General features: G+C 68.6%; 57 protein-coding genes and 1 pseudogene (2 of these 58 cut by a window edge). 26 read left to right on the top strand and 32 right to left on the bottom strand.

The genetic code is table 11. The features are described 5' to 3' along the window. The 3 genes from aroC to prmB form a co-directional block, all read right to left on the bottom strand. Positions 1 to 519: the 5' portion of a chorismate synthase gene (aroC, locus tag ACVCL3_RS00610; RefSeq protein ID WP_395119047.1), read on the bottom strand. It extends 570 nt beyond the left edge of the window; the window shows 519 of its 1,089 coding nt (coding positions 1–519); its start codon is at positions 517 to 519; the stop codon falls past the left edge of the window. Between the two features lie 141 nt (positions 520 to 660). After that, the gene (locus ACVCL3_RS00605; protein WP_447098688.1) at positions 661 to 1,227 is read right to left on the bottom strand and encodes a GNAT family N-acetyltransferase; all 567 of its coding nucleotides are present in this window, start codon (positions 1,225 to 1,227) and stop codon (positions 661 to 663) included. Between the two features lies 1 nt (position 1,228). After that, on the bottom strand, positions 1,229 to 2,155 hold the full coding sequence (gene prmB / locus ACVCL3_RS00600) for a 50S ribosomal protein L3 N(5)-glutamine methyltransferase (RefSeq protein ID WP_395119051.1): 927 nt from the start codon (positions 2,153 to 2,155) through the stop codon (positions 1,229 to 1,231). Between the two features lie 176 nt (positions 2,156 to 2,331). Here prmB and asd point away from each other — a divergent pair, with 176 nt between their 5' ends. Both asd and ACVCL3_RS00590 read left to right on the top strand, forming a co-directional pair. Continuing rightward, positions 2,332 to 3,201, top strand: a complete 870-nt coding sequence (gene asd / locus ACVCL3_RS00595) for an archaetidylserine decarboxylase (protein ID WP_447100172.1) — start codon at positions 2,332 to 2,334, stop codon at positions 3,199 to 3,201. Between the two features lie 110 nt (positions 3,202 to 3,311). Next, complete coding sequence (locus tag ACVCL3_RS00590; protein WP_395119055.1) at positions 3,312 to 3,758, top strand: hypothetical protein; 447 nt, start codon at positions 3,312 to 3,314, stop codon at positions 3,756 to 3,758. A 34-nt stretch (positions 3,759 to 3,792) separates the two neighbouring features. Here the strand turns inward: ACVCL3_RS00590 and ACVCL3_RS00585 are convergent, their stop codons facing one another. Then, on the bottom strand, positions 3,793 to 5,277 hold the full coding sequence (locus tag ACVCL3_RS00585) for a lytic transglycosylase domain-containing protein (RefSeq protein ID WP_395119057.1): 1,485 nt from the start codon (positions 5,275 to 5,277) through the stop codon (positions 3,793 to 3,795). Positions 5,278 to 5,405: 128 nt separating this feature from the next. On the opposite strand from ACVCL3_RS00585, the gene ACVCL3_RS00580 reads away from it, so the two are divergent. The 3 genes from ACVCL3_RS00580 to greB all read left to right on the top strand — a co-directional run bounded on the left by ACVCL3_RS00580 (position 5,406) and on the right by greB (position 8,943). Beyond that, positions 5,406 to 6,914: a helicase HerA-like domain-containing protein gene (locus ACVCL3_RS00580; RefSeq protein ID WP_395119059.1), complete on the top strand. Its 1,509-nt coding sequence runs from the start codon at positions 5,406 to 5,408 to the stop codon at positions 6,912 to 6,914. A gap of 272 nt (positions 6,915 to 7,186) precedes the next feature. Then, complete coding sequence (locus tag ACVCL3_RS00575) at positions 7,187 to 8,437, top strand: hypothetical protein (RefSeq protein WP_447100171.1); 1,251 nt, start codon at positions 7,187 to 7,189, stop codon at positions 8,435 to 8,437. Beyond that, a complete protein-coding gene (greB, locus tag ACVCL3_RS00570; protein ID WP_447098683.1) occupies positions 8,434 to 8,943 on the top strand; it encodes a transcription elongation factor GreB in 510 nt (169 codons plus the stop codon). Before ACVCL3_RS00575 ends, greB begins: the two co-directional genes overlap by 4 nt. 18 nt (positions 8,944 to 8,961) lie before the next feature. Here the strand turns inward: greB and phnD are convergent, their stop codons facing one another. The 3 genes from phnD to rimO form a co-directional block, all read right to left on the bottom strand. Next, the gene (phnD, locus tag ACVCL3_RS00565; RefSeq protein ID WP_447100170.1) at positions 8,962 to 9,957 is read right to left on the bottom strand and encodes a phosphate/phosphite/phosphonate ABC transporter substrate-binding protein; all 996 of its coding nucleotides are present in this window, start codon (positions 9,955 to 9,957) and stop codon (positions 8,962 to 8,964) included. 195 nt (positions 9,958 to 10,152) lie between these two features. Then, on the bottom strand, positions 10,153 to 10,962 hold the full coding sequence (locus tag ACVCL3_RS00560) for a DUF3025 domain-containing protein (protein ID WP_447098681.1): 810 nt from the start codon (positions 10,960 to 10,962) through the stop codon (positions 10,153 to 10,155). Positions 10,963 to 10,968: 6 nt separating this feature from the next. After that, entirely contained in the window at positions 10,969 to 12,306 is a 1,338-nt protein-coding gene (gene rimO / locus ACVCL3_RS00555) for a 30S ribosomal protein S12 methylthiotransferase RimO (protein WP_447100169.1), read from the bottom strand. A gap of 109 nt (positions 12,307 to 12,415) precedes the next feature. Between rimO and ACVCL3_RS00550 the strand changes: the two genes are divergently transcribed. From ACVCL3_RS00550 to pcp, 8 genes are read left to right on the top strand one after another with little or no spacing between them, the layout of a single operon-like run. Continuing rightward, positions 12,416 to 13,084, top strand: a complete 669-nt coding sequence (locus ACVCL3_RS00550) for a dienelactone hydrolase family protein (RefSeq protein WP_447098679.1) — start codon at positions 12,416 to 12,418, stop codon at positions 13,082 to 13,084. Further along, a complete protein-coding gene (locus ACVCL3_RS00545) occupies positions 13,081 to 13,500 on the top strand; it encodes an HIT domain-containing protein (protein WP_447100168.1) in 420 nt (139 codons plus the stop codon). The genes ACVCL3_RS00550 and ACVCL3_RS00545 overlap by 4 nt, the downstream gene beginning before the upstream one ends. A gap of 1 nt (position 13,501) precedes the next feature. Beyond that, the gene (pxpB, locus tag ACVCL3_RS00540; protein WP_447100167.1) at positions 13,502 to 14,209 is read left to right on the top strand and encodes a 5-oxoprolinase subunit PxpB; all 708 of its coding nucleotides are present in this window, start codon (positions 13,502 to 13,504) and stop codon (positions 14,207 to 14,209) included. Continuing rightward, complete coding sequence (locus ACVCL3_RS00535; RefSeq protein WP_447100166.1) at positions 14,206 to 15,186, top strand: 5-oxoprolinase subunit C family protein; 981 nt, start codon at positions 14,206 to 14,208, stop codon at positions 15,184 to 15,186. Before pxpB ends, ACVCL3_RS00535 begins: the two co-directional genes overlap by 4 nt. 10 nt (positions 15,187 to 15,196) lie before the next feature. Further along, positions 15,197 to 15,961, top strand: a complete 765-nt coding sequence (locus ACVCL3_RS00530; RefSeq protein WP_395119079.1) for a LamB/YcsF family protein — start codon at positions 15,197 to 15,199, stop codon at positions 15,959 to 15,961. After that, positions 15,958 to 16,647, top strand: a complete 690-nt coding sequence (locus ACVCL3_RS00525; RefSeq protein WP_395119081.1) for a DUF969 domain-containing protein — start codon at positions 15,958 to 15,960, stop codon at positions 16,645 to 16,647. The genes ACVCL3_RS00530 and ACVCL3_RS00525 overlap by 4 nt, the downstream gene beginning before the upstream one ends. A gap of 2 nt (positions 16,648 to 16,649) precedes the next feature. Further along, positions 16,650 to 17,618 carry a 5-oxoproline transporter, DUF979 family subunit gene (locus ACVCL3_RS00520; protein WP_395119083.1) on the top strand — a complete coding sequence of 323 codons (969 nt, stop codon included), beginning with the start codon at positions 16,650 to 16,652 and terminating at the stop codon, positions 17,616 to 17,618. Positions 17,619 to 17,632: 14 nt separating this feature from the next. Beyond that, positions 17,633 to 18,289, top strand: a complete 657-nt coding sequence (pcp, locus tag ACVCL3_RS00515; protein WP_447100165.1) for a pyroglutamyl-peptidase I — start codon at positions 17,633 to 17,635, stop codon at positions 18,287 to 18,289. 66 nt (positions 18,290 to 18,355) lie between these two features. Here pcp and ACVCL3_RS00510 read toward each other — a convergent pair whose 3' ends face one another. Then, positions 18,356 to 18,835 (bottom strand): hypothetical protein, encoded by a 480-nt coding sequence (locus ACVCL3_RS00510; protein WP_395119087.1) that lies wholly within the window; start codon positions 18,833 to 18,835, stop codon positions 18,356 to 18,358. Positions 18,836 to 18,929: 94 nt separating this feature from the next. Beyond that, positions 18,930 to 19,496, bottom strand: a complete 567-nt coding sequence (gene dcd / locus ACVCL3_RS00505) for a dCTP deaminase (RefSeq protein ID WP_395119089.1) — start codon at positions 19,494 to 19,496, stop codon at positions 18,930 to 18,932. Between the two features lie 422 nt (positions 19,497 to 19,918). Here dcd and ACVCL3_RS00500 point away from each other — a divergent pair, with 422 nt between their 5' ends. Continuing rightward, on the top strand, positions 19,919 to 20,899 hold the full coding sequence (locus ACVCL3_RS00500) for an IS110 family transposase (RefSeq protein ID WP_447100164.1): 981 nt from the start codon (positions 19,919 to 19,921) through the stop codon (positions 20,897 to 20,899). An 18-nt stretch (positions 20,900 to 20,917) separates the two neighbouring features. On the opposite strand, the gene ACVCL3_RS00495 is transcribed toward ACVCL3_RS00500, so the two are convergent. After that, entirely contained in the window at positions 20,918 to 21,460 is a 543-nt protein-coding gene (locus tag ACVCL3_RS00495) for an NADPH-dependent FMN reductase (RefSeq protein WP_447100163.1), read from the bottom strand. Further along, positions 21,457 to 22,551, bottom strand: coding sequence for an iron-sulfur cluster carrier protein ApbC (apbC, locus tag ACVCL3_RS00490; protein WP_447098671.1), 1,095 nt, complete (start codon positions 22,549 to 22,551; stop codon positions 21,457 to 21,459). Before apbC ends, ACVCL3_RS00495 begins: the two co-directional genes overlap by 4 nt. 171 nt (positions 22,552 to 22,722) lie before the next feature. Between apbC and ACVCL3_RS00485 the strand changes: the two genes are divergently transcribed. From ACVCL3_RS00485 to metG, 3 genes are all read left to right on the top strand, one after another. Continuing rightward, positions 22,723 to 23,187: a DUF2147 domain-containing protein gene (locus tag ACVCL3_RS00485; protein ID WP_395119095.1), complete on the top strand. Its 465-nt coding sequence runs from the start codon at positions 22,723 to 22,725 to the stop codon at positions 23,185 to 23,187. A gap of 109 nt (positions 23,188 to 23,296) precedes the next feature. Further along, entirely contained in the window at positions 23,297 to 23,446 is a 150-nt protein-coding gene (locus tag ACVCL3_RS00480; RefSeq protein WP_447107241.1) for a hypothetical protein, read from the top strand. A gap of 190 nt (positions 23,447 to 23,636) precedes the next feature. After that, complete coding sequence (gene metG / locus ACVCL3_RS00475) at positions 23,637 to 25,763, top strand: methionine--tRNA ligase (protein WP_447100161.1); 2,127 nt, start codon at positions 23,637 to 23,639, stop codon at positions 25,761 to 25,763. Positions 25,764 to 25,849: 86 nt separating this feature from the next. Here the strand turns inward: metG and ACVCL3_RS00470 are convergent, their stop codons facing one another. After that, positions 25,850 to 26,137: a hypothetical protein gene (locus ACVCL3_RS00470; RefSeq protein ID WP_395119104.1), complete on the bottom strand. Its 288-nt coding sequence runs from the start codon at positions 26,135 to 26,137 to the stop codon at positions 25,850 to 25,852. A 71-nt stretch (positions 26,138 to 26,208) separates the two neighbouring features. On the opposite strand from ACVCL3_RS00470, the gene rsxB reads away from it, so the two are divergent. Continuing rightward, positions 26,209 to 26,817: an electron transport complex subunit RsxB gene (gene rsxB / locus ACVCL3_RS00465; protein ID WP_447100160.1), complete on the top strand. Its 609-nt coding sequence runs from the start codon at positions 26,209 to 26,211 to the stop codon at positions 26,815 to 26,817. Beyond that, a complete protein-coding gene (nth, locus tag ACVCL3_RS00460) occupies positions 26,814 to 27,452 on the top strand; it encodes an endonuclease III (protein WP_447100159.1) in 639 nt (212 codons plus the stop codon). The genes rsxB and nth overlap by 4 nt, the downstream gene beginning before the upstream one ends. 46 nt (positions 27,453 to 27,498) lie before the next feature. On the opposite strand, the gene ACVCL3_RS00455 is transcribed toward nth, so the two are convergent. Then, positions 27,499 to 28,392, bottom strand: coding sequence for a pseudouridine synthase (locus ACVCL3_RS00455; protein WP_447100158.1), 894 nt, complete (start codon positions 28,390 to 28,392; stop codon positions 27,499 to 27,501). A gap of 83 nt (positions 28,393 to 28,475) precedes the next feature. Here ACVCL3_RS00455 and ACVCL3_RS00450 point away from each other — a divergent pair, with 83 nt between their 5' ends. Beyond that, positions 28,476 to 29,033 (top strand): YaeQ family protein, encoded by a 558-nt coding sequence (locus tag ACVCL3_RS00450; protein WP_395119112.1) that lies wholly within the window; start codon positions 28,476 to 28,478, stop codon positions 29,031 to 29,033. A 210-nt stretch (positions 29,034 to 29,243) separates the two neighbouring features. Beyond that, positions 29,244 to 29,678, top strand: a pseudogene (locus ACVCL3_RS00445) (FKBP-type peptidyl-prolyl cis-trans isomerase). A gap of 106 nt (positions 29,679 to 29,784) precedes the next feature. On the opposite strand, the gene ACVCL3_RS00440 reads toward ACVCL3_RS00445, so the two are convergent. Both ACVCL3_RS00440 and ACVCL3_RS00435 read right to left on the bottom strand, forming a co-directional pair. Next, positions 29,785 to 30,642 carry a PA4780 family RIO1-like protein kinase gene (locus ACVCL3_RS00440; RefSeq protein ID WP_447100157.1) on the bottom strand — a complete coding sequence of 286 codons (858 nt, stop codon included), beginning with the start codon at positions 30,640 to 30,642 and terminating at the stop codon, positions 29,785 to 29,787. A gap of 73 nt (positions 30,643 to 30,715) precedes the next feature. Continuing rightward, positions 30,716 to 31,699, bottom strand: a complete 984-nt coding sequence (locus tag ACVCL3_RS00435; protein WP_447100156.1) for an LLM class flavin-dependent oxidoreductase — start codon at positions 31,697 to 31,699, stop codon at positions 30,716 to 30,718. 157 nt (positions 31,700 to 31,856) lie between these two features. Here ACVCL3_RS00435 and ACVCL3_RS00430 point away from each other — a divergent pair, with 157 nt between their 5' ends. After that, positions 31,857 to 32,909, top strand: coding sequence for an HDOD domain-containing protein (locus ACVCL3_RS00430; RefSeq protein WP_447098663.1), 1,053 nt, complete (start codon positions 31,857 to 31,859; stop codon positions 32,907 to 32,909). Between the two features lie 194 nt (positions 32,910 to 33,103). On the opposite strand, the gene ACVCL3_RS00425 is transcribed toward ACVCL3_RS00430, so the two are convergent. The 6 genes from ACVCL3_RS00425 to ACVCL3_RS00400 form a co-directional block, all read right to left on the bottom strand. Further along, positions 33,104 to 33,505 (bottom strand): hypothetical protein, encoded by a 402-nt coding sequence (locus ACVCL3_RS00425; protein ID WP_447100155.1) that lies wholly within the window; start codon positions 33,503 to 33,505, stop codon positions 33,104 to 33,106. Between the two features lie 36 nt (positions 33,506 to 33,541). Continuing rightward, positions 33,542 to 34,312: a LytR/AlgR family response regulator transcription factor gene (locus ACVCL3_RS00420; protein ID WP_395119124.1), complete on the bottom strand. Its 771-nt coding sequence runs from the start codon at positions 34,310 to 34,312 to the stop codon at positions 33,542 to 33,544. Beyond that, positions 34,305 to 35,552 (bottom strand): sensor histidine kinase, encoded by a 1,248-nt coding sequence (locus ACVCL3_RS00415; protein ID WP_447100154.1) that lies wholly within the window; start codon positions 35,550 to 35,552, stop codon positions 34,305 to 34,307. Before ACVCL3_RS00415 ends, ACVCL3_RS00420 begins: the two co-directional genes overlap by 8 nt. 130 nt (positions 35,553 to 35,682) lie before the next feature. Beyond that, the gene (locus ACVCL3_RS00410) at positions 35,683 to 36,453 is read right to left on the bottom strand and encodes a dimethylarginine dimethylaminohydrolase family protein (protein WP_447098660.1); all 771 of its coding nucleotides are present in this window, start codon (positions 36,451 to 36,453) and stop codon (positions 35,683 to 35,685) included. 29 nt (positions 36,454 to 36,482) lie between these two features. Beyond that, on the bottom strand, positions 36,483 to 36,671 hold the full coding sequence (locus ACVCL3_RS00405; RefSeq protein WP_447098659.1) for an oxidoreductase-like domain-containing protein: 189 nt from the start codon (positions 36,669 to 36,671) through the stop codon (positions 36,483 to 36,485). 106 nt (positions 36,672 to 36,777) lie between these two features. Then, positions 36,778 to 37,551, bottom strand: coding sequence for a class I SAM-dependent methyltransferase (locus tag ACVCL3_RS00400; RefSeq protein WP_447098658.1), 774 nt, complete (start codon positions 37,549 to 37,551; stop codon positions 36,778 to 36,780). Between the two features lie 166 nt (positions 37,552 to 37,717). Between ACVCL3_RS00400 and ACVCL3_RS00395 the strand changes: the two genes are divergently transcribed. From ACVCL3_RS00395 to ACVCL3_RS00385, 3 genes are all read left to right on the top strand, one after another. Next, complete coding sequence (locus ACVCL3_RS00395; protein ID WP_447100153.1) at positions 37,718 to 39,157, top strand: hypothetical protein; 1,440 nt, start codon at positions 37,718 to 37,720, stop codon at positions 39,155 to 39,157. 4 nt (positions 39,158 to 39,161) lie between these two features. Then, the gene (locus tag ACVCL3_RS00390; protein WP_447100152.1) at positions 39,162 to 41,468 is read left to right on the top strand and encodes a transferrin receptor-like dimerization domain-containing protein; all 2,307 of its coding nucleotides are present in this window, start codon (positions 39,162 to 39,164) and stop codon (positions 41,466 to 41,468) included. Positions 41,469 to 41,547: 79 nt separating this feature from the next. Beyond that, on the top strand, positions 41,548 to 42,591 hold the full coding sequence (locus ACVCL3_RS00385) for a tellurite resistance/C4-dicarboxylate transporter family protein (protein ID WP_447100151.1): 1,044 nt from the start codon (positions 41,548 to 41,550) through the stop codon (positions 42,589 to 42,591). 19 nt (positions 42,592 to 42,610) lie between these two features. On the opposite strand, the gene ACVCL3_RS00380 is transcribed toward ACVCL3_RS00385, so the two are convergent. The 10 genes from ACVCL3_RS00380 to ACVCL3_RS00335 form a co-directional block, all read right to left on the bottom strand. Next, positions 42,611 to 43,873, bottom strand: coding sequence for a glutamate-5-semialdehyde dehydrogenase (locus ACVCL3_RS00380; protein WP_447100150.1), 1,263 nt, complete (start codon positions 43,871 to 43,873; stop codon positions 42,611 to 42,613). Next, a complete protein-coding gene (gene proB, locus ACVCL3_RS00375) occupies positions 43,870 to 45,057 on the bottom strand; it encodes a glutamate 5-kinase (RefSeq protein ID WP_447100149.1) in 1,188 nt (395 codons plus the stop codon). The genes ACVCL3_RS00380 and proB overlap by 4 nt, the downstream gene beginning before the upstream one ends. Positions 45,058 to 45,072: 15 nt before the next feature. Beyond that, positions 45,073 to 46,368: an argininosuccinate lyase gene (gene argH / locus ACVCL3_RS00370; protein ID WP_447100148.1), complete on the bottom strand. Its 1,296-nt coding sequence runs from the start codon at positions 46,366 to 46,368 to the stop codon at positions 45,073 to 45,075. A 108-nt stretch (positions 46,369 to 46,476) separates the two neighbouring features. Beyond that, entirely contained in the window at positions 46,477 to 47,439 is a 963-nt protein-coding gene (argC, locus tag ACVCL3_RS00365; RefSeq protein WP_447100147.1) for an N-acetyl-gamma-glutamyl-phosphate reductase, read from the bottom strand. Between the two features lie 3 nt (positions 47,440 to 47,442). Next, a complete protein-coding gene (locus ACVCL3_RS00360) occupies positions 47,443 to 48,762 on the bottom strand; it encodes an acetylglutamate kinase (RefSeq protein ID WP_447100146.1) in 1,320 nt (439 codons plus the stop codon). A 16-nt stretch (positions 48,763 to 48,778) separates the two neighbouring features. Next, complete coding sequence (locus tag ACVCL3_RS00355; protein ID WP_447100145.1) at positions 48,779 to 49,912, bottom strand: acetylornithine deacetylase; 1,134 nt, start codon at positions 49,910 to 49,912, stop codon at positions 48,779 to 48,781. Next, the gene (locus tag ACVCL3_RS00350; protein ID WP_447100144.1) at positions 49,909 to 51,102 is read right to left on the bottom strand and encodes an argininosuccinate synthase; all 1,194 of its coding nucleotides are present in this window, start codon (positions 51,100 to 51,102) and stop codon (positions 49,909 to 49,911) included. The genes ACVCL3_RS00355 and ACVCL3_RS00350 overlap by 4 nt, the downstream gene beginning before the upstream one ends. A gap of 28 nt (positions 51,103 to 51,130) precedes the next feature. Next, positions 51,131 to 51,604 (bottom strand): OsmC family protein, encoded by a 474-nt coding sequence (locus tag ACVCL3_RS00345; protein WP_447100143.1) that lies wholly within the window; start codon positions 51,602 to 51,604, stop codon positions 51,131 to 51,133. After that, on the bottom strand, positions 51,601 to 52,224 hold the full coding sequence (locus tag ACVCL3_RS00340; protein ID WP_447100142.1) for an FMN-binding negative transcriptional regulator: 624 nt from the start codon (positions 52,222 to 52,224) through the stop codon (positions 51,601 to 51,603). The genes ACVCL3_RS00345 and ACVCL3_RS00340 overlap by 4 nt, the downstream gene beginning before the upstream one ends. 6 nt (positions 52,225 to 52,230) lie before the next feature. Further along, on the bottom strand, positions 52,231 to 53,238 hold the full coding sequence (locus tag ACVCL3_RS00335; protein ID WP_447100141.1) for an N-acetylornithine carbamoyltransferase: 1,008 nt from the start codon (positions 53,236 to 53,238) through the stop codon (positions 52,231 to 52,233). Positions 53,239 to 53,480: 242 nt separating this feature from the next. On the opposite strand from ACVCL3_RS00335, the gene ACVCL3_RS00330 reads away from it, so the two are divergent. Further along, positions 53,481 to 53,618: a hypothetical protein gene (locus ACVCL3_RS00330; RefSeq protein WP_447099560.1), complete on the top strand. Its 138-nt coding sequence runs from the start codon at positions 53,481 to 53,483 to the stop codon at positions 53,616 to 53,618. A 13-nt stretch (positions 53,619 to 53,631) separates the two neighbouring features. Here the strand turns inward: ACVCL3_RS00330 and ACVCL3_RS00325 are convergent, their stop codons facing one another. Next, positions 53,632 to 53,972, bottom strand: the 3' portion of a protein-coding gene (locus tag ACVCL3_RS00325) for a glycine zipper 2TM domain-containing protein (RefSeq protein ID WP_395119164.1). The gene runs 184 nt beyond the window's last position; only the last 341 of its 525 coding nucleotides appear in the window; the start codon falls outside the window, past its right edge — the gene reads right to left on this strand; it ends in the stop codon at positions 53,632 to 53,634.

Genomic DNA, 53,972 nt, shown 5'->3' with positions numbered 1-53,972 from the left:
CACCGCGCTCCAGTCGAACGCACCGGGCACGACCTCGCCGATCTGCGCCAGGTAGCCGCGCACGTGCACGCCGTGGCGTTCGGCCAGCCATTTCTTCGCCACGACGGCGGCGGCCACGCGCATGGTGGTCTCGCGCGCCGAGGAGCGCCCGCCGCCGCGCGGGTCGCGGATGCCGTACTTCTGCCAGTAGGTGTAGTCGGCGTGGCCGGGGCGGAAGGTCTGCTCGATCTCGCCGTAGTCCTTGCTGCGCTGGTCGGTGTTGCGGATCAGCAGCGCGACCGGCGTGCCGGTGGTCTTGCCCTGGTACACGCCGGAAAGAATCTCCACCTCGTCCGCCTCGTGCCGCTGCGAGGTGTAGCGGCTGCGGCCGGTGGCGCGGCGCTCGAGGTCGGTGCGGAACTCTTCCGAGGCGATGGCCAGCCCCGGAGGGCAGCCGTCGATCACGCAGCCGATCGCCGGCCCGTGGCTTTCGCCGAAGGTGGTGACGGTGAACAGCTTGCCGAAGGAATTGCTTGACATCGCGCGTCCGGGATCAAAGCCCAGAGCATACCGGCACCACCCCTCTTGTAGGAGCCCGCTCGTGGGCGATGCCTTTTTAATCTTGCGAATCCCGAATCCCCAATCCCGGCTCTCGACAGACGAATGTCTGGTCATCCCGGTTCAAGAACATCGCCCGCGAGCGGGCTCCTGCCGTGGCGCCGCTGGCCACTCGCGGGAGAGCATGGCGAAGATCATGTCGTCCACCCATTCGCCGTGCAGCCACAGGCTTTCGCAGTGATGGGCTTCCTGACGCATGCCCAGCGAACGCAGCAGGGCGAGGCAGGCCTGGTTGCGCGGGTCGACCGAGGCGTGGATGCGGTGCCGGCGCCACGGGCCGAATACCTGCCCGAACAGGGCGCGCACGGCCTCGCCGGCGTAGCCACGGCCCTGCCCGGCCGGCGCGAGGCTGATGCCGAACTCGACCGATTCCATCGCATCCTCGGGCAGGTTCACGCCAAGATCGCCGATCAGCCGGCCGTCCTCGCGCAGGCGGATCGCGCGCTGGAACCAGCCGGCGGGAGTGGCTGCGGGCGATTGTCGCTCGATGAAGGCACGCGCGGCGGCGAGATCGGCTGGCCGCCAACCCTGGTAGCGCGCCACCACGGGGTCGCTGCGCAGGGCGAACAGCGCCGCGGCGTCTTCAGCGCGCAACGGGTCGATCCGCAGTCGCGCCGTGACCAGTTCCATGTCAGCCCGGGCGGCGTGCGACAGCCGCGGCGTGAATCGCCGCCGCATGCTCGACCAGGTCGCGCCGCTCCAGCGCGAACACGCCCATCGGGCCAACCTTGAACTCGATCCACACGAACGGGACCTCGGGCAGCAGCGCGGACAGCGCGTGCTCGCTCTCGCCCACCTCCACGATCAGCAGGCCGTCCTCGGTCAAATGACCAGCCGCCTCGTCCAGCATGCGCAGGCACAGGTCCAGGCCGTCCGCGCCGGAGGTCAGGCCCAGCTTGGGCTCGTGCGCGTATTCGCCCGGCAGCGCGGCGTACTCGTCCTCGGTGACGTAGGGCGGGTTGGAGACGATCAGGTCGTACTTGCGCCCGGCCACGCCGGCGAACAGATCCGACTGGATCGCCTCGACGCGGCCCTCGACGTGCTGGAACGCGATGTTCTCGCGCGCCAGCGACAGCGCCTCGTCGCTGATGTCGACGATGTCGACCTGCCATTCGGGGTTGTACTCGGCCATCGCGATGCCGATGCAACCCGAGCCGGTGCACAGGTCCAGCGCGCGCTCGACGTGGCGCTCGTCCAGCCACGGCGTGAAGCCCGTCTCGATCAGCTCGGCGATCGGCGAGCGCGGCACCAGCGCGCGGCGGTCGCTCTTGAACTTCAGCCCGGCGAACCAGGTCTCGCCGACCAGGTAGGCCACCGGCAGGCGCTCGTTGACGCGCCGCTCGATCAGCGCCAGCACGTTCGCGCGCTCTTCCGCGGTGAGCCGGCCGGCGCCGTAGGCCGGCGGAATGTCCGGCGGCAGATGCAGGCTGGCCAGCACGAGATGCGTGGCCTCGTCGATCGGGTTGTCGTGGCTGTGCCCGAAAGTCAGCCCGGCGGCCGAGAAGCGGCTGGCGCCGTAACGGATGAAGTCGATGATGGTGGCGAGATCGGCAGTCACGGTGGCGCCCGGAGCGGAATGGCCCGCAAGTATAGGGGCGAGGAGTGAGTGGAGAGGAGTGACAAGTGACAGAAAGCCAAGGCAGTTGCCGGCGATCCCATGCGTTCCTCTCTTTTCTCACTCCTCTCCACTCACTCCTTGCCTCTCCACTCACTCCTCGCCCCTATACTGCCCGGATGACTTTCAAGGTATTCCTCCAATACGTCCTTCCGCACCGCTTCCTGTCCCGCCTGGTCTACTGGGCCACGCGCTGGACGTTTGCGCCGTGGAAGAACTGGCTGATCGCCACCATCGTGCGCAACTACGACGTGGACATGGCCGAGGCCGCGCAGTCCGACCCGCTGGCCTACCAGCATTTCAATGCGTTCTTCACGCGCAAGCTGAAACCCGGCGCGCGCCAGGCGGATGCCGATCCGGCCACCCTGCTCTCGCCCGCCGACGGGCGCATCAGCCAGGCCGGGCGCATCGTCGACGGGCGGATTTTCCAGGCGAAGGGGCAGGATTACACCGCCGCCGAACTGCTCGGCGGCGACGAGGCCGCCGCCGCGCCGTACCGCAACGGCAGCTTCGTGACGGTCTACCTGTCGCCGCGCGACTACCATCGGGTGCACATGCCGATGAAGGGAACGCTGCGCGAAACCGTGCATGTGCCGGGGCGCATCTTCAGCGTGGCGCCATTCGCGGTGGAGGCGATCCCGCGGCTGTTCGCGCGCAACGAGCGGCTGGTCTGCCATTTCGACGGCGAACGCGGTCCCTTCGTGGTGGTGATGGTCGGCGCGATCCTGGTCTCTTCGGTGGCCACGGTCTGGGACGGCCTGGTGATCCCGCCGTACGCCTCGTCGATCCGCCGCAAATCGTTTGCCGGGCAGGACATCACGCTGGAACGCTTCGCCGAGATGGCGCGCTTCAACATGGGTTCGACCGTGATCGTGTTGTTGCCGCCGGGCAGCGCGACGGTCGATCCGCTGCCGCCGCAACAGCAGGTTCGCGTGGGCCAGCGGATCGGTCAGATCAGGGTGGCAGGCGGCCACTTTCCCGAAAACTGACGTTGCGCGTCATTTTGTGACGCTATGCGCGCAAATTCCGGGGGTGGCCGGTTAACCTCCTCGCGACGGACCGGCCAACATGCCGTGCCGAACCTGTGCCGAGGGGAACCATGCAGATACTCACTCCATTCTTTGCGGTGGTGCGTTCGCGCCAGCTTGGCCGCCAGTTCCGCGATGTCGAACGCAGCATCCGGACCCTGCCCAAGCGCAGCCGCGATCGGCTGAGCATGCTCACCCTGCGCGAGATCGGCCAGGCCTCGCGCTGTGATTTCCCGCACCTGTACGGCACCACGCCGGAATCGCGCTACCTGCCGTGGGGACAAGGCACCGACCTGGGCTACGAGCGTGCACGTTCGAACAACGCCGAGGTCGCGCTGCGCGGCATCGCGCTGTGGCTGGCGGTCGCCTATCACGAGACCAAGACCGCCACCCAGCCCAACCTGCAGGCCCAGCACCGGCAGTTGCTGCAGTTGCTGCGCGAGCTCAAGGAGCTCCACGGCGGCGGCAGCCGCAGCGATACCTCGGACAGCTGGATGCAGGAGAGCGCCGTCGCCTGACCGCGCGGCGGCGCCCCACCCCGCGCCTCACGCCTCAACGGCAGACCGGCACCTTCAGATGCTGGCCCACCCGGATGCGGTGGTGCTGGAGATCGTTGATCTCGGAAATCTCCTGCACACTGGAACAATGCAGTTTGCGCACGATGCTGATCAAGGTGTCGCCGCGGCGCACGCGATACGTGGTCGTTCTCTGCGCACCCGCCTTCGCCGGCGCCTGCGCCGGATCGGGTACCACCGGCACCGTCGCACGGTGCAGGTCCGCCGCGAGGATCGGCCACGGACCATCGACGCAACGGGCGGCATAGGCACGCTCCAGTCGCTTGGGCACCCGCAGCGTGGCGCCGACCGGCTGGCTGGTATCGGGGTCGAGCCGCGGATTGAGGTTGCGCAGGGTGCGGAACCAGCCCTCCTCCATGCCATCGGCCGAACCCAGGCAGACGGTGAGCTCATCAAGCGACGCGGCGCGCTTGAGCGTGATGCTGCCGGGGTCGCCGTCGATCTTCGGGAAGCGCAGGTTGTAGCTGTCCGGATGCAGGAACAGCCACGCCGCCGCCAGCACCGCCGGCACGTAGTCGCGCGTCTCGGGCGACATCTGGTCGTAGATGCGCGGGTCGTAGAAACTCACCGACGGGTCGTCGCCCACCGCGCGGCGCATGCGGCCTTCGCCGCCGTTGTAGGCGCCGATGACGAGCTCCAGGTTGTTGTTGAAGATGCGCAACTGCTCGTTGAGGTATTCGGCATTGGCCCGCGCCGAAGCGGCCGGGTCGAAGCGCATGTCGAAGCCGTTGTCCACGCCCAGCCCGAAACGCATGCCGGTGGAATACATGAACTGCAGCGGGCCGGAGGCGCCGGAGCGCGACACCGCGTGCACCTTGCCGCCGGATTCCTGGGCCACCATGCCGAACAGCAGCGCCTCGGGCAGGTCGGCCTTCTGGTAGGCCGGCCACATATCGTGGCGCAGGTACTGGTAATTGACCCAGGCGTCCATCAGGTAAGGCCGGCGCTGGGTCAGCCACATCTCCAGCGCTGCCTTCACCGGCCCGTTCATCGCGATCAGCTGCGACAGCTTCTGTCCGTGCAGCAGCGTCACGCTGCGCTGCGCCTGCGGCAGGCTGGCCGCACCGGCATGACCGGTGGCCAGCGCCGCCTGCGACGACTCGACATCCCCGGACAGATCCGGGAGGTCGTCGAAATCGCCATCTTTCAGGCGCAGCAGGCGGTCGAATACGGAAAAGAAGCGCTGCGGATCGCAGCCGGCGGTGACCGCACATTTCGCCGACGACTGCTTCAGCAAGTCGAGCGACTGGCGCAGGCTCAGTGCCGACGCATCGCTGTCGCCTTCGCGCGCCTGCTGCAAGGCGGTCTCGTAGCCCTTGCTGGCCTGGTTCAACTGGCCGTACAGCGCATCGGCCGGCGTCGGGGTCCTCTCGCCGCCGCTGCTGGCGCAGCCGCCCAGCAAGGTGCAGGCCAGCACAAGCGACGCGAGGTGCCGCGGGCGAAACACGTGGGGCAACGACATGAAGAACTTCACCTGCAAAAAGCATTCACCATAGCCGGCCGCGAAGCCGGACTCAACGCACGGCGTCACAACCGCGAGCCACGCGCCGGGTTGGCTACAATCGCGTCACTACCAATGGAAGGACCGCCATGACTGACATCCTGATCGGCCGCAACGACAGCACCAGCGTCAGCCTGGACCCGCACTACGGCAATCGCCACGGCATGATCGCCGGCGCCACCGGCACCGGCAAATCCGTGTCGCTGATGGTGCTGGCCGAAGGCTTCTCGCGGCTGGGCGTGCCGTGCTTCCTGGCCGACGCCAAGGGCGACCTGGCCGGCCTGGCGATGGCCGCCGGCGAGCCGGGCGACAAGCTCAAGGCGCGCCTGGAAAAGCTCAAGCTCGCGGACTGGAAGGCGCAGGCGAACCCGGTGGTGTTCTGGGACATCTACGGCAAGCTCGGCCACCCGGTGCGCGCCACCGTCAGCGAGATGGGTCCGACCCTGCTCGGCCGCGTGCTGGAATTGAACGACACCCAGGAAGGCGTGCTCGAAGTGGTGTTCAAGGCCGCCGACGACCAGGGCTGGCTGCTGCTGGACCTGGCCGACCTGCGCGCCCTGCTTACCTACGCCGCCGAGAACGCCAAGGCGCTGTCCACCCAGTACGGGCTGATCAGCACGACCAGCATCGCGGCGATCCAGCGCGCCCTGCTGAAACTCGAGGGCGACGGCGCCGACCAGTTCTTCGGCGAGCCGGCACTGGAACTGGCCGACCTCATGCGCCAGGACATGAGCGGGCGCGGCATCATCAACGTGCTGGCCGCCGACCAGCTGATCATGAAGCCGCGGCTGTACTCCACCTTCCTGCTGTGGCTGCTGTCCGAACTGTTCGAGCAATTGCCCGAAGTGGGCGATCTCGACCAGCCGAAGATGGTGTTCTTCTTCGACGAGGCGCACCTGCTGTTCGACGACGCCTCGCCGGCGTTGCTGCAGCGGGTGGAACAGGTGGTGCGGCTGATCCGCTCCAAGGGCGTCGGCGTGTACTTCTGCTCGCAGAATCCCGACGACGTGCCCGGCGTGATCCTCGGCCAGCTCGGCAACCGCATCCAGCATGCGCTGCGCGCGTTCACCCCGCGCGACCAGAAGGCGGTCAAGGCGGCGGCGGAAACTTTCGTCGCCAACCCGAAACTCGACGTCACCGAGGCGATCACCAAGCTGGCCGTGGGCGAGGCGCTGGCCTCGACGCTGGCCCACGGCGGCGTGCCCACGCCGGTGGAACAGGTGCTGGTGACCACGCCGTGCTGCCGCATCGGCGCGATCACCGAGGCCGAGCGCGGCACCATCCGCCAGCGCTCGCCGGTGGGCGCGAAATACGACACCACGGTCAATCGCGAATCGGCCGCCGAGATGCTGGCCAAGCGCGCCGAGGACAAGGCCGCCAATGCCGCCACCGTGGCGGCCGACGCGCCGGCCAATGGCTCGGCGAAGGAAGCGGACGGCGGCTGGGGCGGCGCCGTGCATGACGCCCTGTTCGGCACCAAGCGCCGCCAGGGCATGATCGAGACGATGGGCAAGCAGATGGTGCGCACCGCGGGCAGCCAGCTCGGCCGGCAGATCCTGCGCGGCGTGCTGGGCGGCATCTTCGGCGGCAAGCGCTGAGTGAGAGCCTGCTCCATGTCTCCGCATAGCCCGCGTTGCCTTGCCGTGGCCGTCAGGTGGTGGCGCGTGGCGCAGCGCCTGCCTGGCTGGCAGGTCAAGCCGCGCGCTGCCGCATGGCGGCCACGGCAAGGCAACCCGAAGGGCCGGGTCTGTTTGCCCGCATCCCTGCGTCATCACTCGGTCGTGGACGGACGTCCACTCCTTCGTTCTTCCTTGGCCTGCGCGCAAACAGCTCCCGGCGCGGGCCATGCGGAGACATGGAGCAGGCTCTGATGCCGCGCGTCGAAATCGTCGCCGCCGACACGCCGTTCGCGCAGCGCCTGCGGGACGGTTTCGGCTATCCGCTGCGCGGCGCCGCACTGGCCACCTGCGTGGCGCTGGCGCTGGCCCACTACGTCGGCCTGCTGCCGGGCTATGTCGGTGCGCTGGCCAGCGCGCTGGTCTGGGCCGCCACCTGGCGTTATGCCGCGGACTGCATGCAGCACACCGCCAACGGCTACGCCGACCCGCCGGACGTGGGCAGTGACGGCAACAGCGCCAGCGGCTGGGGACTGACCGCGATTCACCTGCTGGTGGTCGCCTTGTGCGTGGTCTCCATCGTGTTCTTCCCGCGCCTGCTGTGGCCGGTGCTGCTCCTGGCGGCGCTGGTGCTGCCGGCGATCGACATGTCGCTGGCGTTCGACGGCAACCTCGCGCTGGCCATCAATCCGCTCAACTGGTTGCGCATCATCGGCGGTTTCGGCGGCGCGTATCTGGTCCCCGTGGCGATCAACCTGCTGCTCGGCGTGCTGATCGTGGTCGCCTCGGTCACCACTGCGCGGCTGCCGCGACTGCTCGCCTTGCCGCTGTTCGCATTCGCCTACACCTACCTGATCGTGCTCGCCTTTCATCTCATGGGCGCGATGATCCACCAGCGCCACGAGCGTTTCGGCATGGTGCCGGAAGCGCCGGAGCTGGCCAAGGCTTCCGGGCAGGACGCCGACGACCGACTGGTGGATGCCGCGCGCCAGCAGGCAACCGACGATCCGCAGGCCGCGTTGCGCCAACTTGCCGCGCGACTGCGCGAGCGCGCGGCGCCACCCACCGTGCACCAGTTCTACCGCGAGCTGCTGCACCGGCAGGGCCTGCGCGACGACCTGCTGGTGCACGGCCAGATCTGGATTGCCGCGCTGATCGCCCAGGGCGAATCGCGGCGCGCCCTCGGCGTGCTGCAGGAATGCTGCGGCATCGACGCAAGCTTCATCCCGGACGACCCGCAGACCTGCGGCGCCCTGGCCGACCTGGCCGTGCGGATGGGCATGAGCCGCCTCGCGATCCATCTCGGCCAGGGTTATGTCGCGCACTGGCCACGCGACCCGCAGGCGCCGCACTACGGCCTGCTGGCCGCACGCGCACTGGCCGCCCATGCCGACCAGCACGCCGACGCGGCAGCGCTGCTCGACCGGCTCGTCGCGGCCTGGCCCGAGCACCCGCTGCGCGGCGAGATCGACGCCCAGCGACGACAACTGGCCAGCCCGGCATGAGCCGCTGGCGCCCGCCCTCGCCCGGCTCCACCGCGATCATCACCCGCGACGGCTTCGAACGGCTCAAGGCCGAACTCGACCACCTGTGGCACGTATTGCGCCCGGAAGTGGTGAAGGCCCTCGCCGCGGCAGCCGCCGAAGGCGATCGCTCGGAGAACGCCGAATACACCTATCGCAAGAAACAGCTCGGCGAAATCGACCGCCGCGCGCGTTACCTCAGCAAACGCATTCCCGCACTGAAAGTTGCCGAGGGCGTGCCGGGCGATCGCCGCGCCGTGTTTTTCGGCGCCTGCATCGGGCTGGAGAACGTGGACAGCGGCGAAGTCCACCGCTACCGCATCGTGGGCCCGGACGAGACTGACGCCAGGCGCGGCTGGATCAGCATCGACTCGCCGCTGGCGCGGGCCGTGCTGAAGAAGCGCGTCGACGACGAATTCTCCGCCGAGCTGCCGGGCGGGCGGGCGGAGTTCGTGGTGCTGTCGGTGGATTACGAGCAGGAAGCCTGACGCGGGCCAGTCGACCGCTCAATGCGGCCGCAGCAGCTTCAATGCATGCTGGTGGTCGCGTTCGATCTGCGCCAGCCGCGCCTGCCGTGCCTGCGGGCTGATCCACCGGCCCTGCTCGGCCTGCTGCCGCAGCAGGGTGTACTGCATGTCGACGAAGGGCTGCAGCACGTGGTTGGTCTCCGCCGCGAAACCGCCCAGGTCCGGAATCCGCGCCAGCCGCTCGCGCTGGCGCTCGCCGACCTCGCCGGGCGCCTTGCCGTAGGCCAGCAGGAATGCCGTGAGCTTGTGGCGCAGCGATTCGGGCATGCCGTCGCGGATCACCAGCACGCCGGAGGGAATCAGCCGCGAGCGCCAGATCACCCGCAGTTGCGCTGCCTCGCGCGGAAAGTTGCGCCGGAACAGGTCCATGTCCGGGTTGTTGCTGCTGGCCACGTCCACTTCGCGGTTGACCACGGCGAGCAGGTTGCTCTGATGGTCGCCCACCCGCACGTTGGCGAAGAAGGTGTCCGAATTGAGCCCGCGCGGCGCGAACACGTAGGCTTCCGGCGCGGTATAGCCGGTGACCGAAAGCTGTTCGCTGCGCGCATAACGCCAGCCGTGGCTGGTCGTGGCGAGCAGGTCGTTCAGATCGCGGATGGGGCTGTCGCTGCGCACCACCAGCATGGCGACGTTGCCGTTGACGCCATCGTTGCGCACGAACTGGGCGAACACCTGCATTTGCTGCTGCGTCACCGCCTCCACCGCGAGCTTGCCGGAGAGAAAGGCCACGTCCACCCGCTGCGCGCCGATGGCGTCGGACAGGCCGGCGTAGCTGCTCACCGACACGGTGGTCACGGGGTGGCCCAACTGCTTGTGCAAGTCGTCCAGCAGCGGCCGCCATTGCTCCAGCGACTCGGCCGCGCTGCCGATCGGCAGGATGCCGAAGCGGATCGGCTCCATCGGTGTCGCTGCCTGCGCCGTCCCCGCACCGGCGCACGCGAGCAGCACACCCTGGGTGAGCAGGGCTGCAAGCATCCACGTCACGCCACGCCCGAGACGCCCCTGGCGTCGTCGCAAACCCGCGATATTCAATGCCCTGCTCCCTCGAACCCCGTGCTCCCCGATTGCTCGTATATAGTCGCGATCGGTCGATCCGGCAAGCACGGGGAGGGCTTCGGCGTCGCGGAAGATGCCGGCCCGGATGCAGATGCAGGGTTTCCGGGCGATCGGTCAACCTCCGGCCAGCGGCGGCGGGTAACTCCGCCCGGCCCGCACCGGCCGAAAGCACGCCGCCTCGCGCACGAAAGCCTCCTGCTCGTTGTCCGGATGCCAGCCGGGCACGCCGGCCAGCGGCAAGGGGCGCAGTTCCAGCGGATCGCCGAGCACATCGCCGTTGCCGATGGCCTGCGCGCAGGCTTCGAGAACCTCGCCCGGTGACAACCGCGGCCCGGCGACCACCAGCGCCTTGCCCACCAGCAGTTGCGCCGGTGTCAGCGCGTGTTCGAGCAAGGCGTGGCCGAACACCTCGACATGGATGCGCCCGTCGAACCACGCCTCCCGCTCGCGCCAGAACAGGCCATGCCAGTCATGCGCATTCCACAGCGCCAGCAGCGCCGGATTGCGCAGCGCGACCACGACGCCGGCCTCGTCGAAATGGGTCAGTGCGCATTGCGCACGCGAGCGCTGCCTGGTGCCCATGCGGGCGATTTCGGCCACCTGCCGCGCGTTGAGCGCGCGCTTGAGCGCACAGTGGCGCAGCCAGGCGAGTGCGTTGAACAGGTCGTGCCAGTTGCGTTCGCGGGTAGCGATCGCGCCGTGTTCGGCGATGCGCTGTTCGTAGTGCAGGCCGTCGGCCAGCAGTTCACGGGTCTGCGCCACGAAGCGTTCGTGCATGCCGGCGGGGCGGGCGGCATTGAGCGCATCGATGGATGGCCAGTCGCGGCCCTCGACCAACCGGGCGTGCTCGCGCCACGCGGCCAGCGGCATCCGGCCGAACACTTGCGGATCGACCGCACCGCGCGCCGGCGCCACATAGCGCATGGCGCGTTACACGATCTTGAGCGCGGGATGCGCCAGGCGCGCGTGCAGGTCGTGTTCGCTGGCCGCCTCGACCACCACGTCCACGAACTGGCCCGGCTTCAGCTGCTGGCCGTCGGCGATCAGCACGCAGCCGTCGATCTCCGGCGCATCGGCGGCCGAGCGAGCCACCGCGCCGTCGACGCCGGCCTCGTCCACCAGCACCTTGAGCGTGCGGCCGATCTTGCGCTGCAGTTTGGCGGCGGAGATTTCCGCCTGCACCGCCATGAACTGTTCGAGGCGATCCTCCTTCAGTTCCTCGGACACCGCGCCGGGCAGCTCGTTGGCCTTGGCGCCGTCCACCGGCGAATAGGCGAACGCGCCCACGCGGTCCAGTTCGGCCTCGCGCAGGAAGTCCAGCAGCTCCTCGAACTCGGCATCGGTCTCGCCGGGGAAACCGACGATGAAGGTGCTGCGGATGGTCAGCTCCGGCACCAGCTTGCGCCAGTTCCGGATGCGCTCCAGCGTCTTGTCGATGTTGCCGGGGCGCTTCATCAATTTCAGGATGCGCGGGCTGGCGTGCTGGAACGGGATGTCGAGGTAGGGCAGGATTTTTCCCCCCGCCATCAGCGGCATCAGCTCGTCCACGTGCGGGTACGGGTAGACGTAGTGCAGGCGCGTCCACGCGCCGAGTTCGGACAGGCCTTCGCACAGCTCGGTCATGCGGGTGCGGTAGTTCTTCCCGCGCCACGGGCGCTCGGCGTACTTCACGTCGACGCCATAGGCGCTGGTGTCCTGCGAGATCACCAGCAGTTCCTTCACGCCGCCCCTGACCAGTTTCTCGGCCTCCACCAGCACCTCGTCGACCGGCCGCGAGACCAGGTTGCCGCGCATCGAGGGGATGACGCAGAAGCTGCAGCGGTGGTTGCAGCCCTCGGAAATCTTGAGGTACGCGTAGTGCTTCGGCGTCAGCTTCACGCCGGTGTCCGGCACGATGTCGAGGAACTTGTTGCGCGTGGGCGGCAACACCTCGTGCACCGCGCTCATCACGCTGGCGTAATCCTGCGGGCCGCTGATCGAGAGCACGTCCGGATAGGCCTCGCGGATCAGCTCGGCGCGCTTGCCCAGGCAGCCGGTGACGATCACCTTGCCGTTCTCGTTGAGCGCGGTGCCGATCGAGTCCAGCGACTCCTGCACCGCCGCGTCGATGAAGCCGCAGGTGTTCACCACCACCGCGTCGGCCTCGCCGTAGCTGGGCACGATCTGGTAGCCCTCCACCTTGAGCTGGGTGAGGATGCGCTCGGAATCCACCAGCGCCTTGGGGCAACCGAGACTGACGAAGCCGATCTTCTGGGTGGGCTGGGGCATGGCGGACGGCTACCGTGGCAGGGCGCGAAAACGGTTGATTATACGTGACGGCCACGCCCTCGCCGCTGCGGTTACCATCGCCGCATCGGCAACTGATCGAGGCAGAGCCATGGGCCAGGACATCACCATCCCCACCGGCGGCACCCATTGCATCGGCGCCTATATGGCCACCGCCGAGGGCAAGCCCAAGGGCGGCCTGGTGGTGATCCAGGAAATCTACGGCGTCACCGCGCACATCCGCCGGGTGGTCGACCACTTCGCCGCGCTCGGCTATACCGCGATCGCGCCCGCGTTCTTCGACCACCTGGAAAGCGGCGTGGAACTGGCCTATGACCAGGTCGGCACCAACAAGGGCCGCAACCTGGTCAACGAGCTGGGGCTGGAGCGTGCCGTCGAGGACGTCGCCAGCGCCGCCGAGGCCATTTCCTCGGCGGGGAAAATCGGCACGGTCGGCTACTGCTGGGGCGGCACCGTCGCCCTGCTCGCCGCGCTGCGCCTGGGGCTGCCGTCGGTGAGCTACTACGGCGCGCGCAACCTGCCGTTCCTGCACGAGGCGCCCAGGGCGCCGGTGATGTTCCATTTCGGCGAGAAGGATCAGAACATCACGCCGGAGATGGTGGAGAAACATCGCGTGGCGCTGCCGCAGATGGAACTGTTCACCTACCCGGCGGACCACGCGTTCAACCGCGATGGCAGCAAGGCGTATCACGAAGCCAGCGCCAAACTGGCGCTGCAGCGCACGCTGGCCTTCTTCGACAAGCACCTGGCCAACGCATGAGCGAGGCGTTCACCCTCGACCCGCGGCTGGCCGCCGACACCCGCCTGCTCGCCTCGCTGCCGCTGTGCGACGTGCGCCTGATGGATGACGCGCGCTACGGCTGGCTGGTGCTGGTGCCGCGCCGCGACGGCCTGGTCGAGATCGCCGACCTGGACGAGGGCGAACAGGCCACGCTGTGGCACGAAGTCAACCGCGCCGCCGCCGCCCTGCGCGCGGCAATGCCGTGCGACAAGCTCAACCTGGGCGCGCTGGGCAACATCGTGCGGCAGTTGCACGTGCACGTGGTGGCGCGTCGCGAGGGCGATGCCGGCTGGCCCGGCCCGGTGTGGGGCCACGGCCAGCGCGAGCCCTGCGCCGAAGCCGTGCTGCACGAGCGGATGACCGCGCTGCGGCAAGCACTCGCGGCGCCCGGCTAGCGTGCCGGCCGACGCGATCCAGTTCGAGCCGCTGGCCGAGGATGCGCTGCTGCTGCGCTTCGGCGACCGCATCGAGCCGGTGCTCAACGACCGCGTGCACGCCGCCGTGGCCGCGCTGCGGGATCTGCCTTCGCTGGAATGCGTGCCAGCCTATGCCAGCGTGCTGTTGCGATTCGCGCCGGCGGCGTGGCAAGGCGACGAGGCGGCGAGTGCGCACCAGCGCGTGGAACGGGCCGCGCGCATCGCGCTGGAAACCCGCCACGCGCCGGCCGGCGCTGGCCGCATCCACGAAATCCCCGTGTGCTATGGCGGCCCGCACGGCCCGGATCTGCATGAACTGGCGCAGCACCTGGGCCTGTCCGGGACGGTGGTGGTGGCTCGCCACGTGGGCGTCGACTACCGCGTGGCGATGCTCGGCTTCGCGCCAGGCTTCCCCTACCTGCTGGGGCTCGATCCCACGCTGGCGATGCCGCGCCGACGCGACCCGCGCACCCGCGTGCCTGCCGGCAGCGTCGCGATCGGCGGCGCGCAGACCGGCATCTATCCGGCCGAACTGCCCGGCGGCTGGCATCTGATCGGGCGCACGCCGCTGCGCCTGTTCGACGCCGACGCAAGCGAACCTTCGCTGCTGGCCGCCGGCGACCGCGTGCGCTTCCGCGCGATCGACGCGGAGGAGTTCGCCGACCTCGATGCGGCGCGGCACCGATGAGCGTGCGCGTGCTCAAGCCCGGCCTGCTCGGCACGCTGCAGGATCGCGGCCGCCCCGGCCATGCAGCGATCGGCGTGGGCCGCGCCGGCGCGATGGACCTGCCGGCCTGGCGCCTGGCCAACGCGCTGGTCGGCAATCGCGGGAACGAGGCGGCGCTCGAATGCACCCTGCTCGGGCCAACCTTGCGCTTCGAGCGCGCGACATGGATCGCGATCACCGGTGCGCCGATCGCCGCCCGGGCCGGCGACACCGACTTGCCGACCTGGACAGCCTGCTGGCTGCCCGCCGGCAGCGTGCTGCAACTGGGCCGCATGGCCGCCGGCTGCCGCAGCTACCTGGCCGTGCGCGGGGGTTTCGACGTGGCCGCCGTGCTGGGCAGCCGCAGCAGCGACCTGCACGCCGGGCTCGGCCGCGCGCTGCAAACCGGCGACACGCTGCCGGTCGGCAACGCCGCCAGCAGCGCGGCGCCGGCGAACCATCCCCACGCCCTGCCATGGCGACTCGACCCGCGGCCATGGTTCGACTTCGCGCAAACGCCGCTCATGCTGCTGCCCGGCAGCCACCACGCGCAACTCGACGAGGTGTCGCGGCAAGCACTGCACACCGGCACTTTCCGCGTCGCCAGCGACAGCAACCGCACCGCCAGCCGTCTGGACGGCGCACGCCTGCAGTTGCGCGCGCCGCTGGAACTGATCTCCGAGGCAACCCTGCCCGGCACGATGCAACTGCCGCCGTCCGGCCAGCCGATCGTGCTGATGGCCGAGGCGCCGGTGACCGGCGGCTATCCGCGCATCGGCCAGCTTGCCGCGGCGGATCTTCCGCGCCTGGCGCAACGCCGGCCGGGCGATCCCGTATGCTTTCGCCGTGGCACACTGGAACAGGCTGCCGATCGCCTGCGGCGCCGCGAGCAGGCGCTCGACGCCCTGTACCGGCAGATCGCGCGACGACTGCAACACGACGGACTCCTCCCCGCATGACTGGCCTTGCATGACGCGCATCGACCTCAATGGCGACCTCGGCGAATCGTTCGGCGCCTGGCGAATGGGCGAGGACGCTGCGCTGCTCGATGTGGTCAGCTCGGCCAACCTCGCCTGCGGCTTCCACGCCGGCGACTTCATGACCATGCAGCAGACCGTGGCCGCCGCGATGGAGCGCGGCGTGGCGATCGGCGCCCACGTCTCGCTGCCCGACCTGCAGGGCTTCGGCCGCCGCGAGATGCGCGTGACACCCGCCGAGGTGCACGCGATGACGCTGTACCAGCTCGGCGCGCTGCACGGCTTCGCTCACGCCGCCGGCACCCGGCTGAGCCACGTCAAGCCGCATGGCGCGCTGTACAACATGGCGGCACGCGATCGCGCGCTGGCCGATGCGATCGCCGCGGCGGTGTGCCAGTTCGACCCGCGCCTGCGGCTGTTCGGCCTGAGCGGATCGGCACTGGTCGACGCGGGCGCGGCGCAGGGCCTGGCGGTGGCCGCCGAGGCATTCGCCGACCGTCGCTACCGGCCGGATGGCACGCTGCAGCCGCGCAGCGAAGCCGGTGCGGTGATCGATGATGCCGGACTGGCCACTGCGCAGGCCTTGCAGATCGCGCTCGACGGCACCGTCACCGCCATCGACGGCAGCACCATCGCCATGCGCGCCGACACGCTGTGCCTGCACGGCGACGGCGTACATGCCGCACGCCTGGCGCGCAGCCTGCGCGCCGGGCTGGAAGCGGCCGGGGTGACCATCACGGCAACGGGGGAGGCATGAACTACTGGCCCCTGCTCGGCGTGGCGGTGATCGTGATCGGCTTCGCGCTGCGCTTCAACGCGGTGCCGGTGGTGGTGGTGGCGGCCCTGGTCAGCGGACTGCTGGCGGGCCTGTCGGTGGCCGACCTGCTCGCCCTGCTGGGCAACAGTTTCGTGTCGCAGCGCATGCTGCTGCTGTTCGTGCTGACCTTGCCGGCGATTGGCCTGCTCGAGCGCGCCGGCCTGCGCGAACACGCCCAGCGCTGGATGGCGCGATTGCAGAACCTGACCCTGGCGCGGCTGCTGATCGGCTACCTGCTGCTGCGCCAGTTGCTGGCCACGATGGGCCTGACCGGCGTGGCCGGCGCGGCGCAGACCGTGCGCCCGCTGCTGGCGCCGATGGGCGAGGCCGCGGCGCAGAAGATCCTGCCCGAGCTGGACCAGGACGATCGCGAGGAGCTGCGCGCGGTCGCTGCGGCCACCGACAACATCGGCCGCTTCTTCGGCGAGGACGTGTTCATCGCGCTGGGCGCGGTGCTGCTGATCCAGGCCTTCTACACCCAGCATGGCATCGAGCTGAGTCCGCTGGCGATCGCCTTGTGGGCCCTGCCCACGGCAGTGGCCGCGTTCGTCATCCAGTCGGTACGCATCTGGCTGTATCAGCGCCGGCTGCAACGACGCGCCGCCCGCCGCGAGCGGGGCGCCTGAGCATGCTGCGGATCGAACACGCGTACTGGCTGATCGCCGCCTTCCTGCTCTACAGCGGCTGGCGCAATTTGCGCGACGGCCACCGCTGGCATGCCGCCTTCTGGATCGTGCTGGGCCTGCTGTTCGGCGCCGGGGATTTCATCCTGGCGCAGTCGGCGGCCGGCAACGCCCTGCCCGCGCAGATCGCCGGCATCGGCGTGATCGCACTGGCCTGCCTGGCGCCGCGGCTGCGCCGCCAGGCGCATCCGGAAAACCGCAGCGCCGAACAACGCCTGCAGTCGGCGATCGAACTCGGCCACCGGCTGTTCGGGCCAGCCCTGCTGATTCCGCTGGTGACCCTGCTGGTGGCGTTGTTCGGCGGCTACCTGGTGATCGGGCAGTTCGCATTGTTCGCCCAGTCGCAGATGACGCTGACCGGGCTGGCGCTGGCCTGCGTGATCGCCCTGCTGGCCGCCGCAAGGGTGGCGCGCACGCCGGTGCACGAAGGTGTGGCCGAGGGCCGGCGACTGCTCGATGCGATCGGCTGGGCCGCCCTGCTGCCGCTGCTGCTCGCGGCGCTTGGCCAGGTGTTCACGCGGAGCGGCGTGGGCGCGGCGATCGCCGAGATCGCCACCGATTTCCTGCCCACTGGCAACGCCACCGCGGCACTGGCGGTGTTCGCGCTGGGCATGGTGCTGTTCACCGTCATCATGGGCAACGCGTTTGCCGCCTTTCCGGTGATGATGGCCGGCATCGGCCTGCCGCTGCTGATCCAGCAGCACGGCGCGCACCCGGCGATCCTCGGCGCGATGGGCATGCTGTGCGGCTACTGCGGCACCCTGCTGACGCCGATGGCGGCCGACTTCAACCTGGTGCCGGCGGCGCTGCTGGAATTGCGCAACCCCTACGGCGTGATCAAGGCGCAGGCCTGGAGCGCGCTGTGGATCTTCGCCAGCACGTTCACCATGATGTGGCTGCTGGTGTTTCGATGAACGCGCGAGGCCCGATGAGCAAAACCTTGCCACGTATCCTGTTGACCGGCTTCGACCCGTTCGGCGGCGAGACGGTCAACCCCTCGTGGGAAGCCGCGCGCGCCCTGCACGGGCGGCGCATCGACGGGCATCGGGTGGTGGCGCGGCAAATCCCGACCGAGTTCGCCGCCTCGCTGCGCCTGCTCAAGGCCGCCCTGCGGGAAACGACGCCGGCGATCGTGCTGGGCGTGGGCCAGGCTGGCGGGCGCGCGCAGTTGTCGCTGGAACGCGTGGCGATCAACCTGCAGGATGCGCGGATTCCCGACAACGCCGGCGCCCAACCGATCGACGAACCGGTGATCCCCGGCGCGCCCGCGGCCTACTTCAGCACCCTGCCGCTGAAGGCGATGCTGGCGGCCCTGCACGAGGCCGGACTGCCCGCCGCGATCTCGCACACGGCCGGCACCTACGTGTGCAACCACCTCGCCTACGCAGCGCTGCACTGGAGCGCGCCCAAGCGCCGCGTGCGCGCCGGCTTCATCCACATCCCGTGGCTGCCGCTGCAGGCCGCATCGCGGCCCGGCGCGCCCAGCATGGCACTGGACGACATGGTGCGCGGCCTGGAGATCGCGCTGCGGGTGGCGGCCGTCACGCACGCCGACCTGCGCCTCGGCGGCGGCACGATCGCCTGATCGCCGTTCGACAAAAAGCCCGCGGCTCACGCCACGGGCTTTTCGCGGTGCCGCGGTCGCGGCGGTTCAGTGCTGCTGCGAGGGCTCGTAGCCGCCGCCGTCGCTGGACGGCTGCGCGCGCTGCTGGTGGTCCTCCAGCTTGCGCGCCTTGACGTCGACCGGGCTGATCTGGGTGAGGCGGCCCTTGTGGTCGAAGAAATACGCGGCAAAGCCGTAGTCGATCGACATGCGGGCCAGATACTGCAGGTGCTTCTTGCCGACCTTGGCCTCGTCGCTGTCGATCAACAGCACTTTCGCGGGCAGCTTGCCCTGGTCGCGCAGGTAGGCGAAGTGACTGCCGGCGTCGAGCGCCGAGAGCACCGCGCCATCGATCAGGAATTGCCCGTCCTTGTACGCCTGCATGGTCAGGCTGAATTCGCCCTTCATCGACGCCGCCAGGTGCTGCTCGTTCTTGACCTGGTTGCGGTGGCAACCGGCCAGCAGCAACACGCTGCCCAGCACGATCGCGGCGGACATGCGGACAAGCAGGGTGGACATTCGGCTCATGCAGCTCTCCCGGAAGGCGTCGTGGCAACGGTGAAGTCTAGCAGTCCGTGGCGCCGACGGCGGTTGTCGCGCGCCGCCGTTCAGGCAGGCGGGGTCAGGTACGCGGCAGGGTCACGCCCTGCTGGCCCTGGTACTTGCCGCCACGGTCCTTGTAGCTGGTCTCGCACTCCTCGTCGGACTCGAAGAACAGCATCTGCGCCACGCCCTCGTTGGCGTAGATCTTCGCCGGCAGCGGCGTGGTGTTGGAGAACTCGAGCGTCACGTGCCCCTCCCATTCCGGTTCCAGCGGCGTCACGTTGACGATGATGCCGCAGCGCGCGTAGGTGCTCTTGCCCAGGCACACCACCAGCACGTTGCGCGGGATGCGGAAGTACTCCACCGTGCGCGCCAGCGCGAACGAGTTGGGCGGGATGATGCACACGTCCGAGGCCACGTCGACAAAACTGTTCGGGTCGAATGCCTTGGGATCGACGATGGTCGAGTTGATGTTGGTGAAGATCTTGAACTCGCGCGCACAACGCACGTCGTAGCCGTAGCTGGAGGTGCCGTAGGAAACGATGCGCCCGCTGTCGTTCTGCTTGACCTGGCCCGGCTCGAACGGCTCGATCATGCCCTGGCCCTGGGCCATGCGGCGGATCCACTTGTCGGATTTGATGCTCACGCGCTCTCCGGTCGATTGCGGGCAGCCCGAACCAACCGGGCGCAAAGCGGCAAAAATACATGGTCGGGGTACCGCCACGCCAGCCGGCTGGCCTTCGTCACCCGTAGGAGCCCGCTCGCGGGCGATACTCTTGCGAACCCCGAATCCCGGCCAGGAGCATCGCCCGCGAGCGGGCTCCTTATGTGTCGATTCTCCTCGGAGGTTGGGGGAGAATCGCCGACTGATCATCGGTGGGAACGGGGAGACGCCGTCGGGCTCCTCTGGCTTCGCGCCTGCGCCGTAGATTCGCGCCCCCGTTCCGTTTTATCTGCCGCAAGCTGCAACGGTATCTTAGGCCCGCCCCTGGCGTGAGCCTGCACGTGTAAGGATCGGCTTGGCGGATCTTCGATGGTCGGACACCTGAACCGAACGAGGATTGGCTGATGACAGAATCCATGGTTGGCATCGACGTGGCCAAGGCAACCTTTGACGTGGCCGCGCCGCTGGAACCGAAGGGCAAGTACCGCACCAAAGCGAAGTTGCCGAACACGCCCGCCGGCTTCACCTTGCTGAGCGACTGGCTGGATCGCCACGTGCCGGGAGCGGCGGTGTGCATGGAAGCGACGGGCGTGTATCACGAAGCATTGGCCACTTTCCTGGTCGAGCGCGGCGTGACCGTTTACGTGGCCAACCCGGCCCAGGTCGCCGCCTATGCCAAGAGCGAGTTGTCGAGGACCAAGACCGATCATGCCGATGCCAAGCTGATCGCCCGCTTTGCGATGGCGCAGTTGCAGGTGGGCACCACCTTGCGGCCGTGGGTGCCGCCCACGCCCGCCCAGCGCAAACTGCGCGCCCTGATCCACCGGCTGAACGATCTGGAGGGCATGCGCCAGATGGAACGCAACCGACTGGACGTCAGCGATCAGGCGGTGCGCGGCTCCATCGCCGACGTGATGGAGACATTGGACGCCCAGATCGCAGAGCTGAAGAAGGAAATCGACAACCACATCGACTCGGATCCGGACTTACGCCGCGATGCCGGCCTGCTGACCTCCATTCCGGGGATTGGCGAGCTGACGGCGGCCTTCATGTTGGGCTGTGCGGGCGACCTGCGCCGGTTCGACGACCCGCGCAAGCTCGATGCCTTCGCCGGCATGAATCCCGCCATCCGCGAGTCGGGCAAGTGGATCGGTCAAAGCCGCCTGTCCAAGCTCGGTCACGCCTTGTTGCGCGCCAAGCTCTACATGCCGGCGATGACGGCGATCCGCCACAACGTCGCCGTGCGCGCCTTGTTCGATCGACTGGTCGCTCGCGGCAAGCCACGCAAACTGGCGCTGGGTGCCGCCATGCGCAAGCTGCTCCACCTCGCTTGGGGGGTTATCCGCTCAGGTAAGAATTTCGACCCCAGCATCGCGCTTGCCTGACGGACGGCAAGACGGTATCTACGGGCGGGGTGGAAGCGCGGCCAGGAGGTCCAGCGCTGCGTGCAATTCCGCGCAGCGTTCCGCGCTGGCCAGCACCTGCGCCGCGGTGCAGCCGGCGCCCGGCAATGCCACCGGCACGGGCCGTGCCGCCAGCAACCGGGCCGACATGGTGAACAGGATCTCGGCCAGTGCCTCCTGCGCATGGTGCGAACCGCGCGCGGCCGTGTTCAGCAGCAACACCGGCTTGCCGGGAAACTCCAGGCTGCCGACCAGCCAGTCGAGCAGGTTCTTGAACGCGCCGGGCACGCCGTGGGCGTATTCGGGACAGGCGATCAGCAACGCATCCGCGGCGCCGACTGCTTCGCGCAACGCCAGCACCGATGGCGGCAACGGATCGACCTCGTCATCCGGATTGAACAGCGGCAGCGCGCCCGGCGTGTCGTGCAACACCAGTTCGAGCGGTGCCGCGGCCAATTGGCACGCGGCTTCCAGCGCGGCGCGATTCGACGATACCCGGCGCAAGCTGCCGCACAGGCACAGCACGCGCCGCGGCGCCGTCATGCAGAGGGCACGCCCTGCACCACGATCTTGCCCAGACCCAGCGACTTGTTGCGCGGCTGGCGCGACAGCCGGCCGGCGGTATTGCGGGCGATCTCGCGGTAGCGGGCAGCAAGGTCGGAATCGGGGATCGCCGCCACCGTGGGGTTGCCGCCATCGGTCTGCTCGCGGATGCGGATGTCCAGCGGCAGCGAGCCGAGGTAGGCCGCGCCGTACTGCGTGGCCATGCGCTCGCCGCCGCCTTCACCGAAGATGTTCTCCTCGTGGCCGCAGTTGGAGCAGACGTGGGTGGCCATGTTCTCCACCACGCCAAGCACCGGCACCTCGACCTTCTCGAACATCTTGAGCGCCTTGCGCGCGTCCAGCAGGGCGATGTCCTGCGGCGTGGTGACGATCACCGCGCCGGCCACCGGCACTTTCTGCGACAGCGTGAGCTGGATGTCGCCGGTGCCCGGAGGCAGGTCGATGACCAGGTAGTCGAGCTGTTCCCAGCGGGTGTCGGTGATCAGCTGCATCATCGCCTGGGTCACCATCGGGCCGCGCCAGATCATCGGCGTGTCCTCTTCGACGAGGAAGCCGATCGACATCACCGGCATGCCGTGCGCCTGCATCGGCAGGATGCTCTTGCCATCGGGCGAGGCGGGCTTGCCGTGCACGCCGAGCATGGTGGGCTGGCTGGGGCCGTAGATGTCCGCGTCCATCACGCCCACCTTCGCGCCCTCGGCCTGCAGCGCCAGCGCCAGGTTGGCCGACACGGTGGACTTGCCCACGCCGCCCTTGCCCGAGGCGACCACGATGATGTTCTTCACGTTCGGCAGCGGCCCCAGCGTGCCCTGCACCTTGTGCACGTGGATGCGGCTGGTGATCGACACCGTCGCCGACTCGATGCCCGGATCGGCCTGCAACGCCTCGCGCACCCGCGCGGTGATCGCTCCGATCGCGCTGGCGGCGGGATAGCCAAGCTGCAGGTCCACCGAAACCCGGCCGCCGTCGACGCCCACGGCGCGCACGGCCTCGCCCAGCGGGGCACCGGTGTGGGTGTCGATCAACCCGCCCAGGATCTGGCGGACCAGGGCTTCATTCACCTGCGTCATGTCGGTTCGGTCGTCGAGAGAGACGCCCATTATGCCAGCGCGCCGCAGACGGCCGGCTGACACAGATCAGCGCCTCACCGGCGCACCGGCAGCCATGGCGCAATGCAGCTTGACGACCTCGCCGAACCTCGCCAGTCTCGATTCCATACGCTTTCGTACGGGAGAGACGCCATGAAGTCAGCACGACGCTTTGCCTTTGCCACCTGCCTGCTGCTCGCCGCCGGTTCGGCACTGGCCGCCAACGACACCCCCGTGGGCAACTGGAAAACCATCGACGACGAAAGCGGCCAGGCCAAGTCGATCGTGCAGATCACCGACGAGAATGGCGAGCTGAAGGCCACCATCGTCAAGCTGCTCAACCGCAGCCCGTCGGATATCGCCCGCGACGGCGAGGTGGCGCTGTGCAAGAAGTGCGACGGCGAGCGCAAGGACAAGCCGATCGAAGGCATGAACATCATGTGGGGCGTGCACCAGGATGGCGACGTCTGGAGCGGCGGTCACATCCTCGACCCGAAGACCGGCAAGGTCTACAAGGTGAAGCTGTCGATGCTCGACGGCGGCCAGAAGCTCAACGTGCGCGGCTACATCGGCTTTTCCTGGGTCGGCCGCTCGCAGCAGTGGGAACGCCAGCCCTGACCATCCGCTGCGTCGATTGACCTTCGACCACGCCCCGCACCGCCGACCGGTGCGGGGCGTTCTTGTGTGCACGGCCGGCGTCCGCACCGCTGAGCCGGCGTAACCCGGCATGGTCGCCGTGGCCAGCGAGACCCCGGGCGACGCCCCGGGCAAACGCCCGACCGCGCCGAACATCACCGGCACGATGGCTGCCATGCCGATGCCCAAGGCGAGGAAAACCAGCCGCGTGGTGCGCGGCCCCGGCGCAAGGCTGCCGTGATCCGTGGCCGAAAGGACTCTGCCCACATGCGCTCCAGCAACCCGCGACAGCAGCCAGGCGCTCTGCACCACCGCACCGGAATCCCCGGCGAGCAAAGTCCGCGCGCGCTGCGGCATGGCCATCCGGACGGCCAATACCGGCGGGGGCGCATGCCATAATGCGCAGTCCCCCCAAGGAAGCCACGCAACCCATGAGTCGTCGCCTGCTCGTCACCCACGCCCTGCCCTACGCGAACGGTCCGCTGCACCTGGGCCACATGCTGGGCTACATCCAGGCCGACATCTGGGTGCGTGCGCAGCGGATGATGGGCAACGAGGTGCATTTCGTGGCGGCGGACGACGCGCACGGCACGCCGATCATGCTGGCCGCCGAGAAGGCCGGGATGACGCCGGAGGCCTTCATCGCGGGCATCCGGGCAGGTCATGAAGCCGATTTCGGCGATTTCCACTTCAGCTTCGACCACTACCACACGACCCATTCGGACGAGAATCGCGAGCTGGCCTCGCTGATCTACACGCGCCTGCGCGACAGCGGCTGCATCGCCAGGCGCAACATCCAGCAGCTGTTCGATCCCGAGAAGCAGATGTTCCTGCCGGACCGCTACATCAAGGGCACCTGCCCGAAATGCGGCACGCCGGACCAGTACGGCGACAACTGCGAAAACTGCGGCGCCACCTATGCGCCCACCGACCTGATCAACCCGTATTCGGTGATGTCCGGCGCCACCCCGGTGCTGCGCGATTCGGAGCACTACTTCTTCGAGCTGGGCAAGTTCGAATCGCTGCTGCGCGACTGGTTCGCCGGCAAGTTCACCGAAGGCAAGCCGGTGGCCGACAGCGGCGTCGCCGCCAAGCTGCGCGAATGGCTGGATGGCGGCCTGAAGGACTGGGACATCTCGCGTGACGCGCCCTACTTCGGCTTCCCGATCCCCGACGCGCCGGGCAAGTTCTTCTACGTGTGGCTGGATGCGCCGGTCGGCTACCTGGCCAGCTTCAAGGCGCTGTGCGACAGGACCGGCCTGAAGTTCGACGACTTCCTCGGCCCCGACAGCACCGCCGAGATGCATCACTTCATCGGCAAGGACATCATCAACTTCCACGGCCTGTTCTGGCCGGCGATGCTGCATGGCGCGGGTTTCCGCACGCCCACCGCGTTGCACGTCAACGGCTACCTGACGGTGAACGGAGCCAAGATGTCCAAGTCGCGCGGCACCTTCATCCAGGCGCGCACCTATCTCGACGCCGGCATCCACCCGGAATTCCTGCGCTACAACTTCGCCACCATGCTCAGCGCGGCGCCGGTCGACGTGGACCTCGATCTCAAGGCATTCGAGGAACGGGTCAACTCGCACCTGATCGGCAAGTGGGTGAACATCGCCAGCCGCACCGCCGGCTTCGTGCAGAAGTTTTTCGACGGCAGGCTGGCCGACCGTTTCGAGGCGGAGGAAGCGGCGCTGTGGCAAACCCTGCTGTCGCACTACGACGGCGTCGACGCGTTGTACGACGCCGGCGAGTTCGCCGAGGTGACTCGTCGTTTCGTCGCCATCGCCGACCTGGTCAACGGCTACATCGCCACCAGGGCGCCGTGGCTGATCGCCAAGGACGACGCCCGCCGCGCCGAACTGCAGCAGGTCTGCACGCTGGCCCTGCACGGCTTCCGCCTGCTGTCCGGCTTGCTCAAGCCGGTACTGCCGGCCACCGTGGCAGCCGCCGAACAATTCCTCGCCGCACCCATAGCCAGCTTCGACGACGCCCGCCGCGAACTGCACGGCCACCGCGTCAACACCTTCGAGCCGCTGCTGGCCCGCCTCGATGCCAAGCGCATCGAGGCGATGGTCGAGGCCTCCAGGGAATCGCTTGGCGCATCCGTTCCCGCCGCGCCGGCTGCCCCGGCGAAGAAATCCATGAACGACAAGTCGAAATCTGCCGTGATGAACCCCGAATCCGGGATCCACCGTCCCGAGCCTGTCGAAGGGGCGAATCCCGGCCTCATCTCCATCGACGACTTCGCCAAACTCGACCTGCGCATCGGCAAGGTCAGCACCTGCGAATTCGTGGAAGGCTCGGACAAGCTGCTGCGCTTCGAACTGGACGCCGGCGAACTCGGCAAGCGGCAGATCTTCTCCGGCATCCGCGCCGCCTACGCCGAACCGGAAAAACTGGTCGGCCGCAACGTGGTGTTCATCGCCAACCTGGCCCCGCGCAAGATGCGCTTCGGCCTGTCCGAAGGCATGATCCTGTCCGCCGGCGACGGCGGCAGCGACCTGTTCCTGCTCGATGCCGACCAGGGCGCCAGGCCCGGCGCCAGCGTGCGCTGACACGCAGGGCGGGCACTGCCCGCCTTACGGCGAGCGACCCGCAGGAATGCACGCGGTGCGCTCCCGCCCTCGATCCAGCGGACCGTTCACTGCCTCGTGTAGGTCACGAAGAAGCCGACCAGGTCGCCGTTCTCGTTGTACGGCGCCATGTCCACGTAGCGGTAGCCGCGCGCGGCGTAGTCGGCGTGGGATTTCGTGAGCTGGTTCGCCATGTGCTTCTTGCGGAAACCCAGCGTGGCGTCGACGAAGACGGTCACCGTGTCGGCGGTGGCGCTCGATTGCGCCTGCGCCGTGCCGGCATGGGTCAGGAGGATCGAGCCGCCGGCACCGAGCACGGCAGCCAGCAACAGGGAAGCGAGGAACGACGGTTTCATGGCGACACTCCAACAAGTGATCGGCAATTGCGGGACAATGGGCGTCGATTATCGCCCACCCCGCACCGCGCATGAGTGATCCCATCGCCGTCCTGGCCGACCGCATCGACGCGCTGCTGCCGCAGACGCAGTGCGAGCAATGCGGCTACCACGGCTGCCGGCCGTATGCCGAGGCGATCGCGCGTGGCGAGGCGGCGATCAACCGCTGCCCGCCCGGCGGCGCGGCCGGCATCGCGAAACTGGCGAACTTGCTGGGCCGGCCACCGCTGCCGCTGGACCCCGCCTGCGGCATCGAGAAGCCACGCATGCTTGCGCGCATCGTGGAAGCCGATTGCATCGGCTGCACCAAATGCATCCAGGCCTGCCCGGTCGACGCCATCATCGGCGCGCCGAAACTGATGCACACCGTGCTCGCCGACGATTGCACCGGTTGCGAGCTGTGCGTGCCGGCGTGCCCGGTGGATTGCATCGAACTGGTGCCGATGCCGATGGGGCAGATCGATCAGGCGCACGCGGATGCCGCACGCGCTCACTTCCAGCACCGCGGCGCCCGGCTGGCGCGCGAACGCGCCGAGCGTAACGCCGAGCTGGCCGCACGCAAGGCCGCGGTGGATACCGCCGCGTCGACCAATCCGGTACTGGCGGCGCTGGCACGCGCGAAGGCGAAGAAATCCTCATGAAGCGCGCCGACGTGGTGGAACTGTTCACGCGCCTGCGCGAACTCGACCCGCATCCGACCACCGAGCTGCTGTACGGCACTCCGTTCGAGTTGCTGGTGGCGGTGGTGCTGTCGGCGCAGGCCACCGACGTTGGCGTGAACAAGGCAACCCGCAAGCTCTTTCCGGTGGCGAACACGCCGCAGGCCATCCTCGACCTCGGCGAGGATGGGCTGAAGCGCTACATCAGCACGATCGGCCTGTTCAACGCCAAGGCCAGGAACGTGATCGCGCTGTGCCGGCTGCTGATCGAGCAGCACGGCGGCGAGGTGCCGCGTACCCGCGAGGCGCTGGAAGCGCTGCCCGGCGTGGGCCGCAAAACCGCCAACGTGGTGCTCAATACCGCCTTCGGCGAGCCGACCATCGCGGTCGACACGCACATCTTCCGCGTCGCCAACCGCACCGGGCTGGCGCCCGGCAAGGACGTGCGCACGGTGGAGGACAAGCTGGTCAAGGTGATCCCGGCCGAGTTCAGGCAGGACGCCCACCACTGGCTGATCCTGCACGGGCGCTACGTGTGCAAGGCGCGCAAGCCGGATTGCCCGCACTGCGTGATCCGCGATCTGTGTCGTTACAAGCACAAGACGCCGGCGGAGTAGTTCCCGGTCGAACGCGCGCGGCACTGCCCGCGGCCTTTCATCCCGATCACGCGCCATCGTCGAGCGTCAACTTGCTGCGGAACCGACGCGGTTCGCCCGACAACGGATCGACGAACGCCAACTCCCGCGCCAGCAACTTCAGCGGCCGCCGATGATCGTCCGCCGCCGCCTCCGTCAGCTCGGGATAGAACGCGTCGTTGCGGATCGGCGCACCGAGCGCCGCCATGTGGACCCGCAACTGATGCTTGCGCCCGGTCATCGGATGCAGCGCATAGCGCCAGTCGGTGTCGCCGCGCTCGATCACCTCGATGCGCGTCTCGCTGTTGGGCTCACCCTCGACCTCGGCCATGCGGAAGAACGGCTCGCCCTGCACGATGCGCGTACGCCGGTAGAGCGGAAAAACCCCTGCCGGCAAGGCCGGGGCCCATGCCTCGTACCACTTGTCGATGCAGCGCTCGCGAAACAGGGCCTGATAAGCCGCGCGGCTGGCGGGATTCGCCGAAAACAGCACCAGTCCGGCGGTGGCGCGGTCGATCCGGTGCAGCGGCACGAGCTGCGGATTGTCGAGCCGGCGGATCAATCGCCGCAGCAGGGTCTGCTCGACAAAACCTCCGGCCGGAGTCACCGGCAGGAAGTGCGGCTTGTCCGCCACCACCAGGTGTTCATCCGCGTGCACTACCGTCTCGACGAACGGTATCTCCGCCTCGTCCGCCACCTCGCGGTAGTAGTGGAGGCGCATTCCCGCGCGGTACGGCACCTGCGCGTCGATCGCCACGCCATCCCCGTCCAGCACGCGGCCCCGCGCGATCCGGTCCAGCCATTGCGCACGACTGATCGCGGGAAAGTGCGCGCACAGCGCGTCGAGCGCGCTTCGCCAGGACCCTGGCGGCAGGTGCACCGTGCTGGCGCCACGGTCAGGACGGAAAGGAACGTTCGGCATGATCGGGCCAGTCTAGCCGCAGGTCGGCGGCAGGTCGGCGCTACGCCGCGTACAATGCTCGGCTGTTGTCCTCCGGCATGCGCATGGCACTCAACTCCACCATCTACAAGGTCGAACTGCAGATCAGCGACATGGACCGGCATTACTACGCCACCCATGCGCTGACCCTGGCGCGCCACCCGTCGGAAACCGAGGAGCGCCTGATGGTGCGGCTGCTCGCGTTCGCCATGCATGCGGACGAGCGGCTGGAGTTCGGCAAGGGCCTCAGCGACGAGGACGAGCCGGCGCTGTGGCGCAAGGCGTATACCGACGAGATCGAGTTGTGGATCGACGTGGGCCAGCCCGACGAGACGCGCGTCCGCAAGGCCTGCGGCCGTGCGCGCCAGGTGGTGGTGATCAATTACGGCGGCAACGCGGCGGAGCTCTGGTGGAACCGCCACGCCGCCACGCTGGCTCGCCACCGCAATCTCAGCGTGCTGGACATCAGCGCCGACACCGTCGCCGCACTGGTCACCCTGCTGCAGCGGGGCATGCGCCTGCAGGTGCTGATCCAGGACGGCCAGCTGCAACTGATGAACGATGCCGACGCCGTGGCGGTCGATCCGCAGATCCGCATGGCGAGCGCCGAAGCGGTGAGCTGACCGGCATGTCGGCTGCTGGTCCGCTATCGCCGGCACGGCGGCAGCCTGACCCGTGCGAGCTCACCGCGGCAGGCACGCGCCGGTCGATTGCCGGATAATCGCGGCTCCCTCAAGAAAAACCCGACCAGGTTCTCGCCCCGACGAAAGTCGCAATGACAAACCCGAGACTTGATCGGGACATCCGCTGCCCCCTTGCCCAGGAGTCTTTCCATGCGCTGGTTGCTTTCCCTGTTCGCCCTGATTTCGCTCGTCGCCTGCTCGGCGCCGGCGCCGCAACAAACCCGCGGCAGCGTGGACCAGCTCACCGTCGTCGACAGCAAGGTCGGCACCGGCGCCGAGGCCATGGCGGGCATGAAGGTCACCGTGCACTACACCGGCTGGCTGTACGACGAAACTGCCGGCAACAAGCACGGCAGCCAGTTCGACAGCTCGCGCGATCATGGCGAGCCGTTCTCCTTCGTGCTCGGCGCCGGCAACGTCATCGCCGGCTGGGACTAGGGCGTGGCCGGCATGCGCGTGGGCGGCAAGCGCACCCTGCTGATCCCCGCCGCATTGGGCTACGGCGCGCGCGGCGCCGGCGAGGACATTCCGCCGAACGCCTCGCTGGTGTTCGACGTGGAGCTGCTGGATGTCCAGAAGCCCTGAGGCGGTCTGGGGCGTGGCGGGCAGTGCCCGCCCTACGGGTGCACCGCCAGCAGCGTAGGGCGGGCACTGCCCGTCATCGTCACACGGCGAAACCCAAGGCGCCTTCCTACAATTCCCGCTCCGCGGCTTCCCTGCCCTGCTGGCGGATGATCGCCTCTTCGCGGGCGTCGATGATCGACTGCATCACGCTGTCCACGTCGGCGATGTGCTCGTCGAACTCGAATCGGCCGGTCAGTTCGCTGTCCGGGTGCAGTTCGCCCAGCTCGTACAGCGCCCACATCTCCTCGCCGTAGTGGGTGTCCAGCAGCTCGGGCGCGAAGCGCGACAGGCTGATGGTGATGTTGCCCACGTCACGCCGCAGCATCGTGCGCGCGCTGTTGTTGCCCGCCGCGCTGACCGCCTGCGGCAGGTCTATGATGACCGGGCCGTGCGGGCCGACCAGCACGTTGTACTCGGACAGGTCGCCATGGATCAGCCCCACGCACAGCATGCGGGCCACCTGCTGCATCAGGAAGCGGTGATACGCGCGCGCCTCGTCGGCGGACAGTTCGACCTCGCCGAGCCGCGGCGCGGAATGGCCGTCCGCATCGGTGACCAGTTCCATCACCAGCACGCCGTTGAAGTAGCCGTACGGCCGCGGCACGCGCACGCCGGCGGCGGCCAGCTGGTACAGTGCGTCGACCTCGGCATTCTTCCATGCCTCCTCGGCCTCGCGGCGGCCGAACTTCGTCGCCTTGCCCATCGCCCGCGCCTGTCGGCTGCCGCGTACCTTGCGCCCTTCCTGGTATTGCACGCGCGCCTGGAAGCTGCGCTGGGCCATGTCCTTGTAGACCTTGGCGCAGCGCACCTCGTCGCCGCAGCGCACGACATACACCGAGGCTTCCTTGCCGCTCTTGAGCGGCCTGAGCACCTGGTCGATCATGCCGTCGTCGATCAGCTCCTGCAGGCCCTTGGGGGTTTTCATCGGTGGCGTGGCTTCAATGCGTCGACGGGGGAACGCCCATTATGGCCGACGCCGACCGCATCCGTGGCGAAGCTCATGCCTCGCGTGCCGCCGCGGCGATCTCGAACGAATGTCGTCGCGCCGCGTGCTCGAAGATGTTGGCGGTCAGCATCAACTCGTCCGGCCGGTGGCGGGCCACGAAGGCCGCGATGCCCTCCTTCACCGTGACCGCATCGCCGACCACCGCGCAGGCCAGAGCGCGCTCGACCATCAGCTTCTCCGGCGGCGTCCAGTACGCCTCGATGTCGTCGATCGGCGGCGGGATCAGGCCGGGCTTGCCGCGACGCAGGTTGATGAAGCTCTGCTGCTGGGTGGTGAACAATCGCCGCGCCTCGGCGTCGCTGTCGGCGGCGACCACGTTGATGCCGAGCATCGCATACGGCTGCTGCAACCGCGCCGAGGGCACGAAGTTGCGCCGATACAACGCCAGCGCCTCGTCCATCGCATCCGGCGCGAAGTGCGAGGCGAACGCGAACGGCAACCCCAGCTGCGCCGCCAGCCGCGCACTGAACAGGCTCGACCCCAGCAGCCACACCGGCACCTCGATGCCGGCGCCGGGCACCGCGCGCACCGGCTGGCCGGGCTGCGCCGGCTCGAAATAGCCAAGCAGCTCCAGCACGTCCTGCGGGAACGCGTCGGCGCTGTCGAAGTAGCGGCGCAGCGCCCGCGCCGTGGGCTGGTCGGTGCCCGGCGCACGCCCCAGGCCCAGGTCGATGCGGCCCGGATGCAGCGAGGCCAGCGTGCCGAACGCCTCGGCCACCTGCAACGGCGCGTGGTTGGGCAGCATGATGCCGCCGGCGCCCACGCGGATCGTCGAGGTGCCGGCGGCGACATGGCCGATCAGCACGGCGGTGGCCGCGCTGGCGATGCCGGGCATGTTGTGGTGCTCGGCCAGCCAGTAGCGCCGGTAGCCGAGCCGCTCGCCCAGCTGCGCCAGGTCCAGCGTGTTGCGGAAGGCCTGGCCCGCGTCGCTGCCTTCGGTGATCGGGGCCAGGTCGAGGATGGAAAATGGAATCATGGCGCAATCCCGGATGACGGAAGCACCCTATCTGGGGGCGAACCGGTTCATTGCCAGCCACAGCCACGCGCGGCGGCCGTCGGCTCAACTTTCCCGCCGCGCGGCCGCTAACGGGAGCGAACCATCGACGACACGGCGCGACAGAGGGGCAGTCCCCATGGTGGGAAACATGTGGCGGCGCGTGTTTTCGCGACGCAAGGCAAAGGCCAGTCCGCAGCGCGCCAGCAAGGCGCGGTCGCCGGCCCCTGCCGCCGTCCCGTCGCCCGCCGTCGCCCACGCCGCGACGGAAACGCCGTCGCTGGCCTTGATCGACGAGCGCTTCCACCGGCTCGTGCTCGGCCTGCCGCCGCCCCGCCAGGATGACCCGCTGCCGGCCGAAGCGGCCCTCCTGCGACGACTGGAGCTGCTCGGCGCTCGCTTCGACCTGCGCAGCCTGCCGCGCCTGCCGACCGTGCTGCCGCAACTGCTGCGCACCCTCAAGAGCGACGAGGCTGCAGGCGCCGAACTGGCCAAGCTGGTCGGCCGCGACCCGCTGATGGTGGGCGAGGTCATGCGCGCCACCAGCACCGTGTTCTACCGTTCGGCACAACCGATCAGCAGCCTGCAACAGGCGGTGGTGCTGCTCGGCCAGGACGGCCTGCGCCGGGTGATCACCCTGCACGTGATGAAGCCGATCCTGCAGGGCAACACCGGCAGCATGGGCCACGCGGCAGGCGGGCGCCTGTGGGGCCACGCGGAACGCTGCGCGCATGCCTGCGCGTGGCTGGGGCGCACCACCGGCTGCGATGCGTTCGAGGCCTATCTGGCCGGGATCGTGCGCCATGCCGGTACGGGCGCGGTGGTGCGCCTGCTGGATCAACTGCTGCCCGGGGCGCCGCCACCGCCGTTGTCGGCGGGCTTCGTGCGGCACTGCGCGATGCTGGCCGCGCAACTCTCGCTGCAGGCTGCCCGCCAATGGGGGCTGCCGGCGCGCGTGCTCGGCGCCCTGGCCGAGTGCCAGGGCGAGGTCAGCGCAGCCACCTCGCCGCTGGGCCGCGCGCTGGCGGTGGCCGACAGTCTGGCCAGCCTGAGCCTGCTGGTGGAAAACGGCGAGTTCCCCGCCGATGCGGACCTGGCGCACAGCTGGCCGGGCGTCATGCCGCCGGCCGTGCTCGCACGCTGCCAGCGCGACCTCGGCCAGCACTTCGCCGCCGGCGTGGCCACGGCCTGATCGGCGACGGCAACGACTCCCGTTTGGTCGAGGAAACGCCTAGACTTGCCGCCACCACCATCGTCCACATCGAGGAGCCGCGCATGAGCAAGGGCATGGATTCGAAGAAGAGCGAAAAGAAGAAGCCGGAGAAAACGCTGAAGGAAAAGCGCGCCGCCAAGCAAGAAAAAAAGAAGGACAAGTAGCTCCGCCGCTCACCAGCCGGCAAGCGGCGAACGCGATGCGGAAAGCATGTTGCATTCCGCGCCGACGCCGCCGTCTCCGGCACCCACGCAAAGCATGAAGCGTGCGGGCAGGCCCGCCACGTCCCGGCTTGCTCCGCTCGCCAGCACGAACTGCCGTGCGCCGGCCTGCTCGCAGGCCGGCGCCTTGGCCGCGTGCGCGGCCGGCGTCGGGCACGCCAGCAAACGGTAATGGCAACGCCCGCTGGCGCTGCGCACGCAGGTGATGTCGGCGATGTCGGCGACAATCCGCGTACGGCTGTAAAGCACGTCGACGCCGTTGACGCTGGCGCGCGTGGCGTGCGACTGGCTGCCGTAGCCCTCCACCCCGGCCAGCGAGAGCACCAGCCAGATCAGCGCGATGAGATAGTGCATGGCCGTCCTCCCGACAAACCGTTGCGAACGCGGCAGTTACATGTTGCGAAACAGGGTCATGAACGGCGCGCTCACGCTGAGCGTTTCCGGCCGCTCGCGCAGGCGCACGATGCCCTTGCCGGTGTCGTCGCGGGTGACGGCGGCGACCGCCTTCATGTTGATCACGGTGCCGCGGTGGATCTGCTTGAACACGGTCGGGTCGAGCACCTCCAGCAGTTCGCGGATCGGCGTGCGCAGCAGCGCCTCGCCCTCGGCGGTGACCACGGTGGTGTACTTGTTGTCCGCGCGGAAATAGGCGACGTCGTCGAGCAGGATCAGCCGCGTCTCCCGCCCCGTGCTGGCGGTGACCCAGCTCAGCGGCGGTTGCTGGCGCGCCGGCCCCAGCCGGCTGCCGATCTGCCGGACCAGGTCGGCCAGCGAGGCAGTGTCGGACCGATCCGCGCCCACGCGCGACTGCACGCGCTCCACGGTGGCGCGCAACCGTTCCGGGACGACCGGCTTGAGCAGATAGTCGATCGCGCCGCGCTCGAAGGCGTCGATGGCGTACTGGTCATACGCGGTGACGAACACCACCTGGGTCGCCGGGCACGCTTCAGCCGCGGCGGTGGCGACTTCGAGGCCGGTGAGGCCGGGCATGCGGATGTCGAGGAAGGCCACTTCGGGCCGATGCTCGACGATCGCCTCCAGCGCGCTGGCGCCGTCCTCACATTCCGCGACGATGTCGAGCTGCGGCCATGCCGTCTCCAGCGCGGCGCGCAGCGACTGGCGCAGCAAGACCTCGTCTTCGGCGATCACACCCTTAGCCATGGGCCTGCTCCTCGTTGTAGTGCTCCGGCACGTTGATGGTGGCGGCGACGCCCTGCGGGAAGTTCGCCGCGATGGCCAGGCTGGCCTGGCCGGCATAGATCAGTTTCAGCCGTTCGCGCGCGTTCTTCAGGCCGATGCCCGCGCCGCTTTCCTGCGCGCCGAAACCCTTGCCGTCGTCGGCCACGGTCACCGCCACGCGGCCATCCTGCCGGCGCGCGAAGATCCACACCGTGCCGTCGCCGGGCCGCGGCTCCAGGCCGTGCTTGATCGCGTTTTCCACCAGGGTCTGCAGCAGCATCGGCGGCAGCGGCGTGGCCAGCAATTCGTCCGGCACGTCGATCTGCACGTTCAGGCGTGCGCCCATGCGGATCTTCATGATCGCCAGGTAGGCGCGCGAGCGCTCCAGTTCCTCGCCCAGGCTGGCGAGCGCGCGGTCGGCGCGCGGCAGCGAGTGGCGCAGGTACTGGATCAGGTGGCCCAGCATCGCATCCGCCCCGGCCGGGTCGCTGCGCACCAGCACCTGCGCGCTGGCCAGCGTGTTGTACAGGAAGTGCGGCTCCACCTGCGCCTGCAGCAGGCTGAGCCTGGCGATGGCCAGCTCCTTCTCGGTCGCCGTCTGCGCCGCCGCCGCCTGCTCGCCGCGGCGGCGGCTGGCCACGCCGAGCGTCACCGCACGGGCGATCGCCTCGAGATTCTCCAAGTTGACGCCATCGTCCACCTGCAGCCAGTCGCTCCACGGCGCGCTGCACGGCTCGCAGACCAGGCTGAAGCTGCTGCTGCCGTCGCCGCGATTGACCGTGGCCAGGATGCGGTTGCGCTGGCTGACGATCCAGCGCATCGGATTCCAGCGCCCCAGCTGCGCCAGGTCATAAGGATCGGCGTAGACCGCGGTGGCGCGGATCTGCAGGTGGTTGCGCGTGCGGTCCACCTGCTCGATGCCCGGCAGTTCGCGAATCGCGGCGTCCAGCAGCTCGAACGCCTCCTCCGCCTCGAACGGCGCCTCGATCTGCCGCCGTTGCCGGGTGGCCAGCGTCGCCGAGGTCAGCTTGCCCGCGATCATGCGCACCCGCACCAGGTGCGAATGCGCGCGGATCACCACGAACACGATCACCACCAGCCCCAGCAACTGCACCAGGCTGCCCAACCCCGACCAGATCCAGCTCACGGACAACGTCGCCAGCAGCACCAGCAGGTACCAGGCCACGATGAGGCGCAGGTAGAAGAAGAAGCTTCTGATCACGACGACAGTTCCGCTGACTTGGGAGTGTGATCGAGAATAGTGGCCGAGACGCGGGAAATCCCCGGCGGCCCGACGAAACGCCGCAGCCGCCGACGGAAGCCCGACTCAGGGGTGCGAAACAGCGATGCGCTCACGTCACCGAACGAAATACCAGGCTGCAACAGGTCACCGCACCTTCGGCTTTTTGCAGTTCGGACACGTCGACGGTCGTCACCTGAAAGCCGGCATCGAGCAGCCGTTGTCGTGTACGGGGGAAGCTGGTCGGCATGATCAGCTCATCGCCGATGCGCAAGACGTTGGCGGCATGCGCTTCGGCGGGATCGACCTCGATGATGTGGAATGCGGCGAAGTATTCGCGATCCACCCAAGCCGGCTGCAGCACCACGCTGTCATCGGACAAGGCGGTGACCGCCGATTTCAGATGCAGGCAGTCGCGCGTGGGCACGCCTTCGACGACATAGCCGAACGGGGCGAGCCGGTTGCGCAACTGGCCCAGTCCATCCGGATTGCTGCGGACGGATTGGCCGACATAAAGCGTGCGGCCGATGCGCAGCACATCGCCGCCGTCCAGGGTGGCCGGGGCCTCGATCGCCTGCAAAGGCCGGTATCGACGCAACGGGTCGGCCACAGTGGCGACTTCGGCGCGCCGTGACATGGCGCCGGGCCGTGTCAGCACGGCCAACTCGTCCAGCACGATCGCCACATCCTCGACGAACACCGAATCGGGCAGTTCGACTTCGGCCGGCAGAACCAGCACGTCACAGCCGGCGCGTTCCAGCGCACGCAGATAGTTGCCGTGCTGGATGCGTGCGAGCTCCAGGTCGATCGGCACACGCGCGAGGTGCGACAGCTCGCAACGGGCGATGGAAGGGCTGACGGCGCGGGTGATGGCGTTCCACATGGATGGCTACCGAAAGGTTGGCAACGGGCTCATTTCCCCGGATGCCGTGCACGCCACGCCGCCAGTGCCTGTTCGTAGCGCTCCAGTTTTTCGTCGTGGATGTCGTAGACGCAACGCACGCAACCCTCACCGCAGCAGTCGGCGGCGTCGGGCTCAGGCGGGCGCTGTGGCGGGGGATCGGCGGCGACAGCGTCCGGAGTTGGCTCGCCAGCGATCACGGCCTGCTTCCCGGGGCACGCTGGCGGGAATCCCTGCTCGCCAGCAGCAATACCATCGGCACGGGCGCAAGCTGGACGCGCTGCATGTCGTACCCTTCGACCACGCCTACTTCGCCGGCTTGCGGAACCGATAGATGAACTGGTCGGTGTGGCCGCGTATCGACTTGTCGAACACCTTGGTGGCATGCGTGTCGGCCGGGTTGCGCAGGGCATTGCTTTCGCCGTCGAAGACGAAGCCGGCGGCCTCGACTTCGCGCTTGACGACCTCCGGGTCGATGCGATGCAGAGTGTCGGTATCGGCCAGGCCGGAGCCGGCGGGGGCCACGTGGTCGATCACCACGAACAGGCCGCCGGGCTTGAGCGCGTCGTAGACCTGCTTGTCGAAGCTGGCCATGTCGACCGGGCCCATGAACGGGTCGTGGTAGTCGTGGTAGTTCTGCGAGGTGAATACCAGGTCCACCGGCACCGGCACGCTCAGCTTGGCCGCCGGCTGCTGCAGCAGGCTCACGTTGGCGTAGTGCGGCGTGGCCGCCAGCTTCTGCCAGTTGGCCAGGCTCTTGGCGGAGTACTTGCCCATCTCGTCCGGCCAGACGGTATAGACGTGGCCCGTGGGCCCGACGATGGCGCTGAACGCCCGCGTCCAGTAGCCACTGCCTGGCACCAGTTCGAGCACGTTCTGGCCGGGCTTGACCTCGGCGAAGGTCATGACAAGCGCCAGCTTGCGGCGCGCATCCTCGTGGCGGTCCGCCGCGCGCGCCGGATCGTCGACGCCTTTCTGCACGGCAGCGGTGATCGCGCCGCTGTGCAGGTCGGCAACCTGGGCGGTCGCCACGGCGGGGAACGGGAGGGTCAGCAGGAGGGCAAGCATGGCATGGCGCATGGCGTACTCCATCGGCAGGCGGGGTTCCCGATTGTGCTCCGCTTTGAGCGTGATGACACTGTGTCGACAGGCACAGGCATGCGATGGTGCTTGCGGTAACGTGCACGGGTTGCGGTTCCACCGCCGCGGGATGGCCACGCAAACCCACCGACTCACGGGAGGTTCCATGCGCTGTACCAGCATTCTGTTCGCCGCCGCCTGCGCCGCGATCGCCGGCCTGCCCGGCTCCGGCCATGCGCAATCGCCGGCGCACTGGCAGGCCAGGCAACTCAAGGCGTCGCAGGAATCCGAGGCGATCATGCGCGACGCCGACAAGCGCAACGGCCTGCTGGCCCAGTTCCAGGTGATGCGCTACGCCTCCGTCGGCAACAACGACCCTGCTTTCCAGGTCATTTTCAGCCAGTACCTGAGCTGGTATCAGACCTTCATCGGCGATTACCCGGACGCGGCGACCAGCTTCTCGATCAGGCAGGGAGCGTTGCCCGACGACCGCCCCTTGCCGCTGGACGACGGGGTCCACCACGCCGAGTCTGCCCTGACGGCGATCGCGCGGCTGGCGAAAGGGCGCCGGGCGGTGTTCTTCAACGAGGCGCACAACATCCCGCTCACCCGCAGCCTGACGGTGCAGATGCTGGCGCGACTGCGCGCCGAGGGTTACGACTATTTCGCGGCCGAGACGGTCTACCAGACCGACAAGGGGCTGCAGGCGCGCGGATACCCGACCAAGGACAGCGGCTTCTACACGCAGGAACCGGTCTGCGCGGAAATGGTGCGCACCGCGTTGCGGCTCGGCTACAAGGTGGTCGGCTACGAGGCGCTGTCCGATGCCTCCGGCGACGCACGCGAAGCGGAGCAGGCGCGCAACCTGTACCGGCAGGTGTTCAAGGACCATCCCGACGCGCGCGTGGTGGTCAACGCCGGCTACGCGCACATCCAGGAATTCGGCGCCTACCTGGGCGGCGCCTCGATGGCCCAGCACCTGCGCCGGCTGATCGACATCGACCCGCTCACCGTCGAGCAGACCATGCTGTACGACCACCCCGATGTCGGCGGCAATCATCCGTACTACGAGCCGGTCATGAAGAAGTTGCAACCGACCGGCCCCATCGTGTTCGTGGACGACGCCGGCAAACCGTGGTCGTTGCGGCCTGGCTACGACGTCAGCGTGTGGTTCCCGCCGACATCCATGCGTCGCGGCCGCCCGACCTGGCTGGCCCTGGGCGGCGAACGCAAGCCGTATTACGTGGATGGCGAACGCTGCAACCAGCATTTTCCCTGCATGGTGGAGGCGCGTTACGCCAGCGAAGGCAACGATGCCATCCCGGCCGATCGCGTGGTGCTCGATCCCGTGCCGCTCAACGCCGTGCCCAGCGACCGCGTGCGCAGCGGCGGCGCGGCGCCCGCCAGCGAGCTCTACCTGCGGCCCGGCAAGTACCGCGTGGTCTACAGCGGCGAGAACAACGCCACGCTGTTTTCACAGAACGTCACGATCAGGGACCGCAACCCGCGGCCACCGCCCTCCCAGCCCCCGGCAGCCACTGCCGGGCCCGTGTCCACGCCGGTTCGCGGCGACGTGGCGCAACCCTCCGTCGACCAGGGGAACTGATTCCATGACCCACCACAGAATGCGCGTACTGCTTGCCACGGCGTGTGCGCTTGCGACCTTCGCCGCCGTCGGAGCGGAACCCGCCGCCCCATCGCAAGCCGGCCTGCTCGGCTTCACGCCCGCGCATGCCACCACCCAACTCGACCTGGAACGACGTTTCGACGCCCAGCTCGACCCGGCCGAGCTGCGCGACTGGTTGAAGCAGATGGCATCGGCGCCGAACCAGGTCGGCTCGCCGCACGACAAGGCGAATGCCGAGTTCATGCTGGAGAAGTTCCGCGCCTGGGGCTGGGATGCGCACATCGAGACGTTCGAGGTGTTGTATCCGACGCCGAAGAAAGTCGCGCTGGAACTGCTCGGGCCGCAGCCGTTCACCGCCACCCTGCACGAGCCGCCGGTCGCCGGCGATGCCACTTCGGCGCTGCCCGGCGCGCTGCCGCCATACAACGTCTACGGCGGCGACGGCGATGTCACCGCACCACTGGTCTACGCCAACTACGGCATGCCGGACGACTACAAGGAGCTGGTGCGCCGCGGCATCGACGTGCGCGGCAAGATCGTTATCACCCGCTACGGCGGCGGCTGGCGCGGGCTCAAGCCGAAGCTGGCGCAGGAGCATGGCGCGGTCGGCTGCCTGATCTACTCCGACCCGCACGATGACGGCTACGCCCAGGGCGACACCTGGCCCGAAGGCGGCTGGCGCCCGCCCGAAGGCGTGCAGCGCGGCTCGGTCGCCGACATGCAGCAATATCCCGGCGATCCGCTGACCCCCGGCATCGGCTCCACGCCCGGCGCCAAGCGGCTGGCGATCAAGGACGCGAAGACCCTGCTGAAGATTCCGGTGCTGCCGATCTCCTACGCCGACGCCACGCCGCTGCTGAAGTCGCTGGGCGGCCCGGTGGCACCCGCAGCCTGGCGCGGCGCACTGCCGCTGACCTACCACGTGGGCCCGAGCACGGCCAAGGCGCACCTGACCGTGCTGTCGGACTGGAACCGCAAGCCGATCTACGACGTGATCGCGAAGATCGAGGGCACCCGCGCGCCGGACCAGTGGATCATCCGCGGCAACCACCACGACGGCTGGGTGTTCGGCGCATGGGACCCGCTGGCCGGCAACGTGGCCCTGATGGCCGAGGCCAAGGCCATCGGCGGCCTGCTCAAGCAGGGTTGGCGGCCGCAGCGCACCCTGGTCTACGCCAGCTGGGACGGCGAGGAACCGGGCCTGCTCGGTTCCACCGAATGGGCGGAGGCGCACGCGAAGGAGCTGCAGGCCAAGGCCGTGCTCTACATCAACTCGGATACCAACGGCCGCGGTTTCCTCGGCGCCGGCGGCAGCCATTCGCTGCAGCACTTGGTCAACCAGGTCGCCGACGGCGTGACCGATCCGGAAACCCGCGTGAGCGTGGGCAAGCGCTGGCGGGCGCACCTGATGATCGAAGGCAGCGATCCCAAGGCGAAACCCGAAGCCAAGGCCAATGCCAAGGCGGCAGCCAGCGGCGGCGATTTGCCGATCGAGGCACTGGGCTCCGGCTCCGATTACAGCCCGTTCCTGGAACATCTCGGCATCGCCTCGCTCGACCTGGGCTTCGGCGGCGAGGACGACAATGCCGGCATCTATCACTCGCGCTACGACTCGTTCGACCACTACGTCCGCTTCGGCGATCCCACCTTCGAGTACGGCGTGGCGCTGGCCAAGGTGGCCGGCCACATCGTGTTGCGCAGCGCCGATGCCGATGTGCTGCCGCTGCGCTTCGGCGATTTCAGCCAGACCCTGGGCCGCTACGTCGGCGAACTGCACAAGCTGATCGAGAAGACACGCAAGGCAACGGCGCAACAGCACCAGTTGCTCGACGCGCATGCCTACGCGCTGGACAGCGACCCGACCCGGCCGCTGCTGCCGCCGGCGCGCGACTCCGATGTGCCGGCGATCGAGCTGGCCCCGCTGGACCGCGCCGCCAGCCAGCTGGAGCAGAGCGCGCAGGCGTTCCAGGCCGCCTACGCGCGGCAGGCCGCCGACGGCTTTGCCCTGCCCGCCGCGCGGCTGCGCCAGATCAACCGGCAGATGGGCCGGATGGAACAGGCGCTGACCGATGCCGACGGCCTGCCCGGCCGGCCGTGGTTCCGGCACTTCATCTACGCCCCAGGCATGCTCACCGGCTACGGCGTCAAGACGGTTCCCGGCGTGCGTGAGGCGATCGAGGCACGGCGCTGGGACGAGGCGAACCGCTATGTAACGATCACTGCGCAGGTGCTTGACCACTACCGCGCCCAACTCGACCAGCTGACCCGTTTGCTGACCCCGTCGAGCTGACCGGCGCAAACCACGGCGAATCCAAGGATGGATCGCCCGCCGGCCGTCACCCGGACGGCCGCTCGCCGGAGCCAGGACGATGATGCCGAGCCGCACCCTTCCATCGAGCATCCGCAAGCTGGACCCCGGCGCGTTCGCGCTGGTGATGGCCACCGGCATCGTCTCCATCGATGCCGGCCAGCACGGCATGCCCGTGCTGGCGCGTGCGCTGTTCGTGCTGAACGCGGTGGCCTTCGTGCTGCTGCTGGCGCTGAACGCGCTGCGCCTCGTGCATGCCCGGCGCGAGGTGCTGGACGACTTCACCAACCCCGCGCGCGGCGCGGGCTTTCTCACCTTCGTCGCGGCCAGTTGCGTGCTCGCCAGCCAGTGCGTGCTGGTGGTCCCGCTGCCGCGTTGGGCCGTCGCGCTGACCGTGCTCGGCGCGGTCGGCTGGGTCTGCCTGTTGTACCTGCTGCTGCTCGCCGTGATCACCGGCCAGCGCAAGCCCGGCTTCCGGCGCAGCATCAATGGCGGCTGGCTGGTGGCGGTGGTGTCGACGCAGGCGCTGGCAGTGGCGCTCACCCTGCTGGTGGCGCACGGTCATGCGGCGCCCATGCTCGGCTGGCTGTTCGCCGCGCTGTGCCTGTACCTGGTCGGGGCGGCGCTGTACCTGATCCTGATCACGCTGATCTTCTACCGCCTGCTGTTCCTGCCGCTGCCGGCCAGCGGCTTCACGCCGCCGTACTGGATCAACATGGGCGCGCTGGCGATCACCACGCTGGCCGGCAGCCTGCTGGTGCTGCATGCGCCGGCGCAACCGTCGCTCGGTGCGCTGGTGCCCTTCGTCAAGGGCTTCACCCTGTTCTTCTGGGCCAGCGCCACCTGGTGGATTCCGCTGCTGGCGATCCTCGAGCTGTGGCGCCACGGCATGCGCCACGTGCGCCTGCGCTACGCGGTGGACGACTGGGACATCGTGTTTCCGCTGGGCATGTACACGGTCGGCACGAATGCGCTGGCACAGGCACTGGACCTGGATCTGCTGCAGCCGGTGTCCGACCTCGGCGTCTACATCAGCCTGCTGGCCTGGTTGCTGGTGGCGGCCGGTGCACTGCGGCACCGGCGGCGCGCCTTCGTGCGGGGCTGAGGCGCACGAAGGCGCGCCTTCACCGGCGGCTTTCGGCGTGCCGCACCTGGCCGTCGCCGCGCAGCACGAAGCGTTCGATGGTCAGCGCCTCGGCGCCCATCGGCCCGTAGGCGTGTAGCCGCGTGGTGGAGATGCCGATCTCGGCGCCGAGGCCGAGTTCACCGCCGTCGCTGAAACGGGAGGAGGCGTTGACCATCACCACGGCGGAACGGATCGCCTGCACGAAGCGTTGCGCGGCGGTTTCGTCGGCGGTGGCGATGACTTCGGTGTGGTCGGAGCCGTGGCGACGGATGTGCGCGATGGCGGTGTCGAGGTCGTCGACCACGCGCACGGCGAGGATCAGGTCGAGGAACTCGGCGGCGTAGTCGTCGTCGGTCGCCGCGCGCATGTCGGGCACCAGGGCGCGGCTGCGCTCGTCGCCGCGCAGCTCGACGCCGCGCTCGCGCAGTGCCTGCGTTGCGCGTGGCAAGAACGCTTCGGCGACGTCGCGATGCACCAGCAACGTCTCCAGCGCGTTGCACACGCCGGGGCGCGAGGTCTTGCCGTCGAGCAGCAGGTCCAACGCCAGCGCGAGGTCGGCGGCGCGGTCCACGTACAGGTGACAGACGCCCTTGTAGTGCTTGATCACCGGCACGCGCGCGTGTTCGGCGACGAAGCGGATCAGGCCTTCGCCGCCGCGCGGAATCGCAAGGTCGACGATGTCGACCAGCTGCAGCAGTTCGACCATCGTCTCGCGGCGCAGGTCGTCGACCAGGGTCACGGCGGCGGTCGGCACGCCGTGCGCCTCCAGTGCCGACTTCAGCGCCGCGGCGATCGCGGTGTTGGAATGGATCGCCTCGGAGCCACCGCGCAGGATCACCGCGTTGCCGGCCATCAGGCACAGCGCGGCGGCGTCGGCGGTGACGTTGGGGCGTGCCTCGTAGATCATCGCGATCACGCCGAGCGGGATGCGCACGCGTTCCACCGACAGCCCGTTCGGCCGTGTCTCGCGGCGCGTCGTCACGCCGACCGGGTCGGGCAGCTCGGCCACTTCGCGGAGCGCGCCGGCGATGCCGGCCACGCGTGCCTCGTCCAGCCGCAGGCGGTCGAGCATGGCGCCCTGCACGCCTTTCGCCGCGGCCTGGCGCATGTCTTCGGCGTTGGCGGCCAGCACCGCGGCGGACTGCGCTTCCAGCGCCGCAGCCATGTCGCGCAGCAGCGCGCGCTTCGCCTCGCTGCCCAGCGCCGCAACGACTTGGGCGGCGTCACGGCAAGCCAGGGCCTGTTCGCGGATCGTGCTCATGTGCTGATCCCCTGCCCGGACGCAACTGGGCGACTCATGCCGACGAGGTCGTCGCGATGCACCACCTCGTCGCCGTAGCTGTAGCCGAGAACGCCGTCGATCTCGCGGCTGTGCCGGCCGGCCAGACGGCGCACTTCGGCGGCGCCGTACTGGCTGAGTCCGCGCGCGACGGCGGCACCGTCCGCGTCGACGATCTCCACCAGGTCGCCGCGGTGGAACTCGCCGTCGGCGCCAAGCACGCCACCCGGCAGCAGCGAGACGCGCCCGCCGGCCAGCGCCTTCACCGCACCGGCGTCGATACGGATGCGGCCCGGCGCGGCGGGTGCGTGGCGCAGCCAGTACTTGCGCGCCTGCAATCGTGTGGAAGCCGCGGCGATCAGCGTGCCGCGCAGTTGCCCGCGCTGCAGTGCCTGCACGGTGGCCGCCTCGCGCCCGCTGAACAAGGCCGTGGGGATGCCGGCGGCGGCAGCTTTCGCCGCCGCCTGCAGCTTGGTGCGCATGCCGCCGGTGCCGGCCGCGCTGCCGCTGTCGCCGGCCATCGCGACGATCTCCGGGGTCAGCGCGGCCACCTGCGCGATCGGCACGGCCGCGGAATCGCGCCGCGGGTCGGCGCTGTACAGCGCATCGACGTCGGAGGCGATCAGCAGCAGGTCGGCGTCGACCAGCGCGGCCACGATGGCGGCAAGGTTGTCGTTGTCGCCGAGCTTCAGTTCATCCACCGACACGGTGTCGTTCTCGTTGATCACCGGCAGCACGCCGAGCTGCAGCAACTCGCGCAACGTGGCGCGCGCGTTGAGGTAGCGGCGGCGGTTGCGCAGGTCGTCGTGGGTCAGCAGCACCTGCGCCACCGGCCGCGCGGACAGCGATTGCCACAGCGCGACCATCGGCGCCTGCCCCAGCGCGGCCAGCGCCTGCCGCGCGGCGAGGCCGCCGATGTCGCGCGCATGCTGGCGCAGCAGCGCGCGCCCGGCCGCCACCGCGCCGGAGGACACCAGTACCACTTCTCGGCCTTCGGCATGGCTGGCGGCAATGAAACCGGCCAGCGCTTCGGCGTGACGCGACGTGAGGCCGCCGCCGTCGGCGGCGAGCAGGTTGCTGCCCACTTTCAGCACGGCGCGGCGCCAGGAGGGCAATGCCTGTGCGGGCAGGCCGGTGTGCGTGTTCCCCGTGTCGATCGCCGCCATGCCCGTGCCTCCGCTTCAGTCGTCGAGTGCGCGTAGTCGCGCGTGCAGTTCATCCAGTCGCAGGTCGTTGCCGGCGCCCGGCGAGACGCGCGCGGCGAGGCTGCCTTCGGGCGTGCGCCCCTGCCCCGCGGATGTCGCGGTTTCCGCCGCAGCGCGATACGCGTCGCGGAACGGCACGCCGGCGGCGGCCTGCTCGATCGCCACGTCGGTGGCGTACATCGCCGGCTCGATCGCCGCACGCATCGCGGCTTCGTTCCACGCGAACCGCGCCAGCAGGTCGGGTACCAGTTCCAGCGCCATCAGGCCATGACGCACGCCATGGAAGATCGAGCCCTTGGAGAACTGCAGGTCGCGCTGGTAGCCGGACGGCAGCGACAGCAGCTGTTCGATCTCGGTGCGCGCGGCGGCCACGCTGGCGTAGCTGGCGCGCAGCAGTTCGATCACGTCGGGGTTGCGCTTGTTCGGCATGATCGAGCTGCCGGTGGTGTACTCGGGCGGCAATTTGACGAAGTCGAATTCGGCGGTGGTGAACAACGACAGGTCCCACGCCAGCCGGCGCAGGTCGAGCAGCGCGCCGCCGATCGCCTCCAGCACGGCCATCTCGAACTTGCCGCGCGACAGCTGCGCGTAGATCGGCGATATCTGCATGCGCGCGAAGCCGAGCGCCCGGGTGGTGTGCTCGCGGTCGAGTTTCATGTTCACGCCGTAGCCGGCGGCGGTGCCGAGCGGATTCGCGTCGATCAGCGTCATCGTCTGGCGCGCGCGCAGCGCGTTGTCGATGAAGCCCTCGGCGAAGCCGGCGAACCACATCGCGGTGGACGACACCACCGCACGCTGCAGGTGGGTGTAGCCAGGCATCGGCACGGCTTCTTGCGACGCGCGCTCAAGGCAGACTCCGGCGATGGCGCGGCAATGCGCCTCCAGCGCGGCCAGCTTGTCCTTCAGCCAAAGCCGGGTGGCAACCAGGATCTGGTCGTTGCGGCTGCGTCCGGTGTGCACGCGGCGGCCGGCGTCGCCGAGGCGCTCGGTGAGGCGGGCCTCGATCGCCGAATGGCCGTCCTCGTAGCGCTCGTCCAGCACAAAGGCGCCGCTCGTGAAATCAGCGGCCAGCGCATCCAGTTCGCGCTTCAGCGCGGCGGCTTCGTCGGCGTTGACCACGCCGATGTTGGCCAGCCCTTCCACGTGCGCCTTGCTGGCGGTGATGTCGTGCAGGAAGAACTCGCGATCCAGCAGCACGTCGTCGCCGGCGAGGAACTGCATGATCTTCGCGTCGATCCGGATGCCGGCTTTTTGCCAGAGGGGTTGGGTCATGGTAGCCAGAAGTGAGTTGAGAGGAGTGAGAAGTGAGAGAGATCAAGAGCGGAGGGGGCGGGAGCGCTGGGAGTGTGAGCTTTTCTCTCACTCCTCACTCCTCTTCCCTCACTCCTGCCCCACTGGAATCGCGGTGTATTCGTCCACGCCGAGCGCGCGGTTGATGTTCTGCATCGCCTGCGTCGCGGCGCCTTTCAGCAGGTTGTCCAGCGTGGCCACGATCACCACGCGCTTGCCGTCGGCCGATACGGCGAAGCCGCCGACCTCGGCATGGTGGCGGTGCGCGATGCGGCTGACCCACGGCGCCTCGTCGGTCACGACGGCCAGCTTCTCGCCGTCGTAGGCGGCATGGAAACGCTGCAGCACGTCATCGCGTTTCAGCGGGCGGGTGAGATACAGGTTGGTGGTGACGGTGAGCCCGCGGAAGTGCGGCGCCACGTGCGGCATGAACTCCACTGGCACGCCGAGCCGGAACGAGGCTTCCTTCTCGTGCATGTGGCCGGTGAGCGCGTACGGCATCAGGTTGTCGCGCAGCTTGTCCGGATCGTTCTTGTCCGACGGCGTGGTACCGGCGCCGGAGTAGCCGGAGACGCCGAAGCACACCGGTGGCGCGGCCAGCAGGTCCTTCAGCGGCGCGATGGAGAGCTGCATGGCTGTGGCGTAACAGCCGGGGTTGCTGATGCGCTTCTCGCCCCGCCACTTGTCGCGGGTGAGTTCCGGCAGGCCGTAGTACCACGACGGATCGAAGCGGTAGTCGGCGGAAAGGTCGAGGATCAACGTGTCCGGCTTCGCCGCGTCGATCGCCTCGACGAACGGCGCCGCCTTGCCGTTGGGCAACGCCAGGATCACCACGTCGGCGCCCTGCGCCACCACCGCGGCCGGGTCCAGGCTGGCGTAGCGCAGTTCGCCGGCGAAACCGTCGACGTGATCGGCCACTCGCTGGCCGTCCAGTTCGCGCGAGGAGACGAAGGCCAGTTGCAGCAGCGGGTGCGCCGCGATCAGGCGGATCAGTTCCATGCCGGTATGGCCGCGCGCGCCGACGATGCCTACCGTTTTCCTGTTCGTGTCCATGGCTCAATCCACCAGTGTCGGCTGGCGCTGCGCACAGCGCGCCACGCAGCGGGAGATCGTGTCGAACCCGTCGATGCCGTACCAGAACACCTTCCAGCGCGGCTGCTTGATGCAGCCGTCCGATTCGGCGTAGTAGAAAGGGTTGACCGGATTGCCGTGACGCGAGCGCCAGAACAGCCGCGGATTCTCCTCGCGCATCACCTGCCACACCGCGCGGCCCAGGCCTTCGCCCTGCGCGTCGTCCAGCACGGCGAACTTGTCGAGATACGGCAAGCCGTCCTCCTCGACAAGGATCATCGCCGCGCGGTAGTTCTCGCTGACGTAGATGCGCATCGGCCGGGTGCGCTCGAAATAGTCCGGCACCAGGGTGCGGCCGAAGCTGGACTCGATCAGCCTGCGCATGCGCGCGCGGTCCACGCCGTCCCAGGAGTCGAAGCGCAGCACCTTCTCGCCGCGTCGCACGAGGGTGCCGGAACCCTTGTGGGTGAACAGCTCCTTGGCCAGTTCGGACGGGCGGGTGATCGACACCGACGAGGTCAGCGGCAGGTCGGCCAGCAGGTCGGCGATCTGCTCGATCTTCAGGCGCATGCCACCGTTGATCCAAGGCTGCGCCATCAAGTGATCGAACTCGGTGCTCAGATTGATCGAATCGATCACTTTGCCGTGCTCGTCGAGCAGGCCTCCCGTGCCGGTGAGGAACACGATCTTGTACGGCTGCAGCACGCGCACCAGTTCGTTCGCGGCGAAGTCGGCGTTGACGTTGAGGATCTGCCCTTCGTCGGTTTCGCCCAGGCTGGCGATCACCGGGATGGAGTTCGCGCGCAGGCTGGCCTCGATCGGCGCCAGGTTGATGCTGCGGACCTTGCCGACCAGACCGTAGGTATCGCGGTCCAGGTAGTCGGCCATGAACACGCCCGTCGCCACCGAGGTGGCGCGCGTATCCATCGACTGCAGTGCCTCGACCAGTTTCAGGTTCTGCTGCTGGAACACGCGGCGCACGATGCCGAGCGCCTTGGGCGAGGTCACGCGCAGACCGTCGATGGTGTGCTTCTCGATGCCGGCGGCAGCCAGTTCCTCGTCCAGCTGCGGACCGGCGCCGTGCAGCACGATCGGGGTCAACCCCACCTGCTGCAGGAAAGTCAGCGACGAGGCCAGATCGGCCAGCTCGTCGCGCAGCACGGCACCACCGACCTTGACCACGGCGAAGCGCTTGGCGTCCACCTCGGAGAAGCGCTTCAGGTACTGTTGGATTTCCTTCGCGCTGCCCATGCTGGAGAGCAGGCGCACGATGGTCTTGCGGGTGTTGTGCCTAGCCGTGTCCATTGTTTGTTCCTTGCGCTCATCCATGATCGCGGGGGTCAAAAACCGGCCGTCCCTGGCCGGACTTCTCAACGATTCGATAAACCGTTTGCGCATAGTGTTCGAGTTGATCCAGCGCGACCCACTCGTCGGCGCTGTGCGCCTGGGCGATGTCGCCGGGGCCGTAGACGAAGGCGGTATAGCCTGCGGCGGAGAACAGCGCCGCTTCGGTCCAGAAGTCCACCGCGTTGCCGACCGGGATGCCCAGCTCGTCGGCCACGTCGCGCGCGACCAGCCGGTTCGCCTCGGCGTTGGCGGTATCGCCGGCCGGCAGCGAGGCGCCACGAAAAGTCTCGGCGAACTCCACCGGCGGCGGTTCCACCAGATTGCGGAATCGGATCAGCAGGTGATCCGGATTCATCGTGGGCAAGGCGCGAAAGCCGAAGCGCACTTCCGCCGTCGGCGCGATCATGTTCGCCTTGATGCCGCCCTCGATGCGGCCAATGTTGAAACGCAGGCCGGTGAGGCCGCCGAAGCGCTCGTGCGACTGCGCCGCCACGAAATCCAGCGCCGCGTTGCCCCAGCGCACGGCTTGGTGCAGCGCGCTGTCGCCCGGCTTCTGCTCGCCCGAGGCATGCCCGGCCTGGCCGGCGAAGCGCATCAGCACCGACTGGATGCCGCGATGCGCCAGCACCGCCTCGCCCTTGGTGGGCTCGGCCACGATCACTGCATCGTAAGCGTGCGGTTCGCGCAGGAAGCCGGCGATGCAGCGCGCGTCGTTCGCCTCCTCGTCGGTGGTGAACAGCAGCGCCAGGTCGCCGTGACTGGCATTCGCCACCGCCAGCAGCGCCGCCGCCGCCCCCTTGATGTCGCACGCGCCCAGGCCGATCGCGCGATCGGCAGTGACCCGCAACGCGTGCGGATCGGCCGTCCACGCCGGCGAGTCCGGCACGGTGTCCAGGTGCACGTTGAACAGGACCTTCGGCTCGCCGCGCACCGCGTGCAGGGCCACCGCGCCGGCACCGAAGTCGGTCACCGTCACGTCGAAGCCGGGCAGCTGCGCGCGCAGGTAGTCGAAGATGCCGCCGGTATCGATCGCGCGCGGCGGGTTGCGCGTGTCGAAACCGACCAGCGCCGCCAGGTGCTTCAGCGTGGCATCGAGCAAGGCGCTCATCCGCGATTGACCTCGGCCCACAGCGTGCTGCTCATGCCGAACAGCTTGATGAAACCCTCGGCCTCCTCCACGCCCCAGTCGGCCGACTGCGCATAGGTGGCGCCCTTGGCGTTGAGGATGTGATTCGACTCCACCGCCACCGCGCCGACGCTGCCGCCATTCGTTTCCAGCGTCACCGTGCCGTTGACGGTGGACTGGCTGGACGCCAGGAACGCCTCCAGGTCGGTCTTCAGCGGGTCGTGGAAGAAGCCCTCGTAGACCAGCTCCACCCACTTGCGCGCCACTTCCGGCTTGAAGCGGTTCTGCTGCTTGCTGAGCACGGATTCCTCCAGCGCGCGGTGCGCGGCGAGCAGCGCGGTCAGGCCCGGCGCCTCGAAGATGATGCGGCCCTTCAGGCCGATCGTGGTGTCGCCGGTGTACAGGCCGCGGCCCACGCCGTACTGCGCAAACAGGCCGTTGAGCTTCGCCAGCATGGCGTGCCCTGCAATCGCCTCGCCGTCCAGCGTCACCGCCTCGCCGTTGACGAAGCCGATCTTCACCCGCAGCGGTTTGGACGGCCATTCGGCGCGCGGCTTGCACCAGCCCACCGCGCCGGCGCCGGGCGCCTGCCACCGGTCGATCTCGCCGCCGGACATGGTCAGGCCGAGCAGGTTCTCGTTGATGGTGTACGCCTGCTGCTTGGCGCGCACGCCGAAGCCGCGGTCTTCCAGGTACTTCTGCTCGTAGGCGCGCGTCTGCGTGTGTTCCTTCTGGATCTCGCGGATCGGCGCCACGATCTGGTAGTCGCCCAGCGCCTTCACCGCCAGGTCGAAACGCACCTGGTCGTTGCCCATGCCGGTGCAGCCATGCGCGATCGCCTTCGTGCCGAGTTCGGCGGCGCGCTTCAGCGCGGCCTCGACGATCAGGTAGCGGTCGGACACCAGCAGCGGGTACTGGCCCTGGTAACCCTCGCCCGCCCACACGAACGGCTTGACGAAGCCCGCCCAGATCGCCGGGCCGCCATCGACCGTGACGTGGCTGGCCACGCCCAGCTCCTTCGCGCGGTTCTCAATGAAGGCGCGCTCTTCGGCGTCGACACCGCCGGTATCGGCGAACACCGTGTGCACGGCCCAGCCGCGCTCCTGCAGATAAGGCACGCAGAAGCTGGTGTCGAGGCCGCCGGAAAAGGCGAGGACGATGTCTTTGCTCATGGCTTGCAGATCCTGGAAAGAAATAGGGTCAGGCGGATTCGACGACGACACGCGGCTCGCAGCGCACCGGGAAATTCACGGAATTGGCGATGAAGCAGGCGTGATGCGCCGCCTCCTGCGCCGCTTCGGCCTTGGCCGGGTCGCTGGCGGCAGTGATGGTCACCGTGGGGCGCAGCACCACTTCGACGAAGCGGCCGCCGTCGCCTTCGGTGGCCATCGTGCCTTCGGCGGCATCGCTGTACGCCGTCACCACCACGCCGGCCACGGTGGCCATGTGCAGATACGACAGCATGTGGCAGGTCGACAATGCCGTGACCAGCATGTCCTCGGGATTGTGCCTCGCGGCATCGCCGCGGAACGCGGGGTCGGAGGAACCGGCGACCACCGGCTTGCCGTCGATGCGGATGATGTGGTCGCGGCTGTAGTTGCGGTAGCCGTCTGTGCCGCTGCCGAGGTTGCCGGTCCATTCCACGGCGACGCGATAGTGATGCTGATGATTCACGGTTTCGACTCCTCTTGTCGGGACATCCATGCGGCCAGTTCCGCATCGCCATCGCCGTCGCGCTCGCGCAGCCCGGCGATCACGCCCGCGCGGTTGCGCGCGGGATGATTCTGGCTCAGCTTGAACTTGCCTTCGATGCGGTCGATCGAGACTTCGAGGCCGACGATCGCGCGCAGCGAAGTCTCGATATGGTCGTCCGGCGCGTCGCTGATCTTCCATGGCTGCGGCTGGCCCGCCTCATGGTGGTCGGTCAGGGTTTCCAGCAGACGACGCAGCCACGCAGCGTCGTCGATCACGCGCAGCCGGCCGTGCACGTGCACCACCGCGTAGTTCCAGGTCGGCACCTCGCGCCCGGTCTCGTGCTTGCTGGGATACCAGTTCGGGCTGATGTAGCCGTCCGGACCCTGGAACACCAGCAGCACCTCGGCGCCGTCCAGTCGCGCCAGTTCGTTGCCGCGCGCGACATGGCCGTGCAGCACCTCGCCGACGAGTTCGAACGGCAGGTGATTGGCCGTCAATCCGTCGGCCGCGCGGGTCACCAGCGTGGCGAACGGGTATGCGCGAATCAGCCCGTGCAGGGCCTCGATGCGATTTTCCACAAAATGCTTCGGCGTATACATGGCGGCTCAACCCTGGCCGATCAACGACGCCATCACCGCCTTCTGCACGTGCAGGCGGTTCTCGGCCTCGTCGATGGCGATGCAGGCGGGCGAATCCATCACCGCGTCGGTGGCCTTGATGTTGCGGCGCAGCGGCAGGCAGTGGCTGAACAGGCCGTGGTTGGTGAGCGCCATCTTCGCCTCGTCGACGATGAAGTGCCTGTTCGCTTCGCGCACAGGCTTCTCCTCTTCCCAGCGACCGAAGAACGGCAGCGCGCCCCAGCTCTTGGCGTAGACCACGTCGGCCCCGGTGTAGGCTTCCTCGATGTCATGGCTGACCTTCAGCGAGCCGCCGTTCTGTTCGGCGTTCAGACGGCCAAACGCCATGTAGCGCTCGTCCAGCACGTAGTCGGGCGTCGGGCAAAGCAGGGTCACGTCCATGCCCAGCTTGGTCGCGATCAGCAGCGCCGAATTCGCCACCGCGGTGTTCAGCGGCTTCGGGTGATAGGTCCAGGTCAGCACGTACTTCCTGTTCTGCAGGTCGCCCAGGTGCTCCTTCAGCGCAAGCGCGTGGGCCAGTTCCTGGCAGGGATGGGTGATCGTCTCCATGTTGATCACCGGCACCGTGGCGTAGTGCGCAAACGCCCTGATCACCTTGTCCTGGCGATCCACCGCCCAGTCCTGGAATTTCGGGAACGCGCGCACCGCGATCAGGTCGACGTAACGCGACAGCACCCGCGCCACCTCGGCGATGTGCTCCTCGGTATCGCCGTCCATCACGCTGCCAACCTCGAACTCGATCGGCCACGCGTCCTTGCCCGGCGCCAGCACGATCGCGTGACCGCCGAGCTGGAACGCACCCAGCTCGAAGCTGGTGCGGGTGCGCATCGAGGGATTGAAGAACAGCAATGCGATCGACTTGCCGGCGAGCTGCTGGCCGCGCGGCGAACGCTTGAACGCGGCAGCCTGTTCCAGCAGCGCGTCGATCTCGGCGCGGCTGTAATCCTGGGTGGTCAAGAAATGCCGAATGGTCATGAAGTCGATGCCTTATTGAAGAGTCCGGCCATGGATGGCCGGGGTGTTGCGGATGGATCCGCGTGAAATAAACACAAAAAACCCGGCACAAGGGCCGGGTTTGTCGTCGATGCACAAGAAACGCGTGCGACTGCCTACCCGGCCGGATGTCGAGTCATCGGTCGGCGCGCACGCGACGTCATGCCAGCGGCCGCGCGGGCGCTGGTAAGTACGGTGGCGGTATAGACGGCTGAAGACATGCGATGTTCCGGGTGGTCGGCGGCTATCATGGCGAGAATTTCGCTGCCATGCAACAAAAATCTGCGCCAGGTCAGTGCCTGTCCGGCAAGTATCGGCGTCTGAAAAAAATCGCCGCCCGAGAGGGGCGGCGGGATGGATGAGCGGAAGTCGGGATCAATCCACCGGGGTGACGGAAACCCGCACGCGCAGGCGTTCGCCCGGATCGTAGTCCAGCCGCGACATGTAGACCTCGCCGCGATAGCGATATTCCACGTCGTAGCCGATGATCCGGCGCTGCTCGCTGACCGTGTTCACCTCGCGGCACTGGGTCTGCGTGCTCTCGTAATCGCGACCGCGCGTGCTGCGGTTGCCGATCGCGCCACCGGCCACGGCACCGGCGACCGTCGCCGCCTTGCGCCCGTCGCCCTTGCCCACGGTGTTGCCCAGCACGCCACCGATCACCGCGCCCAGCACCGTGCCGGCGGTGCTGTTGCCGCCCTCGTGGCGCACCACCT

This window comes from Rhodanobacter sp. UC4437_H4, assembly GCF_052978425.1.
This window is presented reverse-complemented; position numbering and strand designations above follow the sequence as displayed.

What these genes read in the sequence shown, in the direction of transcription:
- phnD (WP_447100170.1), bottom strand. Translation starts at nt 9,957, where the DNA reads ATGCTTGCAGCCCTGCTCACCCAGGGTGTGCTGCTCGCGTGCGCCGGT.
- ACVCL3_RS00580 (WP_395119059.1), top strand. Translation starts at nt 5,406, where the DNA reads ATGACTGACATCCTGATCGGCCGCAACGACAGCACCAGCGTCAGCCTG.
- ACVCL3_RS00535 (WP_447100166.1), top strand. Translation starts at nt 14,206, where the DNA reads ATGAGCGTGCGCGTGCTCAAGCCCGGCCTGCTCGGCACGCTGCAGGAT.
- ACVCL3_RS00425 (WP_447100155.1), bottom strand. Translation starts at nt 33,505, where the DNA reads ATGCACTATCTCATCGCGCTGATCTGGCTGGTGCTCTCGCTGGCCGGG.
- ACVCL3_RS00485 (WP_395119095.1), top strand. Translation starts at nt 22,723, where the DNA reads ATGAAGTCAGCACGACGCTTTGCCTTTGCCACCTGCCTGCTGCTCGCC.
- ACVCL3_RS00435 (WP_447100156.1), bottom strand. Translation starts at nt 31,699, where the DNA reads ATGATTCCATTTTCCATCCTCGACCTGGCCCCGATCACCGAAGGCAGC.
- ACVCL3_RS00560 (WP_447098681.1), bottom strand. Translation starts at nt 10,962, where the DNA reads ATGCGCTATGTGGCGCCGGCGCGCGGTGCGGTCGATCCGCAAGTGTTC.
- ACVCL3_RS00340 (WP_447100142.1), bottom strand. Translation starts at nt 52,224, where the DNA reads ATGTATACGCCGAAGCATTTTGTGGAAAATCGCATCGAGGCCCTGCAC.
- ACVCL3_RS00455 (WP_447100158.1), bottom strand. Translation starts at nt 28,392, where the DNA reads ATGCCGAACGTTCCTTTCCGTCCTGACCGTGGCGCCAGCACGGTGCAC.
- rsxB (WP_447100160.1), top strand. Translation starts at nt 26,209, where the DNA reads ATGAGTGATCCCATCGCCGTCCTGGCCGACCGCATCGACGCGCTGCTG.
- pcp (WP_447100165.1), top strand. Translation starts at nt 17,633, where the DNA reads ATGAGCAAAACCTTGCCACGTATCCTGTTGACCGGCTTCGACCCGTTC.
- ACVCL3_RS00470 (WP_395119104.1), bottom strand. Translation starts at nt 26,137, where the DNA reads ATGAAACCGTCGTTCCTCGCTTCCCTGTTGCTGGCTGCCGTGCTCGGT.
- ACVCL3_RS00530 (WP_395119079.1), top strand. Translation starts at nt 15,197, where the DNA reads ATGACGCGCATCGACCTCAATGGCGACCTCGGCGAATCGTTCGGCGCC.
- ACVCL3_RS00510 (WP_395119087.1), bottom strand. Translation starts at nt 18,835, where the DNA reads ATGAGCCGAATGTCCACCCTGCTTGTCCGCATGTCCGCCGCGATCGTG.
- ACVCL3_RS00495 (WP_447100163.1), bottom strand. Translation starts at nt 21,460, where the DNA reads ATGACGGCGCCGCGGCGCGTGCTGTGCCTGTGCGGCAGCTTGCGCCGG.
- ACVCL3_RS00520 (WP_395119083.1), top strand. Translation starts at nt 16,650, where the DNA reads ATGCTGCGGATCGAACACGCGTACTGGCTGATCGCCGCCTTCCTGCTC.
- argH (WP_447100148.1), bottom strand. Translation starts at nt 46,368, where the DNA reads ATGACCCAACCCCTCTGGCAAAAAGCCGGCATCCGGATCGACGCGAAG.
- ACVCL3_RS00500 (WP_447100164.1), top strand. Translation starts at nt 19,919, where the DNA reads ATGACAGAATCCATGGTTGGCATCGACGTGGCCAAGGCAACCTTTGAC.
- ACVCL3_RS00385 (WP_447100151.1), top strand. Translation starts at nt 41,548, where the DNA reads ATGATGCCGAGCCGCACCCTTCCATCGAGCATCCGCAAGCTGGACCCC.
- greB (WP_447098683.1), top strand. Translation starts at nt 8,434, where the DNA reads ATGAGCCGCTGGCGCCCGCCCTCGCCCGGCTCCACCGCGATCATCACC.
- proB (WP_447100149.1), bottom strand. Translation starts at nt 45,057, where the DNA reads ATGGCGGCGATCGACACGGGGAACACGCACACCGGCCTGCCCGCACAG.
- nth (WP_447100159.1), top strand. Translation starts at nt 26,814, where the DNA reads ATGAAGCGCGCCGACGTGGTGGAACTGTTCACGCGCCTGCGCGAACTC.
- apbC (WP_447098671.1), bottom strand. Translation starts at nt 22,551, where the DNA reads ATGACGCAGGTGAATGAAGCCCTGGTCCGCCAGATCCTGGGCGGGTTG.
- argC (WP_447100147.1), bottom strand. Translation starts at nt 47,439, where the DNA reads ATGGACACGAACAGGAAAACGGTAGGCATCGTCGGCGCGCGCGGCCAT.
- ACVCL3_RS00350 (WP_447100144.1), bottom strand. Translation starts at nt 51,102, where the DNA reads ATGAGCAAAGACATCGTCCTCGCCTTTTCCGGCGGCCTCGACACCAGC.
- ACVCL3_RS00410 (WP_447098660.1), bottom strand. Translation starts at nt 36,453, where the DNA reads ATGTGGAACGCCATCACCCGCGCCGTCAGCCCTTCCATCGCCCGTTGC.
- ACVCL3_RS00450 (WP_395119112.1), top strand. Translation starts at nt 28,476, where the DNA reads ATGGCACTCAACTCCACCATCTACAAGGTCGAACTGCAGATCAGCGAC.
- ACVCL3_RS00575 (WP_447100171.1), top strand. Translation starts at nt 7,187, where the DNA reads ATGCCGCGCGTCGAAATCGTCGCCGCCGACACGCCGTTCGCGCAGCGC.
- asd (WP_447100172.1), top strand. Translation starts at nt 2,332, where the DNA reads ATGACTTTCAAGGTATTCCTCCAATACGTCCTTCCGCACCGCTTCCTG.
- ACVCL3_RS00390 (WP_447100152.1), top strand. Translation starts at nt 39,162, where the DNA reads ATGACCCACCACAGAATGCGCGTACTGCTTGCCACGGCGTGTGCGCTT.
- ACVCL3_RS00430 (WP_447098663.1), top strand. Translation starts at nt 31,857, where the DNA reads ATGGTGGGAAACATGTGGCGGCGCGTGTTTTCGCGACGCAAGGCAAAG.
- ACVCL3_RS00585 (WP_395119057.1), bottom strand. Translation starts at nt 5,277, where the DNA reads ATGTCGTTGCCCCACGTGTTTCGCCCGCGGCACCTCGCGTCGCTTGTG.
- ACVCL3_RS00380 (WP_447100150.1), bottom strand. Translation starts at nt 43,873, where the DNA reads ATGAGCACGATCCGCGAACAGGCCCTGGCTTGCCGTGACGCCGCCCAA.
- ACVCL3_RS00590 (WP_395119055.1), top strand. Translation starts at nt 3,312, where the DNA reads ATGCAGATACTCACTCCATTCTTTGCGGTGGTGCGTTCGCGCCAGCTT.
- ACVCL3_RS00330 (WP_447099560.1), top strand. Translation starts at nt 53,481, where the DNA reads ATGTTCCGGGTGGTCGGCGGCTATCATGGCGAGAATTTCGCTGCCATG.
- ACVCL3_RS00525 (WP_395119081.1), top strand. Translation starts at nt 15,958, where the DNA reads ATGAACTACTGGCCCCTGCTCGGCGTGGCGGTGATCGTGATCGGCTTC.
- ACVCL3_RS00420 (WP_395119124.1), bottom strand. Translation starts at nt 34,312, where the DNA reads ATGGCTAAGGGTGTGATCGCCGAAGACGAGGTCTTGCTGCGCCAGTCG.
- ACVCL3_RS00335 (WP_447100141.1), bottom strand. Translation starts at nt 53,238, where the DNA reads ATGACCATTCGGCATTTCTTGACCACCCAGGATTACAGCCGCGCCGAG.
- rimO (WP_447100169.1), bottom strand. Translation starts at nt 12,306, where the DNA reads ATGCCCCAGCCCACCCAGAAGATCGGCTTCGTCAGTCTCGGTTGCCCC.
- ACVCL3_RS00355 (WP_447100145.1), bottom strand. Translation starts at nt 49,912, where the DNA reads ATGAGCGCCTTGCTCGATGCCACGCTGAAGCACCTGGCGGCGCTGGTC.
- ACVCL3_RS00545 (WP_447100168.1), top strand. Translation starts at nt 13,081, where the DNA reads ATGAGCGAGGCGTTCACCCTCGACCCGCGGCTGGCCGCCGACACCCGC.
- ACVCL3_RS00395 (WP_447100153.1), top strand. Translation starts at nt 37,718, where the DNA reads ATGCGCTGTACCAGCATTCTGTTCGCCGCCGCCTGCGCCGCGATCGCC.
- ACVCL3_RS00400 (WP_447098658.1), bottom strand. Translation starts at nt 37,551, where the DNA reads ATGCGCCATGCCATGCTTGCCCTCCTGCTGACCCTCCCGTTCCCCGCC.
- metG (WP_447100161.1), top strand. Translation starts at nt 23,637, where the DNA reads ATGAGTCGTCGCCTGCTCGTCACCCACGCCCTGCCCTACGCGAACGGT.
- ACVCL3_RS00550 (WP_447098679.1), top strand. Translation starts at nt 12,416, where the DNA reads ATGGGCCAGGACATCACCATCCCCACCGGCGGCACCCATTGCATCGGC.
- ACVCL3_RS00605 (WP_447098688.1), bottom strand. Translation starts at nt 1,227, where the DNA reads ATGGAACTGGTCACGGCGCGACTGCGGATCGACCCGTTGCGCGCTGAA.
- ACVCL3_RS00360 (WP_447100146.1), bottom strand. Translation starts at nt 48,762, where the DNA reads ATGGACACGGCTAGGCACAACACCCGCAAGACCATCGTGCGCCTGCTC.
- ACVCL3_RS00440 (WP_447100157.1), bottom strand. Translation starts at nt 30,642, where the DNA reads ATGAAAACCCCCAAGGGCCTGCAGGAGCTGATCGACGACGGCATGATC.
- ACVCL3_RS00480 (WP_447107241.1), top strand. Translation starts at nt 23,297, where the DNA reads ATGGTCGCCGTGGCCAGCGAGACCCCGGGCGACGCCCCGGGCAAACGC.